This is a genomic window from Clostridium gasigenes, assembly GCF_900104115.1.
GTDB lineage: Bacteria > Bacillota > Clostridia > Clostridiales > Clostridiaceae > Clostridium > Clostridium gasigenes.
In genome coordinates, this window is record NZ_FNJM01000007.1 from 115344 (window position 1) to 167286 (window position 51943).

General features: G+C 28.7%; 43 protein-coding genes (1 of these 43 running past the window's edge). 27 read left to right on the top strand and 16 right to left on the bottom strand.

The window, feature by feature from the left end; all coding sequences use genetic code 11:
• From aroF to BLS77_RS12550, 4 genes are all read left to right on the top strand, one after another.
• Positions 1-36, top strand: the 3' end of a protein-coding gene (gene aroF, locus BLS77_RS12540) for a 3-deoxy-7-phosphoheptulonate synthase (protein WP_089970348.1). The gene continues 978 nt to the left of window position 1, outside the view; the window shows 36 of its 1014 coding nt (coding positions 979-1014); the start codon falls outside the window, past its left edge; its stop codon occupies positions 34-36.
• Between the two features lie 70 nt (positions 37-106).
• Positions 107-940, top strand: coding sequence for a prephenate dehydrogenase (locus BLS77_RS12545; protein ID WP_089970351.1), 834 nt, complete (start codon positions 107-109; stop codon positions 938-940).
• Between the two features lie 185 nt (positions 941-1125).
• Positions 1126-1311, top strand: a complete 186-nt coding sequence (locus BLS77_RS19925) for a hypothetical protein (protein ID WP_175490852.1) — start codon at positions 1126-1128, stop codon at positions 1309-1311.
• Between the two features lie 380 nt (positions 1312-1691).
• A complete protein-coding gene (locus BLS77_RS12550; protein WP_089970353.1) occupies positions 1692-2321 on the top strand; it encodes a hypothetical protein in 630 nt (209 codons plus the stop codon).
• A 70-nt stretch (positions 2322-2391) separates the two neighbouring features.
• Here the strand turns inward: BLS77_RS12550 and BLS77_RS12555 are convergent, their stop codons facing one another.
• Both BLS77_RS12555 and BLS77_RS12560 read right to left on the bottom strand, forming a co-directional pair.
• Complete coding sequence (locus tag BLS77_RS12555) at positions 2392-2994, bottom strand: DUF445 domain-containing protein (RefSeq protein ID WP_089970355.1); 603 nt, start codon at positions 2992-2994, stop codon at positions 2392-2394.
• Positions 2995-3106: 112 nt separating this feature from the next.
• A complete protein-coding gene (locus tag BLS77_RS12560) occupies positions 3107-3667 on the bottom strand; it encodes a class IV adenylate cyclase (RefSeq protein WP_089970357.1) in 561 nt (186 codons plus the stop codon).
• 267 nt (positions 3668-3934) lie between these two features.
• On the opposite strand from BLS77_RS12560, the gene BLS77_RS12565 reads away from it, so the two are divergent.
• Both BLS77_RS12565 and BLS77_RS12570 read left to right on the top strand, forming a co-directional pair.
• Positions 3935-4447, top strand: coding sequence for a GNAT family N-acetyltransferase (locus BLS77_RS12565; protein ID WP_089970360.1), 513 nt, complete (start codon positions 3935-3937; stop codon positions 4445-4447).
• 184 nt (positions 4448-4631) lie between these two features.
• Positions 4632-5672: a nucleoid-associated protein gene (locus BLS77_RS12570; protein ID WP_089970362.1), complete on the top strand. Its 1041-nt coding sequence runs from the start codon at positions 4632-4634 to the stop codon at positions 5670-5672.
• Positions 5673-5836: 164 nt separating this feature from the next.
• Here BLS77_RS12570 and BLS77_RS12575 read toward each other — a convergent pair whose 3' ends face one another.
• From BLS77_RS12575 to BLS77_RS12625, 11 genes are all read right to left on the bottom strand, one after another.
• On the bottom strand, positions 5837-7096 hold the full coding sequence (locus tag BLS77_RS12575) for a 3D domain-containing protein (protein WP_139164840.1): 1260 nt from the start codon (positions 7094-7096) through the stop codon (positions 5837-5839).
• Positions 7097-7272: 176 nt separating this feature from the next.
• Complete coding sequence (argF, locus tag BLS77_RS12580; RefSeq protein ID WP_089970365.1) at positions 7273-8193, bottom strand: ornithine carbamoyltransferase; 921 nt, start codon at positions 8191-8193, stop codon at positions 7273-7275.
• Positions 8194-8273: 80 nt separating this feature from the next.
• The gene (locus BLS77_RS12585; RefSeq protein WP_089970368.1) at positions 8274-9443 is read right to left on the bottom strand and encodes an aspartate aminotransferase family protein; all 1170 of its coding nucleotides are present in this window, start codon (positions 9441-9443) and stop codon (positions 8274-8276) included.
• A 160-nt stretch (positions 9444-9603) separates the two neighbouring features.
• Entirely contained in the window at positions 9604-10461 is an 858-nt protein-coding gene (gene argB, locus BLS77_RS12590; RefSeq protein WP_175490855.1) for an acetylglutamate kinase, read from the bottom strand.
• 9 nt (positions 10462-10470) lie between these two features.
• Positions 10471-11691: a bifunctional glutamate N-acetyltransferase/amino-acid acetyltransferase ArgJ gene (argJ, locus tag BLS77_RS12595; RefSeq protein ID WP_089970374.1), complete on the bottom strand. Its 1221-nt coding sequence runs from the start codon at positions 11689-11691 to the stop codon at positions 10471-10473.
• Positions 11692-11792: 101 nt separating this feature from the next.
• A complete protein-coding gene (gene argC / locus BLS77_RS12600) occupies positions 11793-12917 on the bottom strand; it encodes an N-acetyl-gamma-glutamyl-phosphate reductase (RefSeq protein WP_089970376.1) in 1125 nt (374 codons plus the stop codon).
• Positions 12905-14305 (bottom strand): argininosuccinate lyase, encoded by a 1401-nt coding sequence (argH, locus tag BLS77_RS12605; RefSeq protein WP_089970379.1) that lies wholly within the window; start codon positions 14303-14305, stop codon positions 12905-12907. Before argH ends, argC begins: the two co-directional genes overlap by 13 nt.
• 1 nt (position 14306) lies before the next feature.
• A complete protein-coding gene (locus BLS77_RS12610; RefSeq protein WP_089970382.1) occupies positions 14307-15530 on the bottom strand; it encodes an argininosuccinate synthase in 1224 nt (407 codons plus the stop codon).
• Positions 15531-15828: 298 nt separating this feature from the next.
• Positions 15829-18744, bottom strand: a complete 2916-nt coding sequence (locus tag BLS77_RS12615; protein ID WP_089970385.1) for a cellulose binding domain-containing protein — start codon at positions 18742-18744, stop codon at positions 15829-15831.
• A gap of 193 nt (positions 18745-18937) precedes the next feature.
• Positions 18938-19318 (bottom strand): DUF4363 family protein, encoded by a 381-nt coding sequence (locus BLS77_RS12620; RefSeq protein ID WP_089970388.1) that lies wholly within the window; start codon positions 19316-19318, stop codon positions 18938-18940.
• The gene (locus BLS77_RS12625; protein ID WP_089970391.1) at positions 19315-20070 is read right to left on the bottom strand and encodes a YetF domain-containing protein; all 756 of its coding nucleotides are present in this window, start codon (positions 20068-20070) and stop codon (positions 19315-19317) included. Before BLS77_RS12625 ends, BLS77_RS12620 begins: the two co-directional genes overlap by 4 nt.
• A gap of 289 nt (positions 20071-20359) precedes the next feature.
• On the opposite strand from BLS77_RS12625, the gene BLS77_RS12630 reads away from it, so the two are divergent.
• The 4 genes from BLS77_RS12630 to thiM all read left to right on the top strand — a co-directional run bounded on the left by BLS77_RS12630 (position 20360) and on the right by thiM (position 24360).
• Positions 20360-21997: a nucleoside kinase gene (locus BLS77_RS12630; RefSeq protein ID WP_089970466.1), complete on the top strand. Its 1638-nt coding sequence runs from the start codon at positions 20360-20362 to the stop codon at positions 21995-21997.
• 41 nt (positions 21998-22038) lie between these two features.
• Complete coding sequence (gene sdaAB, locus BLS77_RS12635) at positions 22039-22722, top strand: L-serine ammonia-lyase, iron-sulfur-dependent subunit beta (protein WP_089970394.1); 684 nt, start codon at positions 22039-22041, stop codon at positions 22720-22722.
• A 42-nt stretch (positions 22723-22764) separates the two neighbouring features.
• Positions 22765-23325, top strand: a complete 561-nt coding sequence (locus BLS77_RS12640; protein ID WP_089970397.1) for a TVP38/TMEM64 family protein — start codon at positions 22765-22767, stop codon at positions 23323-23325.
• A 138-nt stretch (positions 23326-23463) separates the two neighbouring features.
• Positions 23464-24360: a hydroxyethylthiazole kinase gene (thiM, locus tag BLS77_RS12645; RefSeq protein ID WP_089970400.1), complete on the top strand. Its 897-nt coding sequence runs from the start codon at positions 23464-23466 to the stop codon at positions 24358-24360.
• Between the two features lie 359 nt (positions 24361-24719).
• On the opposite strand, the gene BLS77_RS12650 is transcribed toward thiM, so the two are convergent.
• Positions 24720-25640: an IS1/IS1595 family N-terminal zinc-binding domain-containing protein gene (locus BLS77_RS12650; RefSeq protein WP_089970405.1), complete on the bottom strand. Its 921-nt coding sequence runs from the start codon at positions 25638-25640 to the stop codon at positions 24720-24722.
• 282 nt (positions 25641-25922) lie between these two features.
• Between BLS77_RS12650 and recQ the strand changes: the two genes are divergently transcribed.
• From recQ to BLS77_RS12730, 16 genes are all read left to right on the top strand, one after another.
• On the top strand, positions 25923-27686 hold the full coding sequence (gene recQ / locus BLS77_RS12655) for a DNA helicase RecQ (RefSeq protein WP_089970409.1): 1764 nt from the start codon (positions 25923-25925) through the stop codon (positions 27684-27686).
• A gap of 327 nt (positions 27687-28013) precedes the next feature.
• Positions 28014-28967 (top strand): PucR family transcriptional regulator, encoded by a 954-nt coding sequence (locus tag BLS77_RS12660; protein WP_089970412.1) that lies wholly within the window; start codon positions 28014-28016, stop codon positions 28965-28967.
• A 136-nt stretch (positions 28968-29103) separates the two neighbouring features.
• Positions 29104-30405, top strand: coding sequence for a sugar ABC transporter substrate-binding protein (locus tag BLS77_RS12665; RefSeq protein WP_089970413.1), 1302 nt, complete (start codon positions 29104-29106; stop codon positions 30403-30405).
• Between the two features lie 65 nt (positions 30406-30470).
• The gene (locus BLS77_RS12670; protein ID WP_089970415.1) at positions 30471-30932 is read left to right on the top strand and encodes a hypothetical protein; all 462 of its coding nucleotides are present in this window, start codon (positions 30471-30473) and stop codon (positions 30930-30932) included.
• Between the two features lie 26 nt (positions 30933-30958).
• Positions 30959-33046: an ABC transporter permease subunit gene (locus BLS77_RS12675; RefSeq protein WP_089970417.1), complete on the top strand. Its 2088-nt coding sequence runs from the start codon at positions 30959-30961 to the stop codon at positions 33044-33046.
• Between the two features lie 5 nt (positions 33047-33051).
• Positions 33052-33984: a sugar ABC transporter permease gene (locus BLS77_RS12680; protein ID WP_242873982.1), complete on the top strand. Its 933-nt coding sequence runs from the start codon at positions 33052-33054 to the stop codon at positions 33982-33984.
• 18 nt (positions 33985-34002) lie between these two features.
• Complete coding sequence (locus BLS77_RS12685) at positions 34003-35085, top strand: ABC transporter ATP-binding protein (RefSeq protein WP_089970418.1); 1083 nt, start codon at positions 34003-34005, stop codon at positions 35083-35085.
• Positions 35086-35152: 67 nt separating this feature from the next.
• Positions 35153-36169, top strand: coding sequence for a LacI family DNA-binding transcriptional regulator (locus tag BLS77_RS12690; protein ID WP_089970420.1), 1017 nt, complete (start codon positions 35153-35155; stop codon positions 36167-36169).
• 94 nt (positions 36170-36263) lie between these two features.
• Positions 36264-37742, top strand: coding sequence for a 4-alpha-glucanotransferase (gene malQ, locus BLS77_RS12695; protein ID WP_089970424.1), 1479 nt, complete (start codon positions 36264-36266; stop codon positions 37740-37742).
• A gap of 3 nt (positions 37743-37745) precedes the next feature.
• On the top strand, positions 37746-40106 hold the full coding sequence (locus BLS77_RS12700; protein WP_089970426.1) for a glycogen/starch/alpha-glucan phosphorylase: 2361 nt from the start codon (positions 37746-37748) through the stop codon (positions 40104-40106).
• Between the two features lie 291 nt (positions 40107-40397).
• A complete protein-coding gene (locus BLS77_RS12705; protein WP_089970430.1) occupies positions 40398-41651 on the top strand; it encodes an ABC transporter substrate-binding protein in 1254 nt (417 codons plus the stop codon).
• A gap of 101 nt (positions 41652-41752) precedes the next feature.
• The gene (locus BLS77_RS12710) at positions 41753-42619 is read left to right on the top strand and encodes a carbohydrate ABC transporter permease (protein WP_089970433.1); all 867 of its coding nucleotides are present in this window, start codon (positions 41753-41755) and stop codon (positions 42617-42619) included.
• On the top strand, positions 42619-43533 hold the full coding sequence (locus tag BLS77_RS12715) for a carbohydrate ABC transporter permease (RefSeq protein ID WP_089970436.1): 915 nt from the start codon (positions 42619-42621) through the stop codon (positions 43531-43533). Before BLS77_RS12710 ends, BLS77_RS12715 begins: the two co-directional genes overlap by 1 nt.
• Before the next feature lie 63 nt (positions 43534-43596).
• On the top strand, positions 43597-45078 hold the full coding sequence (gene malQ, locus BLS77_RS12720) for a 4-alpha-glucanotransferase (RefSeq protein WP_089970440.1): 1482 nt from the start codon (positions 43597-43599) through the stop codon (positions 45076-45078).
• 324 nt (positions 45079-45402) lie between these two features.
• Entirely contained in the window at positions 45403-46092 is a 690-nt protein-coding gene (locus tag BLS77_RS12725; protein WP_089970443.1) for a response regulator transcription factor, read from the top strand.
• Complete coding sequence (locus BLS77_RS12730) at positions 46067-48250, top strand: sensor histidine kinase (RefSeq protein WP_089970447.1); 2184 nt, start codon at positions 46067-46069, stop codon at positions 48248-48250. The genes BLS77_RS12725 and BLS77_RS12730 overlap by 26 nt, the downstream gene beginning before the upstream one ends.
• An 81-nt stretch (positions 48251-48331) precedes the next feature.
• Here the strand turns inward: BLS77_RS12730 and fba are convergent, their stop codons facing one another.
• Together fba and BLS77_RS12740 are read right to left on the bottom strand one after the other, a co-directional pair.
• Positions 48332-49195 carry a class II fructose-1,6-bisphosphate aldolase gene (fba, locus tag BLS77_RS12735; protein WP_089970449.1) on the bottom strand — a complete coding sequence of 288 codons (864 nt, stop codon included), beginning with the start codon at positions 49193-49195 and terminating at the stop codon, positions 48332-48334.
• Positions 49196-49402: 207 nt separating this feature from the next.
• Positions 49403-51010, bottom strand: coding sequence for a CTP synthase (locus tag BLS77_RS12740; RefSeq protein WP_089970452.1), 1608 nt, complete (start codon positions 51008-51010; stop codon positions 49403-49405).
• A 638-nt stretch (positions 51011-51648) separates the two neighbouring features.
• Here BLS77_RS12740 and BLS77_RS12745 point away from each other — a divergent pair.
• A partial coding sequence (locus tag BLS77_RS12745) for a helix-turn-helix domain-containing protein (RefSeq protein WP_139164841.1) occupies positions 51649-51943 on the top strand: 295 nt, incomplete at its 3' end.

Here is a 51943-nt window from a genome sequence, read left to right on the forward strand (position 1 = left end):
AAAAGATTAGCAGAATTTGAGGGAAAAATTCTTTAAAAGTGATAAGATAAAAGCTTCAGTATTACTGAGGCTTTTCCTGTAATAAATATTGGGGGAAATAGAATTTATGAGGATTTTAATAGTGGGGCTTGGTGTTGTTGGTGGAAGTTATGCAATGGCACTTAAAGAAGCTGGATATGAAGATGTATATGGTCTTGATACGGATTTAGATACATTAAAAAAGGCAGAAAATTTACGCATAATTAAAAAGGGATATATTGATGGAACTGATATTGTAGAAAAGTGTGATTTAATTATACTTTCTATATATCCAAGGTTAGTTAAGAAGTTTATACAAGATAATAAAAATAGATTTAAAAAAGGTACTGTTATTACAGATGCAACAGGCATAAAAGAAATGTTTATAAACGATATATTAGAAATATTACCTTCTAATGTAGATTTTATTTTTGGTCATCCAATGGCAGGAAGAGAAAAAAAGGGCATAGATTATGCTTCAAGCAAGGTATTTAAAGGAGCGAACTATTTAATTACTACTATAGATAGCAATAAAGAAGAAAATATAAAGCTAATAGAAAAACTTGCTTATAACATTGGATTTAAAAAGGTAAGAAGAATAACTCCTAAATATCATGATGAAATGATAAGTTTCACAAGTCAACTTCCACATGCAATAGCTGTAGCACTTATAAATAGTGATGAAGAGGGAAGGGATACAGGTAGTTTTATTGGAGATAGTTATAGAGATTTAACAAGAATAGCAAATATAAATGAAGAGTTATGGAGTGAACTTTTCCTGGGAAATAAGTCGAACTTAATTAAAGTAATTGACGAATTTGAAGTAGAACTGAAAAAAATAAAAATAGCTTTGGAAAATAATAACAATAAATGTCTGAAAGAATTATTTGTTAAATCCACTAAAAGAAGAGAAAAACTTTAAAAAAAATGAAGAGAGCCTGTGATTTTTAAAATAACCATAGGCTTTTTCGGTTCTCTAAAAAGATTGAATAAAATTAATGGAAGAGCTTAAAGGAAGAAGAAAAAGAATGGATATCATTAACTAACTACCTTAAATCCTTTGATAAAGTTAATGGTGTACCTCAAATTACTGAAAATTATAATATATTGCAAGGTAGAAAGATGGTTGATGATAATCATAATGTAATTAATTTGGTTAGTAATCCCAATAAAATAGCTTTAGGTGTTTATGGAATTGCTATAGTGCTAATATCACTAATGGTTTTAATTATACTAAAGATTAGAAAAAGGATTAGAATATCCAAAGAATCAAATGAAAAACAAGCTTTATAAAATAATAATAAATATACAAGAAAAGGTTGGACTAAATATAACTTAGTTCAGCCTTTCTTTATTTTTAGACAATTGATTTAAATAGAAATACATTAGTATAAAATTATCAAACAGATATCCTTATATAGTAAGTTTATTAAGATTACTTGGAAAATAATGTTAAGGATATTGAGGAAGTTTATGAGTTATAGCCCAATTAACTACTAAAGACTTATTTTAAGTTTTAAATTACAATAAGGTAGTAAAGTTGATAAGACAAAGACAAAGACAAAGACAAAACCTAAGTTTAAAAGCAAAGTAATTTAAAATATTATATAAATGAAAAAAACTAGTTTGTATAATAACAAAGTTATTAAACTTAAAATCAAGGGGGAGTACGTATGAATAAAAGAAAATTTCTTATAGGTTTATCAGTGGCGGGTGCTTTAATATTTGGTGGAACTTTAAGTTTTGCTTCTATGAGAGATGCAGATACTGCACAAGTTAATAAACTAGCAATAGAATCTAAACAAGTAAATACAGAAGCTAAACAAACAAATATAGAAGCTACACCAGTAGATACAAATGCAATAGAGAGTGGCGTAGATACAAATTCGGTAGCTACAAATGAAGTAGCTACTGAAGCTAGCAATGCACCAGCAGAAGTGACGAATGAAGTTCAAAAACAATTATTAGTATCTCCAGCGCCCGAAGAGAAGGTAGCAACTGTTAAGGAAGCTTCAAATGATGTAGCAAAAGCTATTGATTCTCAAAATAGTTGTTCAAATGCTTGTCCTAGTACTTTCACAAATGGATGTAATCAAGGATGCGAGAGTACATGTGTAAATGAGTGTAATCAAGGATGTCAAAGTACAGGTACAAGTAACAGCACAAAAGAAAATAATAATTGCTCTAACTCAAATGGATGTTCAAAGGTTAAGGTTATACAAGGTGAAAATGTAGATAATACAACAAATGGAACTTGTCCAACACAAAGTACAACAAATACTTGTCCAAATACAAATGAATAAAAAAGTTAAAATATAGCATATATTAATAAAAATAGCAGCACAATGTGCTGCTATTTTTATTTTAGAATGCCTAAAGTAAAATAACTATTAAACCTTGAACTAGCCCTATAAGACCACCAAGAACCAAACCTAAAATTTCGATGTGTTTAAATTCTTTCTTACATATACTAATTATAATTCTTTCAAGTTCTTCTAGATCTAATTCATTTATTTTTTCTTCTACTATTTTATTTATATTAATTTTATCTTTAGCCATGGAAATTATATCAACACCAATATTTTCTACAGCGCCACCTATTTCTTTATTAATAATATCATCAACATAAGGACTAACCATCATTCTAAAAGGTGCGGGTATAATATTAAGCTTTTCATTTGCAACATCACGAGCTTTTGATTTTATATGTTCAGTAATGTTATTCTTAGATTCATCATCTAATGCTTCGTTTAATAAATCATCAATAGATAATAGATCATTAGCTACTACATCACCAATATTCTTTGCAATTTCTTTTTTTCTTTTAGGTATTAACCCTAGTATTTCTATATTTAGTAATGGGATTTTAATAGGATTTATTGGTCTAAACATAAGCTTTATAGCTAAGATGTTAGTTATCCAGCCTATAACCCCTCCAACTATAGTAAGTAATAAAATTGTAGATAAGTTATTCATAATATTCCTCCAAAAGTTAATTTTTTCATTTGTTAATATTTAGTTTAAGGCATTTCAAAAAAAATAACAAGTCAAAGGGCCATGTATATTGACTTGTTATTTTAAAAAAGTGCTAAAGTCCTTTTGCATCCTTGTTGCCAATGCCTTTATCAGCTAAAAGCTCATAAATTGTTTTAGAAGTAGTATCTTCAAGTGTATATCCTAAAAGTTCAACAATTTCTTTAAGATTTTCCACGTCAGATGTTTCTATTTCAATATAAGGGAATGGGCAGAAGCTTTTATCATTAATATCAATTTCAACTAAAGAATTTTTAAATTTATAGCTTTCTCTAGATTTCTTAATACATTTATGTTGCACAAGACCAAGAGATAAATAAATTCCACGAGCCATTTCTTTATCTTCTACTATAGTTTCATTTTCTTCCATAACTTTAAAAGTACCTTGGCTTAACATTTTCTTTGTAGTCATATAATAAGTTTCTTTTCCAGATAACTTATCAATAGTAGTACGTATTCTTGCATAACCTTTAGCATTTAAAAGTCTTCCATCCTCAAAATCATATATATCGTTAATTTGATTTTCATCCTTAACTTTTTCTGAACCTAAGGCAACTAACTTACACCTTATATCATCAACATCAATATCTATAATTCTAGTTTCTAATTCATTCATCTTCTTATCTCTCCTTAAATTTAAAAAATAATATTATTTTTATTCAATACTGAAATTGAAATTTTGAAATAGTATTATCCATCTAATACACCTACTTTTAAGTTTATTAGCTTAAGTTTATTATAACGAAATACAATTATATAAACAATAAATTTATTATTATGTAATTTATTGATATAATGAAGATTAATAAAAGTGTTATAATGAAGATTAATAAAAGTGTTATAATATAAGCAAATAGGATGAAATATAAGGGGTTAAATTAATATGATTAGACACGGAGAAGAAAAAGATTTAATTAATATTTTAGAAATTTATAATGATGCTATAGTAAATACTACAGCAGTATATAATTATAAGGCTCAGACTTTAGAAGAAAGAAAAGCATGGTTTAATAATAAAATTTCTGAAGGTTATCCAGTATTTGTTTTTGAGGAAAATAATAAAGTTATAGGTTTTGCGACTTATGGCCCATTTAGACAATGGCAAGCTTATAAATATACAATAGAGCATTCTGTTTATGTAAAAAAGGAAAGTAGAGGCAAAGGAATTGGAATCTTATTATTAAAACAAATAATAAAAGATGCTAATGAAAGGGAATTTGCAACGTTAGTTTCTTGTATTGACGCAGCTAACATTGGAAGTATTAAGATGCATGAAAAATTAGATTTTAAATATTCAGGTACAATTAAAAAAGCTGGATATAAGTTTGAAACTTGGCTTGATTTAGCATTTTATCAGTTAGATTTAGTAGGTCCTAAAGTACCTGTAGAAGATTAAAAGAACTATAAGCGTTTTACAAATTGTTAGCGTTATTATAAAATATATAAGAAATAAGGCATTGTAAAATAAATAAATAGTTAAAAAAGACAAGTATACTGACTAGTTATTTATTTCTAAATGACTAAAGTGGGTAAGGACGTTAAAGTACCCTATGCGCGAAAGATTATAAGGTGGTATAAAAATGGAATATGTAAATGATGTAAATATACAGGAAGCTGTGATCCATATATTAGATTCAGAGGCAGGAGAGCCAGTTTTAAACGAATATGCTCTTGATTTAAGTGATGATACGTATAACTTTTTATATAGACATATAGAAAAATGTTTTAAGGATGAAGAATTAAAGTATGCTATTTTTAATCAGGAAAGAAGCATTGTTAAAGAAGTTGTTCAAGATTATTTAAATGGAATGGAAAGTGATATTATTAAATTATCACAAGAGATAGCAAGGCAGTTATTTGCAGTTATGAATGGTAATGGAAGTATACCATCTTGTGATTTAATAGTTGTTTCAATTGTTACGGATCAAGGACCTATGATAGGGTTACTTAAGATGGATTATGTTAAGAACTTTACTCATCAAATAGATTTTGTTGATAATAAAATTGGTATTGGAATAATTCCACAAGCGGCAGGGCTCCCAGGTAGTAGCCAAAGGATCCAAAAGGCTGCATTTATAAAGCCAATTAGAGAGAATGATGGATACAATTTAATGGTTATAGATAAGCAAAAAAAGAGTAAAGATAAAGATGAATATGGAGCAAATTATTTCATTAATAACTTCTTGGGCTGTAATATTGTTAATAACGAAAGAGATATGACTAAAACATTCGTAAAGGCAACAGAAGCTTGGACTAGAACTAATATAGTTGAAGATGCAGATAAAGCAGAAAGAATAAGAACAACAGTTAAAGCTAAGCTTAAAAAAGAAGATACAATTAATATAGAAGCGTTATCCCATGAATTGTTTAAAGAAGAACCTGAAATAAAAGAAAACTTCAATAATTTTGTTCGTGGTCATGGGTTAGATGAAGAAGTATCAATAGATAAAACTTGGGTTGAGAAAAAGCTTAAGAGAGTAAGACTTAAAGTTGATAAAGATATAGATTTATATATAAACGAAGAAGCTTACAATGATAATACAAGGTTTGAAATCCAAAGAAATGGTGACGGAAGTATTAACATGATAATTAAGCATATTAACAACTATATGGAAAAATAGTTGCTAGGGATATAAAAAATAAAATTAATAATAACTAGTTATTTTTTCAAGATGACTTAGATTATATTTATAAAATTATATATTTTAAATAGGTGATATAACATAGTCATTAATGTTATATCACCTATTTTTATGTTGAAACTGAATAATTTATAGTGTAAATATTACCAAGTTCCTGGAAGAGCAATTAGATGTAGAGTTACATTTTGTCTACCCCAAGAAACACATTCTTCATGGCTATTTAAGTATAAATCAATTATATTTCCCTTTATAGCGCCACCGGTATCTGAGGCTATAGCATAACCATAACCAGGTATAAGTACTTTTGAACCAAGTGGTATTACAGAAGGATCTACAGAAATGGTGCTTATACCATTTGGATCTCTTATAGGTTTTAAACCTGAAGCAGTTATAGTACCACCAGTGTAAGCAGTTGCGGACATAGCATAAGTTGCTATGTACTCACCATCTCCAGAGGTAGAATTACCATTACCACTGTTATTATTATTATCAGTAGTACTACTATTATTACTATTATTACTATTATTACTATTATTACTATTATTATTAATTACAGCATTTTTGCTGTTTTCAATTTCTATAGCATCAATTTTAGCCTGTCCATCCAAAATAGCAGTATTAGCCAAATCTAATACATAGTCACTGCTAATTTGAGCAATTAATGATTTTAAGGTGCTAATTGCAGACGTTAGCTCTAGCGATGTAGAACTATCTGAATTAATTATTGATAGTTGATGAGATATAAGCTTTTCTTCGTTTGCCTCAATTATTGAAGCAACATTAGCCTTTTGGGAATTAAGTTCGTTTAAACTTTCTTGTTGAGTACTTTGCTTTTCATTTACAGAAGCAAGGTCTTTTAAAGCAGATGTTTTTAAGAAGTTTAAATCTGATTGACTTTTACTTAAATCCTCTGCACCTTTAATTAAAAATGCACTTTTCTCATTAATCTCATTAATCATTTGTTTATCTAGAGATACTATTTTACTCATAGAATAGACTCTGTTAAATGCATCAAGTAGGTTGTCGGAAGTCATAATATAAATAAGCATATCTGTATTTGTATTACTCTCATACATAGAGCGTATTCGTTTATCTAATATTTCCTGGTTTTTTTCAATATCAGCTTTAGCTTCTTCAATTTGAGAATTAATAAGCTTAATCTGTAACCCAGTTTCTTCAATTTCTGTATTAGTAGCATTAAGTTTATAGTTAATTACCTCTATTTCAATATTTAATTTACTTATTTCAGAATTTAATGTTGTTATTGTATCATCAAGCTGCTCATACTTAACTTTACTCTCTTCAATAGCTTGAGCTGGGGTAAGTGTTGTTGCAAAGGATACATAGCTTGTATTAAAACATAAAGCTACTATAGTAGTTAATAATAAAACTTTTTTAATCAAAAATTGTACCTCCATTAGTGATATTAATAAAAATAAATAACATTTAATTTTATTTATATACAACAGTATACACTACAAGGGGGTATGTTTGTCAAATTATTATGGAAAACTATAGATATATTTTAAAATAATGGAAATAATTACGCTCCAGCGGTGTAATTATTTCCGCTTTTTACTTATTTTAAAAGTTTAACAAGTATTGCTTTTTGAGCATGAAGTCTATTTTCAGCTTCGTTAAATATTATTTCAGAGTGTTTTTCTAGCACTTCAGTTGAAATTTCTTCTTCTCTATGGGCTGGTAAGCAGTGAAGAACTATTGCATCATTTTTTGCAAGTTTCATAAGTTGTGAATCTACTTTGAAACCTTGGAATGCTTTAATTCTTTTTGCTGATTCATCTTCCTGACCCATACTTGCCCAAACATCGGTTATAACAACATCGGCATTCTTCACAGCTTCTTTTGGACAAGTTGTTACTCTAAAGTTTACGTCCATAGATTTAGAGATTTCCTTTCCTTTTTCTATATAGTAGTTAGAAGGAGAGTAGTCTGTAGGAGAAGCAATAGACAGGTTCATTCCAACAGTTAAAAATCCAACTATTAAGGAATTAGCCATGTTGTTCCCATCTCCAATGTAAGCCACGTTTAGACCTTCTAATATTTTTTTGTTTTCTCTTATAGTCATTAAATCAGCTAATATCTGGCATGGATGCTCATCATCTGTAAGACCATTAATTATTGGAATAGATGATGACTCTGCAAGGGTTTCTACCTCTTTTTGAGAGAAGGTTCTAATCATAATACCATCTAAATATCTTGATAATACACGTGCAGTATCTTGGATTGGTTCACCTCTACCAATTTGTAAATCCTTTGAACTTAGGAAGAGTGGATAGCCCCCAAGTTGATACATCCCAACTTCAAAAGATACTCTTGTTCTAGTAGATGATTTTTCGAAAATTAATCCTAGGGATTTTCCCTTTAAATGATGATGTTCTATACCATGTTTCTGTTCATATTTTAATTGATCTGCAAGATTTAGTATATCTAAAATGTCCTCTTTTGAAAGATTACTCATTTTCAACAAATCTTTATTCATAATTTAGCCCCCCAATTTTATTTTAAAGTCGTGCAATATGAAAATAATTAGTATTTATTTTCATATTATTTTGAATATATTTATAATGTTTTTAAAATTTCTTCAAGTATTTTGAATCCAGCTAATATATCTACCTTTTCTATTATTAATGGAGGAAGTAATCTTACAACATTTTTACCTGCTGTTAAAACTAATAATCCTTTTTCTAAAGCTTTTTTTTGAATTAAAGCTGCATCAATAGTGGTCTCAATACCAATCATTAAACCTGTTCCTCTAATTTCTTTTACTATTGGAAGATTTAAGTTTTCTAAAAGTCCTTTAAGAAAAGCCCCTTTATTAGTTATTTCTTTAAGAGTTGTACTAGTACATACTTCATTAAGTACAACAAGTGCACCAGCACAGGCAATAGGATTACCACCATAAGTGGTGCCGTGGTCACCTGGGGTTAATACATTAGATAATTTTTCGTTACATAAGAATCCACCAATAGGTAAACCGCCGCCTAGACCCTTGGCAATTGTAATTATATCAGGAGTTACATCTAAATGATTAAACCCAAATAATTTACCAGTTCTGCCAATACCACATTGAACTTCATCAAATATAACTAGAATATCATTTTCATTACACATTTTAACTACTTCAGAAACAAATGAAGTATCTAAAGGAGTTATCCCGCCTTCACCTTGAATAGCTTCAAGAATAATTGCACAAACATTATTGCCTAGTTTACTTTTAAAAGAATTAATATTATTTACTTCTACATAATCAAAACCTTCTGGAAAAGGAAAAAAATAGTTGTGGAACTTATCTTGACCTGTAGCAGTTAAGGCTGCAAGTGTTCTTCCGTGGAAGGATTGTTTTAATGATAAGATAACATTTCTATTAATTCCATATTTATCAAAGCTATATTTACGAGCAAGTTTTATAGCTCCTTCATTTGCTTCTGCCCCAGAGTTTGAAAGAAAGACCTTGCTCATATTTGAAATATTAGTAAGGTTTTTACACAATTTAAGAGTAGTTTCATTTAAAAATATATTAGAGATATGTGCAAGAGTAGAAGCTTGCTTTGAAACGGCATCCACCCATTTTTTATTATTGTAGCCAAGGCAATTAACACCGATTCCACTAGTGAAATCTATATATTTATTATTACTATCATCAAAAACATAACATCCATCACCGTAAACCAAGTTAACGGGTAGGTAAGCGTAGGTATTCATAATACAATTACTTTCTTCATTAAACATATTTTAAGCCCCCTTTTTATTGAGTAGGTAGTTAGGTATATTGAAAAAACTACTTATGGACTTTAAAATAAATAATAGACTAGCAAATTGCTCTATTATTTATTTGATAGTTACTTAGTATACCCATATAGTTGTAGTTCATAATATAATTTTGAATGAGTTAGTAAATCATAGTTCCAATTCCCTCGTTAGATAGTAGTTCTAAGATAATAGAATGGGGTACACGTCCATCAATAATATGTGCGCGTTTAACACCCATTCTAACAGATTCAACACAACAATCTATTTTAGGAATCATCCCACCTTTTATTACTTTATCATGAAGCAGTTTTGGAACTTCGTGAAGTCTTAATACTGAAAGTAATGAATTTTCATCTGAAGGATCGATCATAACACCGGGTACATCCGTTAATAAAATTAATTTTTCAGCTTTTAATGCCGAGGCAATTTTAGCGGCACAAGTATCTGCATTAATGTTATATAAATTATTATCATCTTCCCCAAGGGCTATTGAACCAACTACTGGAATGTAACCAGAAGACATCGCCATTTTTAAAATATCTGTATTAACAGAAGTTATTTCACCAACATATCCTAAATCATCTTCAGTAATAAGTTTTTTAGCTTTTAAAAGAGAACCGTCTATTCCACAAATACCAATTGCTTTACCACCGGATTTTTCTATTAGCTTAACTAAATCCTTATTAACTTTGCCGCCAAGAACCATTTGAACTATGTCTATAGTATTTTCATCTGTATAACGTAATCCATTTATAAATTTACTTTTTTCACCTATTCTATTTAGAAACTTAGAAATATCAGGTCCTCCACCATGAACAACAATTGGCTCAATACCTATACATTTCATAAGAATAATATCATTAATAACAGTTTCGCGAAGCTCTTCACTAATCATTGCATTGCCACCGTATTTCACAACAATAGTTTTACCATATAGTTTTTGAATATAAGGTAAAGCCTGCATTAAAACTCTAGTATGTTCTGTATGATTCAAAATAGTTTCCCCCTAACTTCTATAGTCTCCATTAATTTTCACATAATCATAACTTAAATCGCAGCCCCAAGCTACTGAAGATACATCACCATCGTTCATATTAACTAAAATATTTATTTCTGGCTGAAGTAATATTTCTTTGGCATGAGCTTCATCAAATTCTAAAGAACCACCTTTTGAGAATACTTTAATTTCCCCAACAGAACTTTTAAAAGAAACATCAACTTTATTTGGATCAAAGGTTGCAGTAGAATATCCAAGAGCACAAAGTACACGACCCCAGTTTGCATCACTGCCAAACATTGCAGTCTTTACAAGGCTTGAGTTTATAACACTTTTAGATAAAGCCTCTGCATCTTTTACTGTTTTAGCATTAGTAATGCTACATTCTATAAGCTTTGTTGCACCTTCACCATCTTTGGCAATGCTTTTAGCAACAATTATATTTAATTCATTTAATATTTTAAGAAAAGTATAGTAATCTTTATTTTTATTTTCTATTTTGGGGTTAAGAGCTAAAGCATTTGCCATAATTAGCACCATATCGTTAGTACTTGTATCACCATCAACACTAACTCTATTATAACTAAGATTAACACTTTCCTTAAGTGCTTCACTCAGAAGTTCACCAGAAATATTTAAATCTGTTGTTATAAATGAAAGCATAGTTCCCATATTAGGTTCTATCATTCCAGATCCCTTTGCCATAGCCCCAATTGTTATGGTTTTAGAATCAATCATAAACTGAGTTGCAAAGTGCTTTTTAAAAGTATCGGTGGTCATAATAGCACTAGCGGCATCTAAGCCACCATTAACTGAAAGTTTTTCTGTAAGTCTAGGAATTCCACTTTGTATAGCATTAATATTTAGAGGAACCCCAATTACTCCAGTTGATGCCACTAATACCTCATCAGTTTTTAGGAGTAAGGCTTTTGCTTGAACTTGTGACATTCTCTTTGCTTTATGTAGACCATCAACGCCGTTACAAGTATTAGCATTACCGCTATTTATAATAATAGCTTGAGCCATTTTGTTAGATAGATGTTCCTTTGTAATATAAAGTGGAGCTCCTTTTACTTTATTTTTTGTATAAACTCCAGCAGCTGCAGCTGGAACTTCAGAGTAAATAAGAGCTAAATCCATTTTTAAACTATTCTTTTTTAAACCACAATGTATTCCAGAAGCTAAAAAACCTTTAGGAGAAGTAACTCCACCATTATTTAATAGTTCCATTTATATGCCCCCTTTTTATTTAAGGCCTTTTAAAAAAACAACAAGCGAAGGTAGAAAATAGATTATAATATTGGCTTGTTATTTTTTTGAATATGCCTAAATTAGAATGCTGGTGCAATAAAGTTTAATCCTTCAGTTTCATTTATACCCAAAATAATATTCATATTCTGAATTGCTTGACCAGCAGCACCTTTAATCATATTATCTATTGCACTAACAACAATTATTCCATCACATCTATGATTTAAATGAAGTGAAATATGACAGTTGTTTGTAAATGCAACATTTTTTATTGATGCAGTTTCTCCAATAGGTAAAACATGAGTAAAAGGTTCATTTTTATATGTCTCACAGTATAATTTATATATTTCTTCAAGGTCGATTTTATCTGATTTGATTTCTTTATAAGTGATTTTATCTGAGCTGATTTTTTGTGAAATATCTATATTTGAATTAAATTTATAACTCATAAGTTCTTTTTTAGGTGTTGTATATATTGTGGAAATGATACCTCTATTTATAGGTAATAGATGTGGTGTAAAGGTAACATTAATTTTTTCCTTTGCTATTGTTCCTAAGATTTCTTCGATTTCTGGAATGTGTCTATGGGAGCCAACAGCATAAGGTGCAAAATCTCCATTAAGTTGAGCGGCGTGAGTTTTTTGTGAAAGGCCACGTCCAGCTCCTGTTACTCCAGATTTTGAATCGCAAATTATATTTTTACCATCTATCAAACCATTTTTTAAAAGAGGTAGTAGTCCAAGCTCTATACTTGTTGGATAGCAGCCAGGGTTTGCAATGATTTTGCAGGTCTTTATTTTATCTCTATTTAATTCTGGTAATCCATAAATGCTTTTGCTATGAAGCTCTTTATGAAAAAATTCTTTTCCATACCACTGTTTATATTCATCTTCCCTAGTTAATCTAAAATCCGCTCCAAGATCTATACAAATTTTGTTTGCAGCTAGACATTCATTTGCAATGTCCTCACTTAAACCATGGGGAAGAGCAGTAAATATAACTTCACATTTTTCTATAACATCAGATTTGTTTTTGCAAATTAAATCTGTCATTTTATAAAATGACTTGTAAATAGAAGAAAATTCTTCCCCTTCAAAAGAAATAGAACTAATAGCTGTAACTTCAACACTTGGATGATTTATTAAAATTCTAAGGAGCTCACAGCCAACATATCCGGTAGCTCCAATTATACCTACTTTAAACATGATAATGACTCCTTAGAAACTATTATAAATTTTTCTAAACTTGCAATTTGAATAGTCACAGAAGAACTACTTGGTCCGCCAATTACTTTTCTTTCTTCAACACAAGTAAGCAAATCAATTGCTTTATAAATATCTTCAGTGAAAATAGGGGAGAATGATTTTAATTCATCTAAGGATAACTCTTCAATAGATTTATTAACTTTTATACAATGAAGAACTATTTCACCAACTATTTCATGAGCATTTCTAAATGCTGTTCCTTTTTTTACTAAATAATCAGCAACATCAGTAGCATTTGTAAATCCACCAGCTGCGGCTTTTCTCATAACATCTTTTTTGATTTTCATAGTTTGAACCATACCAGTAAAAGTTTTTAAAGAAAGGGAAGATGTGTCTAAACCATCAAATAAAGCTTCTTTATCTTCTTGCATATCTTTGTTATAAGCAAGTGGTAGTCCTTTCATAACAGTTAATAAAGTCATTAAATCACCATAAACTCTACCTGTTTTACCACGAACGAGTTCTGCAACATCAGGGTTTTTCTTTTGTGGCATAATACTACTACCTGTACTATATTCATCATCAAGTTCTACAAAATTAAATTCACCTGTGCACCATAGAATTACTTCTTCAGAAAATCTTGATAAATGCATCATTATCATAGAAAGAGTAGAAAGTGATTCGATAGCATAATCTCTATCAGAAACAGAATCTATACTGTTTAAAGTTATTTTAGAAAATCCAAGTTCTTTAGCCACAAATTCTCTGTCTATTGGATAGGTAGAAGTAGCAAGTGCACCACTACCTAGTGGCATTTCATCTAATCTTTTATAACAATCTAATATTCTTCCTATATCTCTTTTAAACATTTCAGCGTAAGCTAAAATATGATGAGAGAATGTTATTGGTTGTGCTTTTTGCATATGAGTATAACCTGGCATTATAGTACCTGTATGTTCTTTTGATTTCTCTAAAATTACAGATTGTAAACTTAAAACATCATGTGCAACATTTTTTAAAGCTTCTTTTAAATATAATTTAGTATCAAGAGTAACTTGATCATTTCTACTTCTTCCAGTATGAAGCTTTTTACCTTCATCACCAATGTAGTATGTAAGAGTACCCTCTATAAAACTATGGAGATCTTCAGCAGTTTCATCTATTTTTATTACTCCGTTTTCGATGCGAGATAAGATTTCTTTTAGCCCATGAGAAATCTTTAAACTATCGTCACTCGGAATTATATTTTGTTTGCCAAGCATCTTAACATGAGCAAGGCTACCAATAATATCTTCCTTATACATTCTTGAATCTATGTTAATAGAAGAGTTAAAGTCGTTAACTAAAAGGTTAACGTCTTTTTTAAATCTTCCTCCCCAAAGTTTCATACTACTTTACCTTTAAAGCTAGGGCAGCATCCATTTTAGCTTTAACTGTTATTGGTAGTCCAAATAGATTAATAAATCCTGCTGAATCATTTTGGTCATAAACTTGATCTTCTCCAAATGTTGCATATTCTTCACTATATAATGTATAAGGAGAAGTTACTCCTGCATTAATTAAGTTACCTTTGTATAATTTTAATTTAACTTCGCCAGTTACGTTTTCTTGAGTAGTTTTAACAAAAGCTGAAAGTGCTTCGCGAAGTGGAGTGTACCATTGACCGTTATATATTATATCTGCAAATTTTAAAGCAACTGTTTCTTTATAATGTGCTGTTTCTCTATCTAAACAAATTTCTTCTAAGTTTTTGTGAGCAGCATATAAAATTGTCCCACCTGGAGTTTCATAAACCCCTCTAGATTTCATTCCTACAAGTCTGTTTTCAACCATATCTACAATACCAATGGCATTTTTTCCACCAATTTTATTAAGTTTTTCTATTAAAGTAACACCGTCCATTTTTTCTCCGTCTAAAGCTACAGGAATTCCTTTTTCAAAATTTAATGTAATGTAAGTAGCTTTGTCTGGTGCATTTTCAAGTGTAGTACACATTTCTAATATTTTATCATATTTTGGTTCAACGCCTGGATCTTCAAGGTCTAACCCTTCATGACTTAAATGCCAAAGGTTTTTATCTTTACTATAATTAGTTTCATAATTAATTGATATTGGAATTTTTCTGTCTAAAGCATATTCAATTTCTTCATCTCTAGATTTTAAATCCCATATTCTCCATGGTGCAATAATTTTCATGTCAGGAGCAAAAGCTTTAATGGCAAGCTCAAATCTTACCTGGTCATTTCCTTTTCCTGTGCAACCATGACATATAGCATCAGCACCTTCAGCTATTGCAATTTCAACCATTCTTTTTCCTATTATAGGTCTTGCAAAAGAAGTGCCTAAAAGATATTTCCCTTCATATATAGCATTTGCTTGAATAGTTGGGAATATATATTCTTCTACAAATTCCTTAGTTAAATCTTCAATATAACACTTAGATGCCCCTGTCTTAAGTGCCTTTTCTTCAAGGCCTATTAATTCATCAGATTGACCAACATTACCAACTACACATATAACCTCACAACCATAATTTTCTTTAAGCCATGAAATAATAATTGATGTATCTAATCCTCCTGAGTATGCTAGAACCACTTTGTTAAATTTATTCATAATAAAAGCCCCCCTATTATTTATTTTCTTATTAAATATTTTGTGTATAAATATGATTATATATACCTATGTATAATTATGCAAGAAAAATTTATAAATTTACATAAAAAAATATAAATATATCTATAATACATAGGTTTACTAGTTAAAATATATATTAATTTGTATAATATAATATAGTTATGATTATTTATGCAAATAAATATTGGGTAATACAATTTTAAAATAGAGTCTATTAAAATAAAAAAGCCGAATTCAGCTATTTATAATAGCTAAATTCGGCTTCTGTTTTTTATTATTAATTAGTAGTTTTTAGATTTATAGAAGTTGGTGTTGAAGAACCAACTCCACCTTGACAGGAACCACCAAAGGAAATAGATTTTCCTTTAGGAATATTTCCATTCCAAGGCATAGATTTAAAGTTATAGATATTATTAGAAGCTGAAAAACTACAATCCCAAGCAGAGATAATTTTCTTATCAAAATTAAATGATAAATCCCAACTTGTGATATCTTTATCTGTATTGTTAGTTATTGTAAGGGCATAGTTAGCGGTATTACCTGAATCTTGTACAACTGAAAAATCAACATTAACTCCAGATGCTGGTGGATTAATTTCTGAAGATTTAACAACAACTTTCACTTCATCACTTGAAGTAGTACCATCTTTATTAATAAGGTCTAATCTATAAGTGTAAGTTCCAGAAATTTTATTTGTAAAATTTTCTATAATATTTAAAGGTAATGTACCAATATCACCAATTTTAACTATTTTATTATTTTCATAAAGTCTATAGCTTGTAGCTTTTGAAAAAGCTGGAGTAGATATAGTGATTTTGTAATTACTAGTATTATTAATGTTATCTACTGTAAGTAATCCTTTTAAAGGAACTTCAACAGGTGGAACAACATTATTATTAACATAAACAGTTAGGTTGTTACTTGAAGTAGAACCAGAATTATTAATTAAATCAACTTTATACATGTAAGTACCGGTTGGTTTATTAATTATACTTTGCGAAATGATTTGGTCAGAAGCTGTAAGTGCTCCTGTTTTTATTGTTGCACCATTTTCATAAAGTTTATAGCTAGTTGCTTTAGAACCAGTAGGAATATTTACAGTTAAGTTATAGTTACCATTACTATTTGCTTTATCAACAGTTAATGTAGATTTAGCAGGTAAATCTACAGCTGGGGGAGTAGGCTTATTTGAGCCATCTAGGTTTAATGGGTTTTTATAATAACGTTGAGCTTTAGTTATCCACCAGTAATCATCGGAAGCTGGAGAACCAACAGCATCTGTACTTGCACCAACACCAGCTCCAAAAAGAATGGAGACTATACCAGCATCTTTAGCTTCTTGCATATGATCACCCCAAGTTACTGTATCTCCAGTAACTTTAATTTTAGTATCATTAGCAGTATTTTTACTAAAGTAATTTAATCTTGTATCAGAACCAGCTTTAAAAGTATCACCAAAGAAATAAGTAGGAGCAGAATCTTCATAATTACCAACTGCATTTGTTAAATCTTTGAATTTTCCGTTATTATAAGGATTAGGTTCTTGGCTTGAATTTATATGACCAACAGGTAATTGCCATAGTATAACTGGCAGTTTTGTTTGATCATGTAATGTTTTTGTATAAAGCAAATAATTGTTCCATAAATCTGCATTCCAGAACCATTTAGATTTTTCAGGATTATCTTTTGCACCATCTTCAAAAGCTCCATCTAAACCATATTTATCAATTGATATGAAATCAGCACCATAAGTTGTTACACCAGCTGCGGAATAGTAATTTGCAGTTTCTGTAGCAACTTGTTTTATAAATTCTCTACCAGCATCAAAACCAATTTGTTCTGTTTTATGAAGTAATCCTTGGTTTGGTATTTCGGGGCTATCGTATGACCAAATATTAAATTGCCATCCATAGTAAGATTGAGGGTAGTATTTGTTTACTGTGTAGTTTATAGATTCAACTAAACCTTTAACACTATTTTCAAATTGTGGATCTTTACCTTTTACTAGTACTCCTGAACTGTAAGCACAATCAACAAGTGCAGCTATTTGAGTGGGTTGTTTTTTAGATTGTTGCATCATATAACCTAAGAAATCAGGTTCAAATAAAAGACCAACAGTTTCATCTCCGCCATACTCAACACAAATATCTAATAAAAATTTTAAATCTTTATAATAAGCTTCCATATAAGTTTTATCATTAATATGCTTTATATCAAGATCATAACTTTCACCATCATCAGGAATGTTATAGTAAACAAAGAAAGGTATCATTCCCATTTTCAAGCTTTCAGTAATAAATGTTTTAGCTCTAGCACCATCATCTTGAGTCCAAGTTCTCCATCCTTTCTCAAGAGGGCCACCATTTATATAAACATATCTTACATCAGTTCTTTTATTAGTATCTGTTTCAGAAGTTTCTTTCCAAAAATTTAAATCTTCTACTCTATCTTCAGATACTTGTCCAATCGAAAGATAATCCGGCATTCCAGGTAATTTTCCGTCAGAAGTTAGAACTCTAACACCTACATGTCTTATATGGCCAGTAGTTTCATCTATTATTTTAAGTCCGCTTCTACCTTTAGAAATTCCTTCTAATTTCAATGTAGAACCGTTTACAATAGATGCCTTAGCAACAGTTGTATTATTTGAGATAATTTTAAATTTAGAGGTAGGGCTTGTACTATTAATTAACTTATATTCTGTAAATCCTTGAGGAATTGTAAATTGAGATTTAATACCTTCATTATCAACCGTATCGACAATGATTTTAGCATTTCCATCATTACCAACCTGAACTTGGATAGTTGAACTTTTAGAGGCACCATTTAAATTTATAAATTCAACATAATAAGAATACATTCCAATTTTTAGCTTACCCCTAATTGGAATAACGACTTGTTGACCAGCAGAGGCTGTAGCTTCAATTTTACCTTCAGAAACAACAGTGAAAGCGTTAGCTACACCAAATTTTTCGTAAAGTTTATAACTTGTAGCAGCATTTCCAGACCAAGTATTACAAGTTATGTCATAGTCACCATTAACATCAGTCCCCCATTGATTATGAGATACTGTTGGAACCCCAGGAAGGTCAGAAACAGCAGCTTTAGCTGGTATATATGGGAATAGTGTGAAAATAAAAGTAAGAGCAATAGTTGTAGAAAAAAGTTTTTTTAATTTTTTACTAAAATTCATTTTTTAATCCCCCTTATGTTTTTGTGGTTAATATTTACATATAAATATTAACACTTTATTTACATCAAAGGAAGATAAATAACTGAAAATTAAGAATATTTTGGGAAAAATATAGTATACTATATTTTTTTGTCTTTATATAACCTCAAAACATTCATACTAACTGACTATTTTTTGAGTGGTTCTTATTAAATCATAATAAATTTTTTAAATTAGTTTTTTGTATATCTTTCATATTTCTTGCTCCGTATCGTAAAACATGAAGGGAAGATAATGCTTCACCGTAATCTTTCTCTTTAATGTATATAGATAACCGTAAGGATTCGTTTATTAAACAATCATAATCTACATGATTTACATAGATGGAAGCTATACAACCTTCCTTTTCAATAAATCTTAGAAGAGCAACAGATTGAGTATAAGCTTTATCATTATCTTTAGTATTTAAGGAAATTTCAATTTCTTCACACTTTACATAAATTTCATTGCAAGTTGAAACTAAACTTTTATCTGCAAAGAATAAACATATAAATAAAATTATAAAAAGTCCAATAGATAAAATTGTATTCTTCAATTTTTACACCTCTCTTCATATTCGTCATGGAGTTGATAAATAAATTCGCCGGTTGTATCGGTCATCGCAAGAATAACATTATCTATATTATTAATTTTATATTTTTTAAGTTCATTCTTAATCCAAAATATATTTTTACCAGAAGTAGTTAAAGCATTTTTATTAACTTTACCATCTAAAACATATATAACTGGTAACTGAGGGCGCCTATTTTCCTTAATTGATTTTTTATTATTAGTTGAATTAGTTGATTCATCAGAAGTTGCCCCTACACATTTATTATCAGAATCAGAACTACTATTATTAGAATCATAGGATGTTAAAAATGATAATTGCCCATTATTCTCAAGTATTGCATATTCAATTTGATTTAAATCGAAATATCCAGCAAGACGTATCTCTTCCATAAGTTCATCTAAATTAATTTGTTGTTTTTTTAAAACTTTAAAATTAACCTTACCTTTGCAAATCATAATACAAGGTTCTCCTTCTATAACTTTTCTTGCTAATTGACTTTTAAGTTGTAGTTGAGTTAATAAAGTTTTTACAAATAATAAAGTTATTATTGGAATAATACCTAATAACAAAGGTAACCTGGTATCTTGCATTGGTAGTGCGGCTAAATCAGAAATCATTATAGTAATTACAAATTCATAGGGTTGTAATTCTCCAATTTGTCTTTTCCCCATTAGTCTCATTACAATCACTACTAATATATAAAGAAAAATTGTTCTTAAAAGTACTATAAACATAAAAAATACACCTCTAATATTTAGTATTTCAAGAATGGTAAATTTTATTCCGAAAATTATTGGGTTTCAAAAAAATAACTAGTCAGATTCTAATGTCTAAGTAAAATAAAAATATAGATATTATTATATTTGACCATATTTTGAGTAGAAGTATATAATATATATATATTAAAGAAAATATTAGAATAATAAAAAGTGCTTAAGGCATTAGAGAATAAATAACTAGTCAAAGATTCTTAGGATTTTTTGAACTACACAAGGAGGAAATCAGGTGGACAGTTTTAATATAATGTATAAAGATGAAAAATTAGAGGTGAAAAAAAATATTATATTTAAAGAACTTATAAAAGAGTATACTAGTGAAAATTATCATAATATTGCATTGTGTAGATTAAATGAAAAATATTACGAATTAGCTAAGGAAGTAAAAGTAAGTGGAGAGTTAGAATTTATAAAAATTAATAGTCCTATTGGTATGAAAATATATTCAAGGACTCTTCAGTTCATATTTATAAAGGCTAGTTTAGATATTTTTCCAAATTCTAAAATAACAATAGAACATAGCATAAGTAAGGGGTTATTTGGTGAAATACACAAGGAAGAAGCTCTTTGTGGCAAGGATATAGAAAAAATAAAGGCGAGAATGAAAGATATAATACAAAAAGATATTCCTATTAATAAAATTAAGGTTAAAAGAGAAGAAGCCATAAGAATATTTAAAAGTTATGGGATGGAAGATAAGGTTTCCTTATTAAATCATGTAGATTTTGAAACTGTTAACTTATATGAACTAGATGGAAGATATGATTATTTTTATGGTCAAATGGCATATTCAACCGGATTTATAAGAGCTTTTAACTTAACTGAATATGAGCCAGGATTTGTATTGGAAAATCCTATGGAAAGTGATCTTGATAAATTACCACCATATAAAGATCATAAAAAATTATCCCAAATATTTTTAGAAACAGAAAAATGGCTAAATATTTTGGGGGTAGGAGAGGTTGGATCTTTAAATGATAAGGTTGAAAGTAGCGAATTAAATGATTTAATTATGGTTTCAGAAGCTCTTCATGAAAAGAAAATAGCATATATAGCAGATATGATTAAAATTAAAAGTGAAACTAGGGTAGTTTTAATTGCAGGACCCAGTTCTTCAGGAAAAACTACTTTTGCAAATAGACTAGGAGTTCAGCTCCGAGTAAATGGATTTATTCCTATAAGAATATCTTTAGATGATTACTTTGTTAATAGGGATGACACACCAACAGATGAAAATGGTGAATTAAATTTTGAAAGTATTTATGCATTAGATTTAAAATTATTTAATGAACATTTAAATATATTATTGGGTGGAGAAGAAGTTGAAATACCAAGATATAATTTTAAAAAAGGTGAAAGAGAGTGGCCTAAAGAAAAATTAAAACTACCTCCAAATGGGATAGTTATAATAGAAGGGATTCATGGATTAAATCCTATATTAACAAGTGCTGTAGATGATAAGAATAAATTTAAAATATATATATCAGCATTAACACAATTAAATTTAGATAATCATAATAGAATTGCAACTACTGATATTAGAAGACTCAGAAGAATTGTTAGAGATTATTTATCAAGAGATTATGGAGCAGAGCAAACATTAATTATGTGGCCATCTATAAAAAGAGGAGAACAAAAAAATATATTTATCTATCAGGAAGAGGCGGATGTAATGTTTAATTCTACCTTGGTTTATGAGTTATGCGTATTAAAAAAATATGCACTTCAAGAGCTTGAAAAAATAAAACCTGAAAGTCCAGTATATTTAGAAGCAAAGAGATTAAAGTCATTTTTAGGGTTTTTCAAGGAAATAGATAAAGAATATGTCCCAGGAAATAGTATTTTAAGAGAATTTACTGGCGGGAGTATCTTTTATAAATATTAGTAGTTTATTTAAATGTTAGATCTCTAAGGAGGAGAAAAATTATGAAAAATTTTGGCGTTTTTGATATATTAGGACCTATAATGATTGGTCCTTCTTCATCTCATACAGCAGGTGCTGCAAGACTTGGCAAAGTTGCAATGGTAATAGCAGATGGAGAAATTGAAGAAGTAACATTTTTATTACACGGATCATTTGGAAAAACTTATAAAGGACATGGAACGGATAGAGCTTTAGTAGCTGGAATATTAGGGATGGAACCTTCGGATATAAACCTCCGAAATGCTTTAGAAATAGGAAGCGAGCAAGGTTTGAAATTTGAATTTAAGGAATATGACTTAGGAGATGAGCATCCTAATACAGTTAAGTTTTTAATTAAATGTAAAGATGGAAAAAAAAGTGATGTTGTGGGTTCTTCTATAGGAGGAGGAAGCATTCAAATTAGCGAAGTTAATGGAAATAAAGTAGAATTTACTGGGAATTATCCTACAGTAATTATTTCACATAAAGATGTACCAGGAGCTGTATCAAAGGTTACTAAATTTTTATATGAGGATAATGTAAATATAGCATTTATGAAGGTTTTTAGAAATCAAAAGGGGAAAGAAGCAACAATGGTATTTGAAGTAGATTATGAAATATCTAATATTACATTAGATAAGATTAAGGAAATAGATGAAATAAAGAAGGTTATAGTTATAAACCTAACAAAAAATGGGAAAAAATAGGGTGGCCTAAAAATGCATTAGTTAGTGGGAGCGAAATGATAGATGTTAAATATAGAAAACGTAGTAAATATATTTAGAGAGTACAGTATGTTATCAATACCTATTTCACTATTATTAAGTATAATAATAGCATTAGTTGGAGTGGTACCATCAATATTTGTAACAGGGGCAAACATAATTTTTTTTGGTCCTACTATAGGTTTTCTTATTTCATTAATTGGTGAAACAGTAGGAGCATATATAACTTTTATTGTTTATAGAAATGGATTTAAGAAAGGTGCAGAAAATATTACTAATAAATATAAATTAGTGGGGAGAATAGTAGAAAGCAGTGGTAATAAAACAGCTTTATTAATATTTGAAGGACGTTTAGTTCCATTTATACCATCAGGATTTATAACATTAGCATCTTCAATAAGTAATATTAATATAAAGCTATTCACTATAGCCACACTATTTGGAAAAATACCATCCATAGCTTTAGAATCATTAATAAGTTATGATGTAATCAATATTCAAGAAAACTTTATAAGGATTGGAATAACAATAATGTCATTATTACTTATATTAATGACTATTAAGAAAATAAACAGTAATAATTGAAAGTATAGTTATTGACTATACTTTTTTTCTTTTTATCAAATATATACAAATAAAAAAATATAAGAATAACACAATTAGTGAATATGTAGAATAATATACAATAAAGTTAGTTTTTATTCAAAGAAAGGATAAAAAAATATGAAAATAAGTATAGAGGCATTGACTGAAGTTCTAAATTTACAGAAGGAAAAGCAACCTCTTATACATTGTATTTCAAGTATGGTTACTATGAATGATTTAGCACAGGGAATTTTAAGTTATAATGGGAAACCAATTATGGCACCTGGCATTGATGAAGTAGGAGAAATAACAGCTAGCGCTAATGCGTTACTAATTAATCTTGGAACATTAGATAGTAGTAGGGTTGAGGCTATGGAGAAATCTATTAGAATAGCTTCAAAAAAAAATAAACCTATAGTTTTAGATGCTATAGGAGTTGATATTTCTTTTTTTAGGAGAGAAATAGCTTTGGTGTTCTTAACCAGATATAAAATAGATGTTATAAAGGGCAATGTATCAGAAATTAAAGCATTACTAGAGAAAAAGCCTAAGAAAAATAAAGAACACAAAGAAATTATAGAATCTAAAGAACAAAATAGAAATAATGAAAATGAAGAATTTGTTAAAAATACTATAAAAGATGATTATGAAATTAGAGAACAAATGAGAGAGTTTTCTAAAAAATATAAAAGCATATTAATAGCAACAGGAAATGAAGATTATATAACTGATGGATTTAGTGAGTTTTTTATTAATAATGGAAATAATGAATTTGATAGAGTAGTTGGAGTGGATAGTTTATTAGGTGGGTTAATTTCAGTGGGGGTGGCAGTAGCCAGAACAAATGCAGAAAAAGTACAAGCCGTGCTAATTGCAATAATGACTATGGGTGTAAGCAAAGAACTAGCTTATGAAAAGATGGACAAAAAACAGGGACTAATATCTTTAAAAAACTCTTTAATAGATGAAATTTCCCTTATAAATAATAAAAAATTAGAAGCTATGGGGAAAATATCATATATATTTAAAAGGTAGATATATTTAGGGAGCTGAAAGAAAATAAATTAATACACATAAGAGGAAAAATATTAAATTAAAATATAAAGCAACAAGTGTAGTTAGATTTGAACTTTACTTAAAAAAGGTACAGTTCAAATCTAATTACTTAAGTTTTTATTAAATTAAATTTGCAAATAATTAAGAGTGTAACATATAACCTAAATTACTCTATAGGGATCTGTTTTATAATAATGTTGTTATAAGTAATTATTTCTATTTATAATATATTAGAAATAGAAATAGAAATAGAAATAGAAATAGAAATAGAAATAGAAATAGAAATAGAAATAGAAATAGAAATTTTAGAAGCAATATATAAAATAAGGCGATTATATTTAGAGAATGCAAACTTCGGTTTTTATGAAGTTTTTATTGGATTTAAAAGTATTTTCTAAGGTTAATAATTTTATTAATTTGACTATGTCATGATGAATATTTTTAAAAAGGATTATGTACCAACTCAAATAAGACCATAGATATTTAGTAGCAATTCCTCTAAATATATAAAGCCATCTTTTTATATTGACACCAAATGATTTAATTATAAGATCATTTTTAGATGTACAAGGCGTTAAATTTTTATTATGTTTCCTTGCAAGGTAACATAAGTTAGTATCTGTATAAATGTTTATAAAAGCATTTTCATCTATTTTAGAGTAGAAAGATTTTTCAACGAAGGCATAATCAAAATAACCTTGAGAAATAGGTCTAGACAATATATTATTATTAACATCTATAGCTGAAGCTACCCAAATAGTTTGCCTATTACGAAGAAAGTGAGGGGGAATATTTCTGCATCCTTTAAAGTTTTGTTTGAAGTTCACTTTGAACATTTCTACACAGCCAGTTAATATTTTAGGCTCAACAAATGAATTTTGCGCAAATAAAATCTTATGCCTCCAGTAAAATGAAGTTGCAATATTTATTTTAAGATATTTAGCACAATAACGAATAGATCTTCCTTCCATCATCAATTCTAAATATTTAATCCATAAATTGATATTTTTTTTAGAATAGCTCCAAGGTGAGTTTGTAGTAACGGAAAAAGTGCAAGAACATTCTTCATTTTTACATTTAAATCGTTGAAGTCCTTTATAAGTTCCATGTTTTATAAAATATGTAGACTCACAGCGAGGACAACATGTAATAGATTCTTTTTTTTTATTATATAAATCCACAATATTTAGTTTCTCTAAATTATTATCTATTTTATTATTATCTTTATCAGTAACTTGATTGAAAAAATTTTGCAACAAAATATATCACCTCATAAATGATTGTTGACATAAATAACATTAAATAATCAGTAACAACATTTAAATAAAACATAATACTAAGAAGAAAAAAAGGAAATATATTAATAAGTACAATCTAAATAAAAAATAATCAAAGGGAATATGAATAGGAACAATCACAAAATAAATTAATTATATGTATATCTATATAAAGAGGGAATATTATAATTATTAATCTATTATGTTATAATTTATTATAATAGATTAAAGGAATAATAGATATTATAAGGAGGGGAGTAATACGTGACTAGTCCTATAGAAATTTTAAAAAAGTATTTTGGGTATAGTTCTTTTAGGGAAGGACAACAAGAAATAATTTCAAATATAATGAGGGGAAGAGATAGTTTTGCTATTATGCCAACTGGTGGCGGAAAATCTGTATGCTATCAGATTCCAGCAGCTATATTTAGTGGGATAACTTTAGTAATATCTCCTCTTATATCATTAATGAAGGATCAAGTTGATAATGTCAATGATATAGGAATTAATGCAGAATATATAAATAGCACTCAAAACTTAGATGAAATAAAATGTATTTTTGAAAGATGTTATAAAGGTGATGTTAAACTTTTATATATTGCACCTGAAAGGCTTGAAAATAATTATTTTATTAAAATGCTTAGAAGGATAACTATAAGTCAAGTTGCAGTTGATGAAGCTCATTGTGTTTCTATGTGGGGACATGATTTTAGAAAAAGTTATACAAACATAGCACCATTTATTAGGAGTTTAGAAAATAGACCAATAGTAACAGCTTTTACAGCCACTGCAACTATGGAAGTAAGAAAAGACATAATTAAATTATTGGAACTTTCTAATACATATACCTATTTAGGAAGTTTTAATAGGGATAATTTATCTATTAATGTACACATCGAAGAGGATAAATTGGAATTTGTTAAGGATATGATTAGGGAAAAAGAAGAGGAATCTGGAATAATATATTGTTTGACAAGAAAAGAAGTGGATGCTTTATATGAATATTTAAAAGAGAATGGATATAATGTTGGGAAGTATCATGGGGGCATTAAAGATGAAGAAAAGAAATATTGGCAGGAAGAATTCTTAAATGAAAACATAAATGTTATGATAGCCACTAGTGCATTTGGAATGGGAATAGACAAATCAAATGTTAGGTACATAATTCACTTTACTTTACCTAAAAATATAGAATGTTATTATCAAGAAATAGGAAGGTCTGGAAGAGATGGAGGGGTCGCAAAATGCCACTTGCTTTATTCAAGACGGGATATAAGAACTTTAGAGTATATGATAAATTCAACTACCAGTATAGGTAGAAGACAAATAGATCTTATGAAAATTCAAGGTATGATAGATTTTTGTGAAACTAAGGATTGTTATAGAAGTTTTATATTAAAATATTTTGGAGAAGAGAAGTTTAATGATTATTGTAATAACTGTAGCAATTGTTTGAAAAATGATGAGCTTAGGGATTATACAAGGGAAACTCAAATGATATTATCTTGTGTTTATAGAACAAGAGAAAATTTTGGAATATCAGTTTTAATAGATATCTTAAGGGGATTTAGAGGCCCTAAAATAATTCAAAATAAATTAGATGAGTTAACTACCTATGGAATAATGAAGGAGTATAATAATAAATTTATTAGAGATTTAATTAAAACATTAATAGACCTTGGATATGTAGGGTTAAGAGATGGAACTTATTCTATGCTAAAATTAAATCCTAAATCAATAAAAGTTTTGAAGTCACAGGAAAAAGTGATTTGTAAGCTAGAAGAAGATGTGGAAGAGCAAATTTTAGATAAAGAGTTATTCCAAAACTTTAAATTATGGAGAAAAGAAAAAGCTTATAAAGAAAAAATAAAACCATATATTATATTCTCAGATTCTACCCTTATAGAGTTATCGAATAAACAGCCTAAGGACAAGGAAGAACTTATGGCAATAAGGGGAATGGGAGAAAAGAAATTTGAAAGATATGGAGAAGAAATTTTAGATTTAATAAATTTAAAAAAAGTATGAAAACAGTAGGTAGATTTATTCTATTTACTGTTTATTTTTTATATGACTAAGTAAATTGTTATATAAGTAATTATTTATTTGAAGATGCTTATATTAAAATTATCGTAATTAGGAGTGCTTGTAAAAGTATACAAAAAATATATGGTTAAATTGTATGATGTTACTATTGAACAAAAACGTTTTCAGGAGTATAATTCAAATATAAAGTAAATGACTACAAGTAATTATAAAAAAGAAAAGGTGTGTTTGTTTTCAAAATTGGAATCGGTACCAAAAAGATGTAATGGTTTAGTTTAATGAAGTTAATATTATAAAGAAGGTGAATTTATGAATAGCTTTAAATATTCTTTAAAAGAAATAGAAAAAGATATAGATATAGATATTCCATTTAGAGTAAAAGATGAAAATGGACATATATTAATAAATTTACTAGAAGATACAGGTGAGAAAACTATAGAAACTAAGTTAGAAACAAAAGGTAATAACTTAATAATAGAAACTAGTATGGAATTTAAAAATTGTATTGGACTTTTAAAATATTGTATAAAAGAAAAGCTTAAAGACACTATAAAGTCAAAAGAAGAGATCATACAGGATATATTAATTGGGAAAAGTTTTTGTGATGGAATGTTAGAATGCCCTATAAGAAGTATTCCAACTAATATAATTTTAATATATGGAATAAGTGATAAAGATGAAATGTTTAACATACTATTAGATAAGAAGATACAAAGCGAAGAAATATTAGTATCGCTAGATAAGTATATAGTTGTTTTAGTTAATGATGAAAATATGGACAAGTATTTAAATTCCATTAGAGAAATAATAGATACAAATCCCAATATAGATTATTATACAAGCTATGGTATTACAAAAGGAGTATTAGATTTAAAAGAAAAATTTGATTATTTAAAGGTAAATATTAATCTATGTATGAAATATAAACTTAAAGTAAAAGTATATAAGGAAAATGAATTAATTTTAGAAAGAGCATTAGAGTCAATTAGTGAAGTAGAAAAGAAAAAAATATATAATGACTACAACAAAAAACTATCAAAGTTAGATGATGATTTAATAAAGACAATAGAAGTATTTCTAAAAGAAGGGCTTAGTGTTAGTAATGCATCAGAGAAGCTGTATATTCATAGAAATACATTGTTTTATAGAATAGATAAAATTAAAAAAATAGTTAATTATGATATAACAAACTTTAATGAAGCAACAGAATTTAAAATCATATTTAACTTATGGAAAGCTAATAAAAACAAAGAGGTTATTTAATTTCATATGGAAAGGTTTCCGAAAGATTAAATAACCTCTTTATTTTTAATATATACTATAAAGTAAAGGTTTTAGACAGTATTTAGAAGTTAAATTAACTTTTAAAATAAAAAAATTGAATGGGGGAGAATTTGTTATGAAAAAACTATTAGTATCATTACTTATAGCTACAACAACTCTTAGTGTTATAGGCTGTTCTTCAGGTAAAAAGGAAGAAGGAGCAGCAAATAAAGAGGTTGCTTTATCAGTTCAAGTAGAAGAAACTTGGTTACCTTATTATGAAACAGTAAAAGAAACTGTTGTAAAAAAATATCCTAAGGCTAAAATAGAATTTGTTAAGATAGGTTCTTTTGATCACTTAGATGTAATTGATAAAACAGATGCTACCAATAAAGATGTAGCAGACGTATTTTCATTACCAGCAGATAGATTATATGGTTTAGCAAAAAATCAAGTGCTGGCTTCTATTGATACAGAAAAAATGGCAGAAGAAGTTGGAGGATTTAAAGACTTCAAAGGTGGACTAGGTGGAAATTTGAAAGTTGATGGAGAATATTTAGCATTCCCATACAACATTGAAACATTATTAGGATTTGTGAATGTTGCAAATGCTAAAGCTTCTGGAATAGATACAACTAAGCCAGTTGAAATGACAACTTTAAAATATAATCAATTACTTTCAGTAGTACACGATGCTTGGTTTGGAGTTGCAATTGCTAACTCAGCTAATTTCGAATTCTTAAGTAAAGATGCTGATGGTAAATTTGCATCAGATGCAACTAAGCCATGGGCAGAATTAACTTCTGAGCAACAAAAAATGTTTGAAGGACTATTCAACTACTGGAAAGCGCACAATGAAGGAAAAACTACTCTTTGGGACAAGGACGCAGCTGGGGGATATATTGATGAACAATTCAAAACTGGTGGAACAGATGCTATAAAGATAGATGGTCCATGGGGAACTCCTGCAGTTAAAAAGTTAATTCCTGATGAAAACAATATAGAAATTACACCTTTAACAAATATTACATTTAACGGAAAACCATTAACACACTGGAAAGGTGGATGGGGTCTTGGTATAAATGCTAGAGTTGAAGAAGATGCAGCTAAGATGGAAGTTGCAACAGCATTTATTAAAGAATTAGTTAACCCAGCTAACGCTAAAGAATTATTCAAAGTTACTGGTAAGGTTTTAGAAAATGTTGAACCTTCTGCTTACGAAGGAATAGATAAATTAGATAAGAAAGTTATAGATGCTACTTATGAAGGATATAAAAATGCTGTTGCTAGACCATTGTTCAGTGAATATGGACAAGTTTGGGCAACATGGCAGAATTCATTACTATCATGGTCAGCTAAAAACCCAGCAAATGCTGAAGCAGCTTACAATGAAGTTAAAGCAGGATTTGATGCTATGATGGGTACAATTAAACAATAATTTGAAATTACACTTAAGATTAAAAAGGGGACTTGGTCCCCTTCTATAAGTATAAGGAGAATCATATGAGAGAAAGTATAGAGATGCCTAAAAAAATATTTTATTTAATAGTAGGAATATGTTCAGCGATTATTATGTTAACATCAATAGATATTATACTTAGAGCAAAGGACACGGAATTATTTAATATGTGGTTAGCTAACACAAACTCTAGTCAAGAATTTTTAATGAAAACAACAGAAGAATTATTTTCTGAGTATCTTCAAATGAATATTTCTATATTTATGGTTAGAGCAGTAACACCAATGGCTATAGCTATTCATGCATATTTTACTTTTACAAAGTTAAGAGTAAATAAATTATATGTAGTATTATGGTCATTAATATCAATAGGAACATTCTTATTAACAAGTTTAGGAGAGCAATTTTATTCAATATTCTTTATAATGAGTGGAATATGTTACTTTGGTTTAATTGCAATTATGAGTTACCTAGGAAAATGTATTTATAATCTTAGAAGTATTTAAAGGTAATTAAAAAGGGGGGAAATAGGTTGAAAAAATTCGATGTATATTTATATGACAGCATAAATAGGCAATATGATAGAAAAAATATGTACCTATATGAAGTTGCGACTTTGCAAGAAAAAATTGAAGATGCAACAGGAAATGAAAAAGATCAACTTAGTAAAAAGTTAAAAGACTTAATTGGTAATAAATCAAATCATGAATATAATAAAAAATTGGTAGACTATAAAAATAAAGAGAAATTATTTTTAATAGAAAATAAGAAAAAGGTCACAGAATTAAAAGGGAAACTGGATAAGACTTTGTCAACAAATGCTAAAAGGTTAGAAATAAGACTTTTTAAGGCTCGTGAAATAAAAATGTTTTATGAAAATTACGTTGACTTAACATATGATGCTGAACTAATTACTGAACAATGTAAACTGGAAATAATGCAAATACCAGCAGTAATTGAATTTGAAAAAGAAAGTATTAAAGTCTTAAATAAAGCAATAAATAAAAAAATGAATGTTAGTGAAATTGAAAATAAAAAATTCCGAGAGGAGTTTAAAAGATATAAAATACAGGAAAAGAAAAAGGTTGAAGATAGAATAAAAGAAGTTAAAATAAAACAAAAAGATGGAATTATATCTAAAAAAGCAAAAAATAATATAATTGAAGAATTAAATAGGAAATATGATGAAACCATATTAGTAAAATCATTCGAATGTGAAAAAAAATATAATAAAGAAATTATTAAAAATAAGAAGTATGAACTTAGTAAGGTAGTTAATCAAAGGATTAATACAGTAAACGTTAATGTTTCAGATTTAAGAAGAGTATATGCAATAGAGAGTGAAAAAACATTTCCTATAATTTCATATTGTACTTTCTTAGTTCCAGGACTAGGACAATTGCTTAATAAACAATACATGAAATCGCTAATAATGTTCTTTATAACAATATATATATATGCTGCTGCAATACCATATGCATTAGGTTATGGAAATTATAAGGGCGATGGAATTGCAGGATTAGTTACTTTAGCAGCTAATTCAGGAAAACTTGATAGATCAATAATTTTTATGATTGAAGGAATATTGGCAATATTTTTAGTAGTAATTGCATTAATGTTAATTTATATGTCATTTAAAGATGTTAATACTGTTGAGAAAGATGTTATAAAGGGAACTAGATATAGGGTTTGGACTGAAACTAGGCAAATAATGTTTGAAGATGGATTCCCTTATTTAGTATTATCTCCAGCAGCGATAGTTACAATATTTATTGTATTTATTCCAGTTGTAACAACAATACTTATATCATTTACAGGTATGGGACCAGAGACTCAAGCAAAGTTTGGCTGGGCCGCATTTGATAACTACAAGATGCTAATACTCGGACAGGGAATGGTAGGTTCTATATTCTGGGGAATATTAGGTTGGACAGTAATTTGGACTATAGGGGCATCTACTTTAGGAATAGGATTAGGATTTATATTAGCTATAACTCTTAATAATGATAGAATAAAAGGAAGAGCAATATTTAGGACAATATACTTATTGCCATGGGCAGTACCATCATTTTTAACAATAATGTTCTTTAGTATATTATTGGCAGATAATGGAGCAATAGTAACTTTTTTTCAAGGGATATTTGGAGAAGGCTTCTCTATTAAAAATGATCCGTTTGTATCACGTATCGCAGTAATATGCATGCAATCTTGGCTTGGAAGTGCATATGTATTCATGCTATCTACAGGTGTTCTTCAATCAATTAGTTCAGAACTTTATGAAGCGGCAGATATAGATGGTGCTACAAATTTCAAAAAACTAACCAAAATAACAATACCACTAGTATTATTCCAAACAGCACCTTTATTAGTTGGTCAATATGTTTTTAACTTCAATAACTTTGGGCTTATATATTTATTTAATAGTGGTGGACCGTTTGATCCAACAAAATATGGAAATTTAGCAGGGTCTACAGACTTATTAATAACTTATATATATAAATTAACTATGGAAAACCAATATCAAGCATTAGGTGCGGCAATTACAGTTATAATTTCAGTGGCACTTATAGGTGTTGCATATGTAGGATATAAAAATACAGATGCATTTAGGAGGGAGTAATAGATATGAGTATGATAGAGACTAAAAAGGTAAAAAAACCAAAGATATTTAAGAAAAGAAAAAAGAATAACTTATATCTTTCTGATAAGCCACCTCTTAATTTAGGAGGGAAAATTACTTTAGGTGTATCATATGTATTTCTAATTATTTGGTCTATAATAGTATTAGCACCAATATTTCAAATTGCTGTTTCATCATTTAATGGTGGGCAAGCAAGTAGAATTATAATAGGTGGAGAATTTATATTCTCGTTAAAACATTTTAAATTATTATTTGCTGAGACTGAGTATGTTAGATGGGTATTTAATACATTATATATTAGTATAGCTACAGTTATAATAGTAGTAGTAATGGTATCATTTACTGGTTATGCTTATTCAAGATATAGATTTAAAGGTAAAAAAGCATCGTTATTGACAGTAATGTTAGTACAAACTATACCAACATTTGCAGGTCTTACAGCATTTTTCACAATGTCCTCAATTATATCAGACATAGTGCCAGTGTTTTCAAGACAAATGATGCTTATCCTTATATATTCAGGCGGCGGTATAGCTGGTAATACTATTATATTAAAAGGATATTTAGATTCAATATCTATGGAGCTAGATGATGCAGCTAAAATAGATGGCTGTTCTAATATGAAGATATATAGATTAATAATTATGCCTATAGCAAAACCTATGCTATCAATTATAGCATTATGGTCATTCATAGGACCTTTTGGTGACTACATGCTACCGAAGATATTACTAAATTCTTCAAAAGACTATACTTTGGCAGCGGGCTTACGTACATTAATAACAGATCAAAGAACTTTAAATGAACCAGCTTTTGCAGCAGGAGCGCTTTTAATAGCAATTCCAATAGTAATATTATTCATTGTATTACAAAAGCAATTAGTTTCAGGTTTATCAAATGGAGCTACAAAAGGATAGAATAGGAGGATGATAGAGATGAAAGTAACATTAAATAATATAGGTAAAAAATATGAAAGTAGAGAAGATTTTACTTTAAGAAATATAAATTTAGAAATTGAAGATAAAGAATTTTGCGTAATTTTAGGACCTTCAGGATGTGGTAAAACTACATTATTACGTATGATAGCGGGACTTAACTCAATAACAGAAGGTGATTTAGTATTTGGTGAAAAAAGGGTAAATAAATTAGCATCAAAGGATAGAGATATAGCTATGGTATTCCAATCATATGCTCTATATCCTCATATGACAGTTTATGATAATATGGCATTTTCTTTATCAATGAGAAAAGAAAGAAAAAATATTATAAATGAACGTGTTATGGAAGCTGCTAAATTACTTCAAATAGAAAATTATTTATATTCAAAGCCATCAGACATATCTGGTGGACAAAGGCAAAGGGTTGCATTGGGCCGTGCTATAGTTAGAAAGCCTAGTGTATTCTTAATGGATGAGCCATTATCTAATCTTGATGCGAAACTTCGTGAACATATGAGAGTTGAATTAGTTAGAATTCATAAGGCATTAGGAACTACATCTATATATGTAACTCATGACCAAATAGAAGCTATGACAATGGCAACTAAAATAGTTCTTATGAATGATGGTAAAATTCAACAAGTTGGAAAACCATATGAATTTTATGAAAAACCTCAAAATATGTTTGTTGCAAAGTTTATAGGGTCACCAACAATAAATTTAATAAAAGGTAAAATATCAGGTGATAAGTTTATATCAGAAGATGGATTAATTAGTATTACTCAAAAGGGCGAAAATTTAAAAGCAGTAACTGATTATAACGGAAAGGATATATATTTAGGAGTAAGATCTGAAAGATTTATAACAGGGAAAAATGTTGAACAATTTAAATGTGTAATTGATGTTATAGAAGTTTTAGGAAAAGAGAAAAACTTATTTGTTAAGTTAAGCAGTGGAAAGGACCTTGTAATTACAGTTCCAGGTCATTATGATTATGAAGTAGGGGAAAAACATGTATTTGGATTTGATTCAGAGGCATTACATTTCTTCGATGCTGAAACAAAAGAGAGGATAAATTAACTGGTATTTTAATATAATAAGTAAGAATAAGAGCTTAGCGTTTAAAATACAATAAGAGGTGTAATTTATGCAAATTAATGATATAGCAAAACTTGCAGGAGTTGGAGTTGGAACAGTTTCAAGAGTTATAAATAATCATTCACAAGTAAGTGATAAAACAAGAGAAAAGGTTCAAAAAGTTATAGATGACAATAACTATGTTCCAAATAATAGTGCAAGAATTTTAAAAATGAATAATACAAAAAACATCGGAGTATTAGTTAGAGGGGTATTTAATCCCTTCTTCTCTGAAATAATAGATACAATGAGAAAAGATATAGAGAAAGCTGGATATTTTATGGTTCTTCATCAAAGTGATTTAGGTGATTCAAAAGAAGAATTAAATGATATTATAGCGTTTATAAAAGAAAGTAAATTACAAGGATTAATTTATCTTGGAGCTCAGATTGAAGGATTAGATAATGAGACTTTTAAAAGGCTAAAAATTCCTTTAATATTTACATCAGCAAATACAGTATATGATGAAAATATAGATACATTTTCTACAATAACAATTGAAAATGCTAAGTCAGCTTATACAGGAGTAAATTATTTAATAAAGAAAGGTCACAAGGAAATTGCAATAATTCTTGGTGATGAAAATGATAGCGGAATAAGTAAAAAAAGATTTGAAGGGTACCTTAAAGCATTAGGTGATAATAACATAATGTTTAAAGAGTATAACGTAATTTATGGAGAATATGGATACGAAGGATCTTATATTAAAACTAAGGAATTACTTAATAATAATCCAAATGTTACTGCTATATTTGCAATATCAGATATTATGGCAGTTGGAGCTGCAAAAGCAATAACCGATAGAGGATTAGTACCAGGAAAAGAGATATCCTTAATGGGTTTTGATGGAATGGATATTACTAAATATTATACGCCTTCAATTACGACAATAGAGCAACCTAAAAAAGAAATAGCAGTGTTTACTACAAAGGTTCTTTTCGATATGTTAAAAGGTGACTGCGGTAATAAGCATTTAATATTAGAAACTAAGCTAATTGAAAGAGATTCTTGTAACGATATTAACTAGATAAACATATTCTATGCAGAGGAAGGGCTAAAGAAAGCATATGAAAAATGGATGCTTTCTTTAGACTAAATTATGATAAAAAGGGGAAAGTGAAATGGAAAGAAGTAGTGGGATATTAATGCATATAGCCTCATTGCCGAGTAAATTCGGAATCGGTTCCATAGGGAAAGACGCATATAGGTTTGTAGATTTTTTAAAAACAGCAGGACAAAAATACTGGCAGATATTACCTCTAGGACACACGAGTTATGGAGATTCTCCATATCAATGTTTTTCTGCTTTTGCAGGTAATCCGCATTTTATAGATTTTAATCTTTTAAAAGAAGAAGGATTATTAAAAGAAGAAGATTATAATAATATAAACTTTGGAAAAGAAGACGATAAAATTGATTATTCAATTATTTTTCTAGAAAGACAAAAGGTTTTTAAAATAGCCTTTGATAATTTCGAAAAGGTAAGATGTAATGAATTTGAAATATTTAAAGAAGAAAATAAGTTTTGGTTAGAAGAGTACAGTTTATATATGGCTATAAAGGAGCATTTTAATTTAAAATCATGGCAAGAATGGGATGAAGATATTAGAATAAGAAAATATTCATCAATGAAAAAATATAAGTATATTTTAAAATATGAAATTGAGTATTGGAACTTTATACAATATAAATTTTTTCAACAGTGGGAAGAATTAAAAGTTTATGCAAACAAAAATAATGTTTCTATTATTGGAGATATTCCAATTTATGTAGCAGAGGATAGTAGCGATATTTGGGCTAATCCTAAAATGTTTAAAATGGATAAAAATATGAAGCCAAAAGTTGTATCCGGTTGTCCTCCAGATTCATTTTCAATTACAGGACAGTTATGGGGAAATCCTATATATGATTGGGATGCAATGGAGAAGGATAATTATAGCTGGTGGGTACTTAGAATAAAAGAAAGCTTTAAGCTTTATGATGTAGTTAGAATAGATCACTTTAGGGGCTTTGAAGCATATTGGGAAGTTCCATATGGTGATAAAACAGCTGAAGATGGGAAATGGGTCAAAGGACCTGCAATGAAATTAATTAATGCTATAAAAAAAGAATTGGGAGATTTAAATATTATAGCAGAGGATTTAGGATTTTTAACTAAAGAGGTTTTAAAGTTTAAAGAAGAATCTGGATATCCTGGTATGAAGGTGCTTCAATTTGCATTTGGTGAAGAAGATAGTGACTATCTTCCACATAATTATCCAGTGAAATGTGTTGCTTATACAGGAACACATGATAATGATACTTTTAAAGGGTGGATGGAAAAGACAGGACAAAGTAATGAAGTTAAAAATGCTAAGAAGTATTTACCATTAACAAATGAAGAAGGATATAACATTGGATTCATTAGAGGTGTATGGAGCTCAGTTAGTTATTTAGCAATTGCGCCAATGCAGGATTTTTTAAATCTTGGTAATGAAGCAAGAATAAATTTACCGTCAACTTTAGGTGGAAACTGGAAGTGGCGGGCAACAGAAGAAGAATTAAGTACTGAATTAGCAAAAAATATATATAAAATAACAAAAAGATATGGGAGGATTTAAATTATGGATAAAATAGCTATGAAAAATGATATTGAAAAACAACTAAAAATCAAATATGGAGTAGGAATTGAAGAGGCAACAGGTGGAGAAATTTTCTCAGCTCTATCAACTTCATTAATGGGATTAGTAGTAGATAATTGGAAAGATACAAAAGAAGTTTATTCAACTGGAAAGCAAGCTTATTATTTATCAGCTGAATACTTAATGGGAAGAGCTCTTGGAAATAACTTAATAAGTTTAGGTATATATGAAGAAGTAGAAGAGTTATTAAAAGAACTTGGGGTTGATATAAATGCAATTGAGGAAAGTGAAGAAGATGCAGCTCTTGGAAATGGTGGTCTTGGAAGACTTGCAGCTTGCTTTATAGATTCAGCAGCAGCTATGGAAGTTCCGCTTCAAGGTTATGGAATAAGATATTCAAATGGATTATTTAAGCAAAAATTTGAAAATGGTTTCCAATATGAAGAGGCTGATAGCTGGTTAACTTATGGTGATCCTTGGAGTATTAGACGTGAACGTGAAATAGTAGAAGTTGAATTTGCAGATATGAAGGTAAAAGCAGTTCCTTATGATACACCGATTATAGGTTATAAGAGTAATAATATTAATACTTTAAGATTATGGAAATGTGAAGCAATAGAAGAATTTGATTTCAATTCATTTAATGAAGGAAAATATACTAAATCAATAAAACTTAAAAATAAAGCTGATGATGTTTCAAGAGTATTATACCCAAATGATGATATGAGAGCTGGGAAGCTTTTAAGATTAAAACAACAATACTTCTTAGTAAGTGCATCAATCCAAGATATAATTTCAAAACATGTGAGTTTACATGGGGAAGAATTTAAAGAGTTTGCTAAACTTCATGCAGTTCAATTAAATGATACTCATCCAGTTTTAGCAATACCAGAATTTATAAGAATTTTAGTAGATAAATATAATGTGGAAATAGATGAAGCAATTGAAATATCAAAGAAAGTATTTGCATATACAAACCATACTATATTAGCAGAAGCCTTAGAAAAGTGGGATAGAAGCTTAATAGTAAAAATATGCCCAAGAATATTTGAAATTATAAAAGTTATAGATGAAAAGTTTATAGCAGAGCTTAAAGTTAAAGGTTATAGCAAAATTGAAATAGATGAATTTAGAATAATAAATAAAGGTGTAGTTAGAATGGCGAACCTTGCAATTTATATAGGTTTTGCAGTAAATGGAGTTGCTCAATTACACACAGACATTTTAAAAGATACAGAGCTTAACAATTGGTATAAATTATATCCAAGCAAATTCCAAAACAAAACAAACGGAATTACACAAAGAAGATGGCTTAGATCTTGTAATAAAGAATTATCAGCATTAATAACAGAACTGTTAGGAAATGAAGATTGGGTTAAAAATTTAGCATTGCTTAAAGATCTTGAAAAGTTTAAAGATGATGAAGCGGTATTAACTAGATTTATGGATATAAAACATGAGAAGAAAGTTCAGTTAGCTAAATATCTAAAAGAAGTAGATGGAATAGAAGTAGATCCAAGTTCATTATTTGATATTCAAGTAAAAAGACTACATGAATATAAGAGACAATTACTAAATACTTTATATATTTTAGATTTATATTACAGAATAAAAGAAAATCCTGAAATGAAGATTCCAAAATCAACATTTATTTATGGTGCTAAGGCATTCCCAGGTTATAAGAGAGCTAAGGGAATAATTAAATTCACAAATGATATAGCAAACTTAATAAATAATGATAAAGATATAGATGGAAAAATTAAAGTTGTATTTGTAGAAAACTATAGAGTTTCTTATGCAGAAAAGCTATTCCCAGCTGCAGATGTTTCAAAACAAATATCAACTGCAGGTAAGGAAGCTTCAGGAACAGGAAATATGAAGTTTATGTTAAATGGAACTCCAACAGTTGGAACTTATGATGGAGCAAATGTTGAAATTGTAAGAGAAAGTGGAGAAGATAATAACTTTATATTCGGATTAAGAATTGAAGATATAGAAAAAATAAAATCAGAATATAATTCTAAGGAATATTATGAAAAGGATCCATCATTAAAGAGAGTTATAGATACATTAATAGATGGAACATTTGATGATGAAGGAATGGGCTATTATAAAGATTTATATAATTCTTTAGTAAATGAAAATGATCAGTATTATCTTTTAGCAGATTTTGAAAGTATGAAAAAAGCAGAAGATCAAGTATTTGAAGCTTATGCAGATAAAATGAGATGGGCTAAAATATGTTTTGAGAATACTTGCAATGCTGGAATATTTTCAAGTGATAGAACAATATTAGAATATTGTTCAGATATTTGGAATATAAAATCTACTAGGAATAATTAATTGTAGATTCATATAAATACCTTATGGAAAGGCAACCAATTTTGGTTGCCTTTCCATATAAAATTAGATGTAAAAATATAGGATTTATTACAGTATTATAATAAAAATACCGATGAAAAAATATTATATAATAATGGTATTTTGATGAGATATTATAGATAAACTTTAGTAAGTATGTAAAGTTTATAATTTGTTTGGAAAAGTTTATTTATAGTGTTTACAATTTTCCTATAAGATAATAAATTATTTTAAATAATTTTTTATATCTATTAAAATTTGGGAGGGGTATTTATGAAAAAAGTTTTAACAACAATTTTAGCTGCTGCAGTATTATGTGGCTGTTTAGCAGGGTGTTCTAGTAAAAAATCGGATAAGGTAGTAAAAGTATTTCAGCTAAAGGTTGAAATAAATGATGCGCTTTTAGATCTTGCAAAGAAGTATGAAGAGGAAACTGGAGTAAAGGTTGAAATAACATCTGTTGGTGGTGGTGCTGATTATGGTGCAGCATTAAAGGCTGAATTCCAAAAAGGCACAGAACCAGATATATTTATGATACAAGGTGTTGGTGATCTTGGAGTATGGCAACATAAGGTAGATGATTTATCTAAAGAAGCTTGGGTTAGTAATGCAGTTAAAGGAACTTTAGATACAGTAACTAAAGATGGCGCAATATATGGTATGCCAGCGGCAACTGAAGGATATGGGTTGATATACAATAAGAGTATATTAGATAAAGCTGGAGTAGATCCGTCTACAATAGATACATTTGACAAATTAAAAGCCGCTTTTGCAACTATTGATGGTAAAAAAGCTGAACTCGGACTAGATAATGTTTTATCATATACAACTAAGGAAACTTGGGTTACAGGAAATCACACATTTAACATGGCACTTGCAACACAAGAAAATCCACAACAATTTATGAAAGATTTTGTTGATGGAAAGGCTGATATAGTAAATAATAAAATATTTAAAGACTGGAGTAATTTAGTTGAATTACTTTGCACTAACAGCGGTGGAGCAGCATTAGATACTATAGATTATAGTAATCAAGTTGGTAACTTTGCTCTAGGAAAAACTGCATTCTTACATCAAGGAAACTGGGTAGCTGGAGATTTAGCTAAGTTAGATATAGATTTCGAAATGGGATTTGTTCCATTAGCTATTAATAACGATACAAAGGTAAGTGGAAGTATTCCAGTAGGTGTTCCAATGTACTGGACAGTTAATAAAGATTCTAAAGCAAATGCTGAAGCAAAAGAATTCTTAAATTGGATGGTAAGTAGTGAAACAGGTCAAAAATCTTTAGTTAATGATATGAAGATGATACCTGCATTTACTAATTTTAAAGTTCAAACAACTGATACATTAGCAAAATCAATAACTGAGTTTAATAAAGCAGAGAAAACACTTCCTTGGACATTTACTAATTTACCAGATGGATTTAGTATGGAAAAAGTAGGACCAATATTCTCTAAATTTGCTAAGGGTGAAATAGATAAAGAAGTAATGTTAAAAGAAATTCAAGCAACTACAGCAAAATAATAATGAAAAATATTACACCCCTGGGGTGTAATATTTTAGGGGTGTAATATTTTCCATTGTATAGAGATTAAGATTTTAGATTAGGGAAGAGAGGTGTGGATATGAATAATAAAACCAAAGAAAGAAAAGATTTTTGGATTTTTGTTATGCCTTGCTTATTTGCTTTAACAGTGGTAGTTATAATACCTTTTCTAATAGGAATATATTATACTTTTACTAATTGGAATGGAGCAAATCCAGAATATAATTTTGTAGGCATATCAAATTATATGGGATTAATTAAAGATAAACAATTTTTATATGCTTTTAAAATAACTTGTATTTATACAATTGCTAGTGTAGTTACAATAAATATCATTGGATTTGTACTAGCTTATATTGTTACTAGAAATCTAAAGACTAAGAATTTCCTAAGAACAGGATTTTTCATGCCAAATTTAATTGGTGGACTTATACTAGGCTTTATATGGCAATTTTTATTTAACTCTGTGTTTACATCTATTGGTGAAAATGTGGGGTCAAAGATTCTATCAACATCAATGCTTCAAGAAAGTAATACCGCTATGATTGCAATGCTTATAGTATCAGCTTGGCAATATGCAGGGTATATAATGGTCATATACATTGCAGCACTTGAAAATGTGCCTAGTGATTTACTAGAAGCAGCAGCTATAGATGGGGCAACGCAATCTCAATCATTTAAAAATATAACAATACCAATGGTTATGCCAGCTATAACTATATGTTTGTTTTTAACAATAGCTAATGCATTTAAAACTTTTGATCTGAATTTTTCACTAACACCATTAAAAACTACAGAAATGATTTCCTTAAATATTTATAAAGAAGCATTTGTTTCTAATAATATGGGTATTGGCCAAGCTAAGGCTATTATATTCTTTATATTTGTAACAGCAGTTTCTCTAATTCAAGTTTATATTACTAAGAATAAGGAGGTTGAAATGTAGTGGGTGAATATAAGATTAATAATGTTATAGAAGTAGATAAAAAGTCAAAAAAAAAGAAAAAATTAAAGACTTTAACAAGTTATAATTTTAAAACAGGGATTCTAGAAGCTTGTACTTGGATATTTTTAATATTATATTTAACACCATTTTATTTAATAGCTATAAATTCATTAAAGACAAGAAGAGAAATATTTAAGAATACAACTGGATTTCCAGAAGCTTTAGAAGGCCAAAATTATCTCCAAGCTATAGATAAAATGAATATAGGAAGTGCATTTTTCAATTCAGTAATAATTATAGTATGTAGTGTAGGTTTAATAGTATTCTTTTCTTCAATGGCAGCTTGGGTTTTAGCTAGGGATAAATCCAAAAAGAGTAAAATAATATTTTATACATTTGTGGCAGCTACTATAATACCATTTCAATCAGTTATGCTTCCGTTAATTAAATTAATGGGGAAAATGAATATAGAAGCTATAAATTTTAATATGCTAGGAACCAGATATGGATTAATTTTTATGTATATAGGATTTGGATCCAGTATGAGTATTTTTTTATACCACGGATTTATAAAATCAATTCCAAAAGATATAGAAGAGGCAGCTATAATAGATGGATGTACAAAATTTCAAGTTTATAGAAAAATAATTTTTCCATTATTAAAACCAATAACAGTTACAGTTACAGTTTTAAATGGAATATGGATATGGAATGATTTCTTATTACCATTCCTTACTATAAACGGAAAAATAAATACTATTCCTCTTGCTATGAATAACTTCTTTGGGGCTTTTTCAAAACAATGGGAGCTTGCAATGGCAGGAATAGTTTTATCTATTATACCTATGATAATATTCTATTTCTTTGTACAAAAATATATAATAAAAGGAATTACACAAGGGTCAGTAAAATAATAACTAATTATATATCGGGATAAAGCATCTTTTGAAAAAATATTACTAAGAGGAGATGGAAACATGTTTGAAAGAAGTAGTGGAATACTAATGCATATATCTTCTTTGCCAAATAGATTCGGAATAGGTTCAGTTGGGAAAGATGCATATGAATTTGTAGATTTTCTAAAAAAATCAGGACAAAAATATTGGCAAATACTTCCTGTTGGGCACACTAGTTATGGGGATTCACCATATCAATGCTTTTCAGCTTTTGCAGGAAATTATAATTTTATAGATTTTAGCATTTTAGAAGACGAGGGACTATTAAAAGAAGAAGATTATGTAGGATTAAGTTTTGGACAAGATAATAATAAGGTGGATTATAAAACTATTTTCATAACAAGAGAACTTGTATTACGAAAGGCATTTAATAGATTTGAAAAAAATATACCAGCCGATTTTAATATATTTATAAATGAAAATAAATTTTGGTTAAAAGATTATAGTCTTTATATGGCTGTAAAGAAACATTTTAATTTGGAAACCTTTCATAATTGGGATGATGATATAAGGCTTAGAGAAGAAAGTGCAGTGAAAAGATATGAGGAAAGTCTTAAAGAAGATATTAAATATTGGAACTTTATTCAGTATAAATTCTTTGAACAGTGGAAAAAGTTAAAAGCATATGCTAATAAAAATGGAGTGTATATAATAGGGGATATTCCTATATATGTTGCAAGTGATAGTAGTGATATTTGGTGCAATCCAGAAATGTTTGAGGTAGATGAAAATATTATTCCTACAGTAGTTTCAGGATGTCCACCAGATGCTTTTGCATTAACAGGGCAGTTATGGGGAAATCCAATATATGATTGGGCTGAAATGGAAAGGCAAAATTATAAATGGTGGATATTAAGAATTAAAGAAAGTTTTAAACTTTATGATGTAGTAAGAATTGATCATTTTAGAGGGTTTGAATCATATTGGGAAGTTCCAGGTAAGGATTTAACAGCAGAAAATGGTAGATGGGTTTTAGGACCAGGAGCTAAACTATTTAATGCCATTAAAAATGAATTAGGTGATTTAAATATTATAGCTGAAGATTTAGGATATTTAACTAAAGAAGTTATAGATTTTAGAGAAGCCACAGGATATCCAGGTATGAAAGTATTGCAGTTTGGATTTAATGGTGAAGGAAAAGGATATCTTCCACATAATTATCCAGTAAAATCAGTAGCTTATACAGGAACCCATGATAATGATACATTTAGAGGTTGGGCAGAAACTACAGGTGAAAAATCAGATTTAGAAGATGCAATAGAGTATTTTAAAATAACAGAAGAAGAAGGATATAACTGGGGATTTATTAGAGGGATATGGAGTGCTGTTAGCTATTTAGCAATTGCACCTATGCAGGATTTTTTAAACTTAGGAAATGGATCAAGAATGAACCTGCCGTCAACAATAGGTGGTAACTGGCAGTGGAGAGTTAAAGAAAGTGACTTAACAGATAAACTTGCAGAAAAAATTTGTAAATTAACAAAGACATATGACAGAGTTTAATATGTTAAAAAATAGCTTAACCATAATTTATGGTTAAGCTATTTTTTGTGGATAATAATATTTTCTGTAAGGAATTCTTAAGAAAATTGGTAGTAGTTTCTTAATTTGATTTGGTTATTCTATTAATAGAAGTTAATTAAGTCATCTAAAAGTAAATAAAAATTATCAAATTATTTAAAATAGGGGGATGAGATAACAGGGTAATTTAAACTAAGAAAATGGTGTATTTAGAGCTTAATTTAGCGGATAAGGAATATATTACTAAAAAAATAGCTTATATGATAAAATACTAGTATAAACAATAGGTGATCAGGGGGAGTTAAGATGATTAACATTTTAGTAGTAGATGACGACAGGGAAATTACAGAGGCTATTGAAATATATTTATTAAATGAAGGATATAATGTTTTTAGAGCTTTTGATGGGATACAAGCTTTAAATGTTATAAGAAGTGAAGAAATACATTTAATAATAATGGATATTATGATGCCGAATCTTGACGGGACAAGAGCAACTATAGAAATACGTAAAGAGAAACAAATTCCAATAATAATGCTTTCAGCAAAATCAGAGGACTCAGATAAAATTTTAGGATTAAACCTTGGAGCGGATGATTATATTACAAAACCATTTAATCCATTAGAACTTATAGCAAGAGTTAAATCACAATTAAGAAGATATACTACATTTTCTACTATAACAAAAGTAGATAAAAATATAATTATAGTAGGTGGATTACAACTTAATAAAGCTGGAAAAGAAGTATTTGTAGATGGAAAACAAGTTAAATTAACAGCTTTAGAACTTAAAATATTAACGTTATTAATGGATAACATAGGAAGAGTTTTTTCAATAGAAGAAATTTATGAAAGAGTGTGGAAAGAAGTTGCATATAACGTTGATACAGTAACAGTTCATATAAGAAGAATAAGAGAGAAAATAGAAATAAATCCAAAGGAACCTAAATATTTAAAGGTGGTGTGGGGCATTGGGTATAAAATTGAAAAACAGTAAGGTATTTAGAATAGTAAATATTATTATTTTAATAACTATGATTATTATATTGCCAATAAAAGTTGCAAATATAATTAAATATAAGGATTACTCAAAGAATATATATAATCTGAAGCTAATATCCGATTATATATTAGACTTTGATAGTCAAGCTTGTAATATGCTAGAACGTTATACTGACTTACAGGGAAATCCAACAGAAGAATATTTACAGCGTGATATATCAATGATGAAGTCAGACGATGAAAGTGCATTTAAGTATAGGAAGGATCATATAGAAAGTGAGCAAGATGGAGGAGCTGAAAAAGCAAGCAAGGAAAAAATAGATATGTTACTAGAAGAAGTTAAAAAAGAAATTATTAGATCAGATGAAAAATTAAGAGCGGATGCTATTAGTAGTATCAAAAATAGTTTTAAAGATTTTAAAAAGGATCTTATTATAAATAATGTTAATATTGAATTTTATTTTGAGAATAATGAAAATGGAAATGTAATAACTAATGTCCCTGGAGTAACAGCTGATGATTTTGATATTGATAATAATAATGACTATGAAATTTTAGAATTAAGCAACAATAATAATAAAAATATAAACGATAATAAGAATACAGAAAATTTGTATAATATTAGATTAGATATATCAAAAAACACACAAGATGATAGTGGGTACAATAGGTACTATAGAATACCTAAAAAATTATTGCCTGGAGATTGGATATATGATATTCAAGCAAGAGAAGATAAAAGTAAAGAGGATTTTAATCGAAATAGAATAATGTCAGTAGGTATAGGAGTAGTGCTTCTGTTATCATTAATATTAGCTTTAAAAAATAAAAGGAAAGCTAATAATGGGTTTTTTTATATGTTTCAAAAGATAATACCAATAGAAATTAAAATTATCAGTCCTATTTTAGCAATAGTAAATGGTTATATGATGACTATCTATGTTCTTTTTGGAAGAAAAATAGATATAGCTAGTTTAATGGTTCAAGCAATTTTATTAATTATAAGTTATTTATTCATAAGTAACCTTATAGCAAATGGAACCTCTAAAATTGATTATGAAAATATGAAGAAGAGAAGCATTATATATAATATAAAAGTATTAACAATAAAGTTTATAGATTCATTAAAAGAAAGCTTTTCAATAAACTCTACTACAATTAGATTAGGGATATTTATAGTAATGACAGTATTAGCTTACATAGGGGCTATGTTTTTACATAGGTATAGTCAATATGAATACTATTGGTATGAGAAGTATGTTGTTGCTTACGAAATACTATATCAAATAATTATAATTATATATGTTTTTAATTTTTCTAAAAGATTGAATTTGTTGAAACTTAATACGGATAAAATAGTAGAAGGAAATTATGATGTGGAAATTGAAGTTAAAGGTCCTAGAATAGTTAAGGAAATTGCAGCTAATATTAAAAATATAGAATCTGGATTTAGCAAGGCTGTTGATGATGGGATTAAAAGTGAAAAGTTAAAGGGTGAACTTATAACAAATGTTTCTCATGATTTAAAAACACCATTAACTTCAATTATAAGTTATGTTGATTTATTGAAAAATGAAAATTTAAAGGAAGTGGATAGAATAAAATACATTAATGTGTTAGATAGAAAAGCTCAAAGATTAAAAGTGTTAATTGAAGATCTTTTTGAAGCATCCAAAGCAGCTAGTGGAAGTATTGAACTACAAAAAGAGAATATAGATGTGACTTCACTTCTTAGGCAAACTCTTGGAGAGTTTCAAGAAAAAATTTCAGCATCTTCTTTAGAGTTTATAAATAAGTGGCCAGAAGAAAAGGCAGAATTATATTTAGATGGCAAAAAGACTTGGAGAGTATTTGAAAACTTAATTTCAAATATAATAAAATACTCAATGAAAAACTCAAGAGTCTATATAGATGTAATTAAAAATATCGATAATGTACAAATAGTAATGAAAAATATATCAGCATATCAATTAGATTTCACAGAAGAAGAGGTTATTGAAAGATTTAAAAGAGGAGATAAATCAAGAAATACAGAAGGGTCAGGGCTTGGGCTTTCAATAGCTAAAAGTTTAACTAATTTGCAAGGTGGTACTTTAAAAATAGAAATAGATGGAGATTTATTCAAGGTAATATTAACTTTTCCATCAAAGTAATTAATATTTTAGAGAAAGAAAAAAGGATGTTACAAAAGCAAAGCTTTAGTAACATCCTCTTTAAATTAAGTATTAAATGAATTAGGCTTGGTTAGTTGAACCAAATAAGTCCATTTTTTCCTTAACTGTAGCCTTTATAGCTTCAAATCCAGGTCCTAATAATTTTCTAGGATCGAATCCTTTGCCTTGTAAGTCTTTACCAGATTCTATATACTTTCTAGTTGCAGCTGCAAATGTTAATTGACATTCAGTGTTAACATTTATTTTTGAAACTCCAAGTGATATAGCTTCTTTAATCATAGCGTCTGGAATTCCAGTACCACCATGTAATACTAGTGGCATATCTCCACAAAGTTTATTGATTTCTGCTAATGCATCCATGCTTAATCCAGCCCAGTTTGCTGGGTATTGTCCATGGATATTTCCGATACCAGCAGCTAAAATAGTAACTCCTAAATCAGCTATTGATTTACATTCCTTAGGATCTGCGATTTCTCCAGCTCCAACAACTCCATCTTCTTCTCCGCCGATTGATCCAACTTCTGCTTCTAATGAAACTCCTTTAGCAGCAGTAAGCTTAACCATTTCAGTAGTTTTTTCTATATTTTCTGCTATTGCATAGTGTGAACCATCAAACATGATTGATGGGAAACCAGCTGCCATAGCTTCTTTAGCGCCTTCATAGCTACCGTGATCTAAGTGTAATGAAACTGGAACTGTAATGTTTAATGACTCCATCATTCCGTTAACCATTGCAACTATAGTTTTGTAACCAGTCATATATTTAGCAGCACCTTCTGATACTCCTAATATTACTGGTGAATTGTTTTCTTGAGCAGTTAATAAAACCGCTTTAGTCCACTCTAGGTTGTTGATGTTGAATTGACCAACAGCATACTTACCTTCTCTTGCTTTGTATAACATTTCTTTTACTGAAACTAACATGGTAATACCTCCGTTAATTTAAAATTTTATTATGATTATGTAACAAAATAAATATTTTGTATATTTATTTCTTACTGATAATTATTATACCCTAAAATACCTACAATGAAAACAAAAAAACATAATTCATATTTTTTTGTTTCTTAAATTTTAATATAAAAGATGTAGATATAGGGGGGCTAGTTAAAAATATAACAAGATATATTTTTATTTTTTACTCTCTGTTAGGGCTGCATGTACAAACCCAACAAATAATGGATGAGGTTTAGTTGGTCTTGATTTTAGCTCAGGATGGAATTGTACTGAAACATACCATGGATGATTTTCAAGTTCCACTATTTCAACTAAATTACCATCAGGGCTTGTTCCTACAAATTTCATTCCTGCAGATGTTAGTTGTTCTCTAAAATTATTATTAAACTCATATCTATGTCTATGTCTTTCATTAATTAGGTTATTTGAATAAGCCTTATATGAATAACTATTTTCATCTAACATGCAAGGGTAAAGACCAAGCCTCATAGTACCACCTAAATTTTCTATATTCTTTTGATCTGGAAGAATATCAATTACAGGGAACTTAGTATCTTTATCTATCTCAGAGCTATTAGCTCCTTCAAAACCTAATACATTTCTTGCAAATTCTATAACAGAACATTGCATTCCAAGGCAAATTCCAAAGAATGGTTTTTTATTTTCTCTAGCCCATCTTGTTGCTTCTATTTTACCTTCAATTCCTCTATCTCCAAAGCCTCCAGGTACTAAAACACCATCACAATCTTTTAATAGTGAATCAACATTATCCTTATTTAAATCTACAGAATCAATCCAAATTATTTCTACATTTGAGTTGTTAGATAGACCACCATGACTTAAGGCTTCTACAATAGATATGTAAGCATCATGTAATTCTACATATTTTCCTACTAAAGCAATTTTAATATTATTCTCAAGAGTTTTAATATTATTAACCATTTCAATCCATTCACTATTATCTATAGCTTTAGTTTCTAATTTTAGCTTTTCACAAACTAATCTATCTAATCCTTGATTATGTAACATAAGAGGTACTTCATAAAGATGCTCGGCATCTAAGTTTTCTATAACACATCTTGATTCTAAGTTACAGAATAAGCCTATTTTTGCTTTTAAATTATCAGGAATTTCTTTTTCAGATCTACAAACAATTATATCAGGTTGAATACCAATGCTTCGTAGTTCTTTAACTGAATGTTGAGTAGGCTTAGTTTTTAGTTCGCCAGCTTTTCCAAGGAAAGGAACTAGTGTTACATGAATAAAGCATACATTTTCCTTACCAACTTCATATTGTACTTGTCTTATAGCTTCTAAAAATGGTTGCGATTCTATATCTCCAACAGTTCCACCTATTTCGGTAATAACTACATCTACATTTGTTTCTTTACCTAAAACATATACTTTTTCTTTTATTTCATTAGTTATATGAGGAATTACTTGAACTGTTCCTCCAAGATATTCACCTCTACGTTCCTTAGATATAACTGACCAATAAATTCTACCAGTTGTTATGTTATTATTTTGACTTAAATTTTCATCTATAAATCTTTCGTAATGACCTAAATCTAAATCAGTTTCTGCACCATCATCAGTAACAAAAACTTCGCCATGTTGATAAGGGCTCATTGTTCCTGGATCTACATTTAAATAAGGATCAAATTTTTGAATTGATACCTTTAAACCTCTATTTTTTAATAATCTACCTAAAGATGCAGCAGTGATACCTTTTCCAAGAGATGATACTACACCACCAGTTACAAATACATATTTAGTACTCATTTGAATTCCTCCTATAATGTGAAAATTTATATTGACAGCTTACAGATTAATCGTTATAATAGTAATTACCCCCTAAAATACAATGGGGGGCTTATATGTATAAACACATAAAATATATATTAGCACACTTGGTTTTAAAAATCTAGTGTATTTTTGTGGTATTTTAAAATAGTTAATAAAATAACATAGTCGTATTAATGTAGGAATTAAATTTTACATTAATACGATTTTTTTATATTTAATATAAACTAAGAAATTATATGTAAAATAAATGTAGGTTTTACATAATTGATAGATTGTTTTTTGAAAGTGCCTAATGAAAAAATGAACCAAGTATAAACATATGACCATAATTAAGTGAAGGGGGCGATAAGGTGGAGATTGGGGGTATAGAAAATCTTATAGATAAATATGGTGATTATATTTATGGATTTTGTAGAAAACTTGCAATAAACCCCAGATTTAATTGTAAATATGAAAGAAAATTTTGAATAAAAATAGAAGACTATGAAAGTGAAAACTCCTATAATTATAGCTTTAAACATAGAAGCCTAGGGTACCCTTAATTAGTGATATGCTCCCTTTATAGTAGACAGTTGAAATAATAAAAACTGTTTATATAGAGGGAGCATTTTATTATGGAAAGAAAAACTAAAATATTGTCAGAAATTAAGATAGAGGTTGTTAAGGAGTATTTATCAGGAAAAATAAGTGTAGGGCAAATAGCTTATCAACTACAAGTTTCTAGCTTCTCGGTTGAGGAATGGATACGTAAATATAAGGCTTTTGGAGTGGATGGATTAATAAGTAATAGTAGAAATAAACATTATTCACATGAACTTAAGATTAAAGCAATAACGGATTATATCAACGGTGAAGGTTCTTTATATGATATTTCTATTCGTTATAAAATATCAAGTCATTCTGTTCTCA

Excerpts from the sequence above, each read along its gene's own strand:
- BLS77_RS12545 (WP_089970351.1), top strand. The coding sequence starts at position 107 with ATGAGGATTTTAATAGTGGGGCTTGGTGTTGTTGGTGGAAGTTATGCA.
- BLS77_RS12690 (WP_089970420.1), top strand. The coding sequence starts at position 35,153 with ATGCAAATTAATGATATAGCAAAACTTGCAGGAGTTGGAGTTGGAACA.
- BLS77_RS12585 (WP_089970368.1), bottom strand. The coding sequence starts at position 9,443 with ATGTTTAATGAAGAAAGTAATTGTATTATGAATACCTACGCTTACCTA.
- BLS77_RS12610 (WP_089970382.1), bottom strand. The coding sequence starts at position 15,530 with ATGAATAAATTTAACAAAGTGGTTCTAGCATACTCAGGAGGATTAGAT.
- BLS77_RS12705 (WP_089970430.1), top strand. The coding sequence starts at position 40,398 with ATGAAAAAAGTTTTAACAACAATTTTAGCTGCTGCAGTATTATGTGGC.
- BLS77_RS12555 (WP_089970355.1), bottom strand. The coding sequence starts at position 2,994 with ATGAATAACTTATCTACAATTTTATTACTTACTATAGTTGGAGGGGTT.
- BLS77_RS12670 (WP_089970415.1), top strand. The coding sequence starts at position 30,471 with ATGAGAGAAAGTATAGAGATGCCTAAAAAAATATTTTATTTAATAGTA.
- BLS77_RS12560 (WP_089970357.1), bottom strand. The coding sequence starts at position 3,667 with ATGAATGAATTAGAAACTAGAATTATAGATATTGATGTTGATGATATA.
- argJ (WP_089970374.1), bottom strand. The coding sequence starts at position 11,691 with ATGGAACTATTAAATAATGGTGGAGTTACTTCTCCTAAAGGTTTTTTA.
- fba (WP_089970449.1), bottom strand. The coding sequence starts at position 49,195 with ATGTTAGTTTCAGTAAAAGAAATGTTATACAAAGCAAGAGAAGGTAAG.
- BLS77_RS12680 (WP_242873982.1), top strand. The coding sequence starts at position 33,052 with ATGAGTATGATAGAGACTAAAAAGGTAAAAAAACCAAAGATATTTAAG.
- malQ (WP_089970424.1), top strand. The coding sequence starts at position 36,264 with ATGGAAAGAAGTAGTGGGATATTAATGCATATAGCCTCATTGCCGAGT.
- argF (WP_089970365.1), bottom strand. The coding sequence starts at position 8,193 with ATGAATAAAGATTTGTTGAAAATGAGTAATCTTTCAAAAGAGGACATT.
- BLS77_RS12710 (WP_089970433.1), top strand. The coding sequence starts at position 41,753 with ATGAATAATAAAACCAAAGAAAGAAAAGATTTTTGGATTTTTGTTATG.
- BLS77_RS12630 (WP_089970466.1), top strand. The coding sequence starts at position 20,360 with ATGTATAAAGATGAAAAATTAGAGGTGAAAAAAAATATTATATTTAAA.
- BLS77_RS12565 (WP_089970360.1), top strand. The coding sequence starts at position 3,935 with ATGATTAGACACGGAGAAGAAAAAGATTTAATTAATATTTTAGAAATT.
- BLS77_RS12665 (WP_089970413.1), top strand. The coding sequence starts at position 29,104 with ATGAAAAAACTATTAGTATCATTACTTATAGCTACAACAACTCTTAGT.
- BLS77_RS12640 (WP_089970397.1), top strand. The coding sequence starts at position 22,765 with ATGTTAAATATAGAAAACGTAGTAAATATATTTAGAGAGTACAGTATG.
- argC (WP_089970376.1), bottom strand. The coding sequence starts at position 12,917 with ATGTTTAAAGTAGGTATAATTGGAGCTACCGGATATGTTGGCTGTGAG.
- BLS77_RS12740 (WP_089970452.1), bottom strand. The coding sequence starts at position 51,010 with ATGAGTACTAAATATGTATTTGTAACTGGTGGTGTAGTATCATCTCTT.
- thiM (WP_089970400.1), top strand. The coding sequence starts at position 23,464 with ATGAAAATAAGTATAGAGGCATTGACTGAAGTTCTAAATTTACAGAAG.
- BLS77_RS12550 (WP_089970353.1), top strand. The coding sequence starts at position 1,692 with ATGAATAAAAGAAAATTTCTTATAGGTTTATCAGTGGCGGGTGCTTTA.
- BLS77_RS12700 (WP_089970426.1), top strand. The coding sequence starts at position 37,746 with ATGGATAAAATAGCTATGAAAAATGATATTGAAAAACAACTAAAAATC.
- BLS77_RS12625 (WP_089970391.1), bottom strand. The coding sequence starts at position 20,070 with ATGTTTATAGTACTTTTAAGAACAATTTTTCTTTATATATTAGTAGTG.
- BLS77_RS12660 (WP_089970412.1), top strand. The coding sequence starts at position 28,014 with ATGAATAGCTTTAAATATTCTTTAAAAGAAATAGAAAAAGATATAGAT.
- BLS77_RS12725 (WP_089970443.1), top strand. The coding sequence starts at position 45,403 with ATGATTAACATTTTAGTAGTAGATGACGACAGGGAAATTACAGAGGCT.
- malQ (WP_089970440.1), top strand. The coding sequence starts at position 43,597 with ATGTTTGAAAGAAGTAGTGGAATACTAATGCATATATCTTCTTTGCCA.
- BLS77_RS12685 (WP_089970418.1), top strand. The coding sequence starts at position 34,003 with ATGAAAGTAACATTAAATAATATAGGTAAAAAATATGAAAGTAGAGAA.
- BLS77_RS12615 (WP_089970385.1), bottom strand. The coding sequence starts at position 18,744 with ATGAATTTTAGTAAAAAATTAAAAAAACTTTTTTCTACAACTATTGCT.
- BLS77_RS12570 (WP_089970362.1), top strand. The coding sequence starts at position 4,632 with ATGGAATATGTAAATGATGTAAATATACAGGAAGCTGTGATCCATATA.
- argH (WP_089970379.1), bottom strand. The coding sequence starts at position 14,305 with ATGAAACTTTGGGGAGGAAGATTTAAAAAAGACGTTAACCTTTTAGTT.
- sdaAB (WP_089970394.1), top strand. The coding sequence starts at position 22,039 with ATGAAAAATTTTGGCGTTTTTGATATATTAGGACCTATAATGATTGGT.